Annotated in this window: 42 protein-coding genes (1 of these 42 cut by a window edge); 24 read left to right on the top strand and 18 right to left on the bottom strand. The window is 71.7% G+C overall.

Translation table 11 applies throughout. The annotated features are described in order from the left end of the window. The 3 genes from ACFUJR_RS00725 to ACFUJR_RS00715 form a co-directional block, all read right to left on the bottom strand. Positions 1 to 5,268, bottom strand: the 5' end (the start) of a protein-coding gene (locus ACFUJR_RS00725) for an amino acid adenylation domain-containing protein (protein WP_383165625.1). 9,018 nt of this gene lie to the left of the window's left edge; the window shows 5,268 of its 14,286 coding nt (coding positions 1-5,268); the start codon lies at positions 5,266 to 5,268; its stop codon lies off the left edge, out of view. Positions 5,269 to 5,442: 174 nt separating this feature from the next. Then, complete coding sequence (locus ACFUJR_RS00720) at positions 5,443 to 6,489, bottom strand: iron-siderophore ABC transporter substrate-binding protein (protein WP_383165628.1); 1,047 nt, start codon at positions 6,487 to 6,489, stop codon at positions 5,443 to 5,445. Between the two features lie 159 nt (positions 6,490 to 6,648). Continuing rightward, entirely contained in the window at positions 6,649 to 8,001 is a 1,353-nt protein-coding gene (locus ACFUJR_RS00715; protein ID WP_383165631.1) for a lysine N(6)-hydroxylase/L-ornithine N(5)-oxygenase family protein, read from the bottom strand. Between the two features lie 252 nt (positions 8,002 to 8,253). Here ACFUJR_RS00715 and ACFUJR_RS00710 point away from each other — a divergent pair, with 252 nt between their 5' ends. Both ACFUJR_RS00710 and ACFUJR_RS00705 read left to right on the top strand, forming a co-directional pair. Continuing rightward, positions 8,254 to 9,201: a methionyl-tRNA formyltransferase gene (locus tag ACFUJR_RS00710; RefSeq protein WP_383165634.1), complete on the top strand. Its 948-nt coding sequence runs from the start codon at positions 8,254 to 8,256 to the stop codon at positions 9,199 to 9,201. A gap of 120 nt (positions 9,202 to 9,321) precedes the next feature. After that, entirely contained in the window at positions 9,322 to 10,383 is a 1,062-nt protein-coding gene (locus ACFUJR_RS00705; protein ID WP_383165637.1) for a winged helix DNA-binding protein, read from the top strand. Positions 10,384 to 10,412: 29 nt separating this feature from the next. On the opposite strand, the gene recQ is transcribed toward ACFUJR_RS00705, so the two are convergent. Together recQ and ACFUJR_RS00695 are read right to left on the bottom strand one after the other, a co-directional pair. Beyond that, the gene (gene recQ / locus ACFUJR_RS00700; RefSeq protein WP_383165640.1) at positions 10,413 to 12,440 is read right to left on the bottom strand and encodes a DNA helicase RecQ; all 2,028 of its coding nucleotides are present in this window, start codon (positions 12,438 to 12,440) and stop codon (positions 10,413 to 10,415) included. Between the two features lie 92 nt (positions 12,441 to 12,532). Continuing rightward, positions 12,533 to 13,945: an aminopeptidase P family protein gene (locus ACFUJR_RS00695; RefSeq protein WP_383165643.1), complete on the bottom strand. Its 1,413-nt coding sequence runs from the start codon at positions 13,943 to 13,945 to the stop codon at positions 12,533 to 12,535. 149 nt (positions 13,946 to 14,094) lie between these two features. On the opposite strand from ACFUJR_RS00695, the gene ACFUJR_RS00690 reads away from it, so the two are divergent. The 7 genes from ACFUJR_RS00690 (at position 14,095) to ACFUJR_RS00660 (ending at position 20,611) form a co-directional block, all read left to right on the top strand. Next, positions 14,095 to 15,078 (top strand): LuxR family transcriptional regulator, encoded by a 984-nt coding sequence (locus ACFUJR_RS00690; RefSeq protein WP_383165646.1) that lies wholly within the window; start codon positions 14,095 to 14,097, stop codon positions 15,076 to 15,078. A 279-nt stretch (positions 15,079 to 15,357) separates the two neighbouring features. Then, positions 15,358 to 16,527, top strand: a complete 1,170-nt coding sequence (locus tag ACFUJR_RS00685) for an ATP-binding protein (RefSeq protein ID WP_383165649.1) — start codon at positions 15,358 to 15,360, stop codon at positions 16,525 to 16,527. Then, positions 16,524 to 16,925 carry a roadblock/LC7 domain-containing protein gene (locus ACFUJR_RS00680; protein WP_352188906.1) on the top strand — a complete coding sequence of 134 codons (402 nt, stop codon included), beginning with the start codon at positions 16,524 to 16,526 and terminating at the stop codon, positions 16,923 to 16,925. Before ACFUJR_RS00685 ends, ACFUJR_RS00680 begins: the two co-directional genes overlap by 4 nt. Next, positions 16,922 to 17,302, top strand: a complete 381-nt coding sequence (locus tag ACFUJR_RS00675; protein WP_383165652.1) for a DUF742 domain-containing protein — start codon at positions 16,922 to 16,924, stop codon at positions 17,300 to 17,302. Before ACFUJR_RS00680 ends, ACFUJR_RS00675 begins: the two co-directional genes overlap by 4 nt. Further along, positions 17,277 to 17,870, top strand: a complete 594-nt coding sequence (locus ACFUJR_RS00670) for an ATP/GTP-binding protein (RefSeq protein ID WP_383165655.1) — start codon at positions 17,277 to 17,279, stop codon at positions 17,868 to 17,870. The genes ACFUJR_RS00675 and ACFUJR_RS00670 overlap by 26 nt, the downstream gene beginning before the upstream one ends. A 15-nt stretch (positions 17,871 to 17,885) precedes the next feature. Then, a complete protein-coding gene (locus ACFUJR_RS00665) occupies positions 17,886 to 19,229 on the top strand; it encodes a cytochrome P450 (RefSeq protein WP_383165658.1) in 1,344 nt (447 codons plus the stop codon). Between the two features lie 269 nt (positions 19,230 to 19,498). After that, positions 19,499 to 20,611, top strand: a complete 1,113-nt coding sequence (locus ACFUJR_RS00660; RefSeq protein ID WP_383165661.1) for a tryptophan dimethylallyltransferase family protein — start codon at positions 19,499 to 19,501, stop codon at positions 20,609 to 20,611. Positions 20,612 to 20,632: 21 nt separating this feature from the next. On the opposite strand, the gene ACFUJR_RS00655 is transcribed toward ACFUJR_RS00660, so the two are convergent. Beyond that, complete coding sequence (locus ACFUJR_RS00655) at positions 20,633 to 22,000, bottom strand: flavin-containing monooxygenase (protein WP_383165664.1); 1,368 nt, start codon at positions 21,998 to 22,000, stop codon at positions 20,633 to 20,635. A gap of 304 nt (positions 22,001 to 22,304) precedes the next feature. Between ACFUJR_RS00655 and ACFUJR_RS00650 the strand changes: the two genes are divergently transcribed. The 3 genes from ACFUJR_RS00650 to ACFUJR_RS00640 all read left to right on the top strand — a co-directional run bounded on the left by ACFUJR_RS00650 (position 22,305) and on the right by ACFUJR_RS00640 (position 25,260). Then, positions 22,305 to 23,108: an endonuclease I family protein gene (locus tag ACFUJR_RS00650; protein WP_383165666.1), complete on the top strand. Its 804-nt coding sequence runs from the start codon at positions 22,305 to 22,307 to the stop codon at positions 23,106 to 23,108. A gap of 165 nt (positions 23,109 to 23,273) precedes the next feature. Next, positions 23,274 to 24,371, top strand: a complete 1,098-nt coding sequence (locus ACFUJR_RS00645) for a serine hydrolase domain-containing protein (RefSeq protein ID WP_383165669.1) — start codon at positions 23,274 to 23,276, stop codon at positions 24,369 to 24,371. A gap of 106 nt (positions 24,372 to 24,477) precedes the next feature. Next, positions 24,478 to 25,260 carry a hypothetical protein gene (locus tag ACFUJR_RS00640; RefSeq protein WP_383165672.1) on the top strand — a complete coding sequence of 261 codons (783 nt, stop codon included), beginning with the start codon at positions 24,478 to 24,480 and terminating at the stop codon, positions 25,258 to 25,260. A gap of 172 nt (positions 25,261 to 25,432) precedes the next feature. Here the strand turns inward: ACFUJR_RS00640 and ACFUJR_RS00635 are convergent, their stop codons facing one another. From ACFUJR_RS00635 to ACFUJR_RS00620, 4 genes are all read right to left on the bottom strand, one after another. Then, positions 25,433 to 26,074 carry a DUF998 domain-containing protein gene (locus tag ACFUJR_RS00635; protein ID WP_383165675.1) on the bottom strand — a complete coding sequence of 214 codons (642 nt, stop codon included), beginning with the start codon at positions 26,072 to 26,074 and terminating at the stop codon, positions 25,433 to 25,435. 103 nt (positions 26,075 to 26,177) lie between these two features. Continuing rightward, entirely contained in the window at positions 26,178 to 26,975 is a 798-nt protein-coding gene (locus ACFUJR_RS00630) for a pyridoxamine 5'-phosphate oxidase family protein (RefSeq protein WP_383165678.1), read from the bottom strand. Further along, the gene (locus ACFUJR_RS00625) at positions 26,972 to 28,474 is read right to left on the bottom strand and encodes a globin domain-containing protein (protein WP_383165681.1); all 1,503 of its coding nucleotides are present in this window, start codon (positions 28,472 to 28,474) and stop codon (positions 26,972 to 26,974) included. Before ACFUJR_RS00625 ends, ACFUJR_RS00630 begins: the two co-directional genes overlap by 4 nt. Before the next feature lie 318 nt (positions 28,475 to 28,792). Further along, a complete protein-coding gene (locus ACFUJR_RS00620; RefSeq protein ID WP_383165683.1) occupies positions 28,793 to 30,841 on the bottom strand; it encodes a prolyl oligopeptidase family protein in 2,049 nt (682 codons plus the stop codon). A gap of 348 nt (positions 30,842 to 31,189) precedes the next feature. Here ACFUJR_RS00620 and ACFUJR_RS00615 point away from each other — a divergent pair, with 348 nt between their 5' ends. From ACFUJR_RS00615 to ACFUJR_RS00600, 4 genes are all read left to right on the top strand, one after another. Further along, positions 31,190 to 31,441, top strand: a complete 252-nt coding sequence (locus ACFUJR_RS00615; protein ID WP_352188919.1) for a hypothetical protein — start codon at positions 31,190 to 31,192, stop codon at positions 31,439 to 31,441. 97 nt (positions 31,442 to 31,538) lie between these two features. Next, positions 31,539 to 32,345, top strand: a complete 807-nt coding sequence (locus tag ACFUJR_RS00610) for an HlyD family efflux transporter periplasmic adaptor subunit (protein ID WP_383165686.1) — start codon at positions 31,539 to 31,541, stop codon at positions 32,343 to 32,345. After that, complete coding sequence (locus tag ACFUJR_RS00605; RefSeq protein WP_383165689.1) at positions 32,342 to 34,606, top strand: NHLP family bacteriocin export ABC transporter peptidase/permease/ATPase subunit; 2,265 nt, start codon at positions 32,342 to 32,344, stop codon at positions 34,604 to 34,606. Before ACFUJR_RS00610 ends, ACFUJR_RS00605 begins: the two co-directional genes overlap by 4 nt. A gap of 1 nt (position 34,607) precedes the next feature. Continuing rightward, entirely contained in the window at positions 34,608 to 37,493 is a 2,886-nt protein-coding gene (locus ACFUJR_RS00600) for an NHLP bacteriocin export ABC transporter permease/ATPase subunit (protein WP_383165691.1), read from the top strand. 27 nt (positions 37,494 to 37,520) lie between these two features. Here the strand turns inward: ACFUJR_RS00600 and ACFUJR_RS00595 are convergent, their stop codons facing one another. Beyond that, entirely contained in the window at positions 37,521 to 38,738 is a 1,218-nt protein-coding gene (locus ACFUJR_RS00595; RefSeq protein ID WP_383165694.1) for an MFS transporter, read from the bottom strand. After that, on the bottom strand, positions 38,735 to 39,586 hold the full coding sequence (locus ACFUJR_RS00590; RefSeq protein WP_383165697.1) for a DMT family transporter: 852 nt from the start codon (positions 39,584 to 39,586) through the stop codon (positions 38,735 to 38,737). Before ACFUJR_RS00590 ends, ACFUJR_RS00595 begins: the two co-directional genes overlap by 4 nt. Before the next feature lie 151 nt (positions 39,587 to 39,737). Here ACFUJR_RS00590 and ACFUJR_RS00585 point away from each other — a divergent pair, with 151 nt between their 5' ends. Beyond that, on the top strand, positions 39,738 to 40,835 hold the full coding sequence (locus tag ACFUJR_RS00585) for an AI-2E family transporter (RefSeq protein ID WP_383165700.1): 1,098 nt from the start codon (positions 39,738 to 39,740) through the stop codon (positions 40,833 to 40,835). A 4-nt stretch (positions 40,836 to 40,839) separates the two neighbouring features. After that, on the top strand, positions 40,840 to 41,697 hold the full coding sequence (locus ACFUJR_RS00580) for a hypothetical protein (protein WP_383165703.1): 858 nt from the start codon (positions 40,840 to 40,842) through the stop codon (positions 41,695 to 41,697). Positions 41,698 to 41,743: 46 nt separating this feature from the next. Here ACFUJR_RS00580 and ACFUJR_RS00575 read toward each other — a convergent pair whose 3' ends face one another. Beyond that, entirely contained in the window at positions 41,744 to 42,592 is an 849-nt protein-coding gene (locus tag ACFUJR_RS00575) for an SMP-30/gluconolactonase/LRE family protein (protein ID WP_383165706.1), read from the bottom strand. Next, a complete protein-coding gene (locus ACFUJR_RS00570) occupies positions 42,589 to 43,359 on the bottom strand; it encodes an IclR family transcriptional regulator (protein ID WP_383165709.1) in 771 nt (256 codons plus the stop codon). The genes ACFUJR_RS00575 and ACFUJR_RS00570 overlap by 4 nt, the downstream gene beginning before the upstream one ends. A gap of 202 nt (positions 43,360 to 43,561) precedes the next feature. Between ACFUJR_RS00570 and ACFUJR_RS00565 the strand changes: the two genes are divergently transcribed. The 6 genes from ACFUJR_RS00565 to mmsB all read left to right on the top strand — a co-directional run bounded on the left by ACFUJR_RS00565 (position 43,562) and on the right by mmsB (position 50,798). Further along, positions 43,562 to 44,728, top strand: coding sequence for a mandelate racemase/muconate lactonizing enzyme family protein (locus tag ACFUJR_RS00565; protein WP_383165712.1), 1,167 nt, complete (start codon positions 43,562 to 43,564; stop codon positions 44,726 to 44,728). After that, positions 44,725 to 45,750 (top strand): zinc-binding dehydrogenase, encoded by a 1,026-nt coding sequence (locus tag ACFUJR_RS00560; RefSeq protein WP_383165715.1) that lies wholly within the window; start codon positions 44,725 to 44,727, stop codon positions 45,748 to 45,750. Before ACFUJR_RS00565 ends, ACFUJR_RS00560 begins: the two co-directional genes overlap by 4 nt. 121 nt (positions 45,751 to 45,871) lie before the next feature. Next, positions 45,872 to 46,858, top strand: a complete 987-nt coding sequence (locus tag ACFUJR_RS00555; RefSeq protein ID WP_383165718.1) for a hypothetical protein — start codon at positions 45,872 to 45,874, stop codon at positions 46,856 to 46,858. Positions 46,859 to 46,862: 4 nt separating this feature from the next. Next, positions 46,863 to 47,969: a multiple monosaccharide ABC transporter substrate-binding protein gene (chvE, locus tag ACFUJR_RS00550; protein WP_383165721.1), complete on the top strand. Its 1,107-nt coding sequence runs from the start codon at positions 46,863 to 46,865 to the stop codon at positions 47,967 to 47,969. Between the two features lie 28 nt (positions 47,970 to 47,997). After that, complete coding sequence (gene mmsA, locus ACFUJR_RS00545) at positions 47,998 to 49,548, top strand: multiple monosaccharide ABC transporter ATP-binding protein (RefSeq protein ID WP_383165724.1); 1,551 nt, start codon at positions 47,998 to 48,000, stop codon at positions 49,546 to 49,548. After that, positions 49,545 to 50,798 (top strand): multiple monosaccharide ABC transporter permease, encoded by a 1,254-nt coding sequence (gene mmsB, locus ACFUJR_RS00540; RefSeq protein ID WP_383165727.1) that lies wholly within the window; start codon positions 49,545 to 49,547, stop codon positions 50,796 to 50,798. Before mmsA ends, mmsB begins: the two co-directional genes overlap by 4 nt. A gap of 251 nt (positions 50,799 to 51,049) precedes the next feature. Here the strand turns inward: mmsB and ACFUJR_RS00535 are convergent, their stop codons facing one another. The 4 genes from ACFUJR_RS00535 to ACFUJR_RS00520 all read right to left on the bottom strand — a co-directional run. Then, positions 51,050 to 52,495: a glyceraldehyde-3-phosphate dehydrogenase gene (locus ACFUJR_RS00535; RefSeq protein ID WP_383165731.1), complete on the bottom strand. Its 1,446-nt coding sequence runs from the start codon at positions 52,493 to 52,495 to the stop codon at positions 51,050 to 51,052. A gap of 101 nt (positions 52,496 to 52,596) precedes the next feature. Continuing rightward, complete coding sequence (locus tag ACFUJR_RS00530) at positions 52,597 to 54,189, bottom strand: molybdopterin-dependent oxidoreductase (protein ID WP_383165734.1); 1,593 nt, start codon at positions 54,187 to 54,189, stop codon at positions 52,597 to 52,599. Between the two features lie 42 nt (positions 54,190 to 54,231). After that, positions 54,232 to 55,038: an N-formylglutamate amidohydrolase gene (locus ACFUJR_RS00525; RefSeq protein WP_383165737.1), complete on the bottom strand. Its 807-nt coding sequence runs from the start codon at positions 55,036 to 55,038 to the stop codon at positions 54,232 to 54,234. Positions 55,039 to 55,228: 190 nt separating this feature from the next. Next, a partial coding sequence (locus tag ACFUJR_RS00520; protein WP_383450163.1) for a hypothetical protein occupies positions 55,229 to 57,671 on the bottom strand: 2,443 nt, incomplete at its 5' end.

Here is a 57,671-nt window from a genome sequence, read left to right as displayed (position 1 = left end):
CATGACCTGGACGAACGCGGCCAGCATCGACGGCACGAAGTGCGTGGTCGTGATCCGCTCGGTCGCGATCAGACCGGCGAGGTACGCCGGGTCGCGGTGGCCGTCGGGCCGGGCGAGGACGACGGTCGCGCCGTGGAGCAGGGCCCAGAAGAACTCCCACACGGACACGTCGAAACTGGACGGCGTCTTCTGGAGCACGCGGTCGTGGACGGTGAGCCCGTACTCGTCCTGCATCCAGGCGAGTCGGTTGACGATCGCGCGGTGGGTGACGGCGACGCCCTTGGGGCGGCCGGTGGAGCCCGAGGTGTAGATGAGGTACGCGGGGTGGTCGGGTCCGGCGTGCGCGGTCGGCGTGTCGGCCGCCTCCTCGTCGCGGTCCACCAGGACGTGGGCGACTCCGGGTACGTCGGGCAGCCGGCCGGACGCTCCGGCGGTGGTCACGACCGTACGGGCACCCGAGTCGGCGAGCATGAACGCCACCCGGTCGGCGGGGTAGTCGAGGTCGAGGGGCAGGTAGGCGGCGCCCGCCTTGTGGACACCGAGCAGCGCGACCATGAGCTCCGCGGAGCGGGGCACCGCGACCGCGACGACGTGCTCGGGGGCCGCGCCCCGTGCCCGCAGCCGCCGGGCCAGCGCCTCGGCGCGCCGGTCGAGTTCGGCGTAGGACAGCGTGGTCCCCTCGAAGACGACGGCCGGGGCGTCGGGCGTCCGTGCCACCTGTGCGGCGATGAGGGAGGCGAGGGTGGCGTCCGGGTCGGGGAGCGGGTGTGCCGTGGCGTTCAGCTCGGTGAGGCGCTCCTGCTCCCGGCCGGAGAGCACCCCGACGCGGGCGACGGGCCGGGCGGGGTCGTCGACGAGTGTCCGCAGCAGCGCCTCGAACCGGTGGGCGACGACGGCTACGGTCACCTGGTCGAGCCGGGCGGCGTCGTACGTGAACCGCAGCGAGAGCTGGTCCCCGTCGTGCTCGACGATCAGGGCGAGCGGGTAGTGCACGGCGTCGAAGACCTCGGTGCCGGTGACGCGCAGCGTGTCCTGGTGCGGTGCCGTGGACCGCTCTCCGGAGGGAAAGTTCTCGAACACCACGAGCGTGTCGAAGAGTTCTCCGCCACCCGCGAGCCGCTGGATCTCGGCGAGTCCGAGGTGCTGGTGGTCCAGGAGGGCCGCGTGCTCGTCCTGGACGCGCCGCAGCAGCTCGACGAGCGACTCGCCGCCGTGCAGGGTGACGCGGGCCGGCACGGTGTTGATGAACAGGCCGACCGCCGAGTCCAGACCCCTGACCTCGGTCGTACGTCCGGAGACGGTGGTGCCGAACACGACGTCCCGGCTGCCGGTCAGACCGCCCAGGAGCAGGGCCCAGCCGCCGTTCAGGATGGTGCTGAGGGTGAGCCCGTGGCTGCGGGCGCGGGCCGCGAGGTCGGTGGTGAGCGACTCGGGCAGTCGGACGTCGACGTGCTCGTGCCGGGCGGCCGGCGCTGCCCGGTGGTCGCCCGCGGAGGAGGCGGGGGCGGGAAGCCGGGTCGGACCGTCCAGGCCGGCCAGGGCCTGGCGCCACGCGTCGCGGGCGGCGTCGAGGTCCCGGCTCGCGAGCCAGGCGAGGTACGCGTCCGGGGCGGGCGGCTCGGGCAGGGCGTCGCCCGCGTAGGCGGCGGTCAGCTCACGGAGCAGGACCGAGACCGACCAGCCGTCGGCGATGATGTGGTGCAGGGTGAGCAGCAGGCGGTGGCGCCGACCGTCGCGGATCAGCGTGGCCCGCATCAGCGGGGGCCGGGCGAGGTCGAAGCCCTCGGCGCGGTCCTGCCGCAGGATCTCCTCCACCGGGGTGCGGGCGGTGTCGGCCTCCTTCCAGGGAAGGCCGGTGTGGTCGGCGATCCGCTGGACGACCTCGCCGCCGGGGAGCTGGCGGAAGGAGGCGCGCAGCAGCGCGTGCCGGTCCAGGAGTAGGTGGAGCGCCTGCCGGAGCCGGTCGGGGTCGACGGTGCCCGCGAGGTCGAGGAGTTCCTGGACGACGTAGAGGTCGGCGGCCTCCCGGTCGAACTCGGCGTGGAAGAAGAAACCTTCCTGGAGCGGGGAGACGGGCAGCGCGTCCGCGTCGAGTTCCACCGCTCGGGCGGTCTCGGAGGGCGCCTCGGCCATGAGCGTGGCGGCGGTCCGGGCGAGCGCGGCGGTCCTGGCGAGCGCGGCCACGGTCCGCTGCCGGAAGACGTCGCGCGGAGTGATCACGAGCCCGGCCTCACGGGCGAGGTTGACGAGCCGGATCGCGACGATGCTGTCGCCGCCCAGTTCGAAGAAGCTGTCGTGGACGCCGACCGACGGAAGGCTGAGCACCTCGGCGAAGAGCGCGGCGAGCGTGGTCTCGGCCGGGGTGGTGGGCGCGTCGCCGCCGGCCGTCGCGGTCCAGCGGGGCTCGGGCAGCGCGCGGCTGTCGAGCTTTCCGTTGGGCGTCAGCGGCAGCGGTCCGTCGAGACGGACGACGGCGGAAGGGATCATGTGGTCGGGCAACGTCCCGGCGATCCGGGCCCGTGCCTCGGCGACGGAGGCCTCGGGGTCCGTACCGGCCTCCGCGACGAGGTAGGCGACGAGCCGCTTGGCGCTCCGGTGGTCCTCGCGGACACGGACGGCGGCCTGGGCGATGCCCGGGCAGGCCATGAAGGCGCTCTCGATCTCACCGGGCTCGATGCGGTGGCCCCGGATCTTGATCTGGCCGTCGGCGCGTCCCAGGAACTCCAGGTTGCCGTCGGCGCCCCAGCGGACGCGGTCGCCCGTGCGGTACATCCGCGCGCCGGGTTCGGTGGTGTACGGGTCGGCGACGAAGCGCTCGGAGGTGAGGCCCGGCCGGCCCAGGTAGCCGCGGGCGAGGCCGCGTCCGGCGACGTACAGCTCGCCTTCGGTGCCGACGGGCACGAGACGGAGCGCGGCGTCCAGCACGTAGGCACGGGTGTTGGGGTCGGGTTCGCCGATCGGCGCGGGTCCGGGCCGGTCGGGGGTCGCGACCCACAGCGTGGAGTTGACGGTCGCCTCGGTGAGGCCGTACGCGACCACCACCTGGAGGCGTCCGGCCCAGCGGGCGATCAGCTCGCCCGGGACCGCCTCGGTGCCGACGATCAGGACGGCGCCGTCCGGCAGTTCGCAGTCCTGTGGCAGGGCCGAGACGAGGGACGGCGGCAGGATCATGTGGGTGGCGCCGTGGCGGGCGATGTACTCCGTGAGCGCGGGACCGGCGACCCGGCGCTCGGTGGGGACCACGATGATCCGGCCGCCGACGCACAGCGACATGATCAGGTCCCAGACCGTCACGTCGAAGCCCACGGAGGCGAACTGGACGACCCGGCTGTCGGCGGTGATCCCGATGCGGTCGGTGGCGGTGGCGACGAGACTGCCGACGCCGTCGTGGGAGACGACCACGCCCTTGGGGCGGCCGGTGGAACCCGACGTGTAGATGACGTACGCCGCCCGGTCGAGGGCGATGTCGAGGCCGAGGTCCGAGCCGTCGAGGGCGTCGCGCTCGGCCGTCAGGGACGGCTCGTCGAGGAGCAGTCGGGTGGTGCCGGGGGCGTCGGGCAGCGCGTCGGACAGCTCGCGCGTGGTGAGGACCGTGCGGGCTCCGGCGTCGCCGAGCATGTAGGCGATCCGGTCCTGCGGGTGGTCGGCGTCCAGTGGCAGGTAGGCCGCGCCCGCCTTCATCACCGCGAGCAGGGAGACGACGAGGTCGGCGGAGCGCGGGACGGCGACGGCGACGACGTCCTCGGCGCCGACGCCGCGGGCGGCCAGGAGACGGGCCAGCCGGTTGGCCGCCGCGTTCAGCTCGGCGTACGTGAGCTCGCTGTCCTCGCAGACGAGGGCGACGGCGTCCGGGGTTCGGTCGACCTGCCTCTCGAACGCGGCGGGCCAGGAGAGTTCGGCCGATGCCCGGGGCTTGTCGCCGAACTCGTGGAGGAGGCGGGCCCGTTCGGGGGACGAGGTCAGGTCGAGGTGGCCGACCGGGCGGTCGAGGTCCTCCACGAAGGCGTCGATCAGGGCGGTGAAGCGGCGCTCGTGGTCCCGCAGCGTCGCCTCGTCGCAGACCTCGGCGTCGGCGTCGAGGTGGACGCACATGCCACGCCCGTCACTGCGCTCGGCGAAGCTGAGGGCCAGGTCGCTGACCGGGCCGAGCCAGACGGGTTCGAGTGCGGTGTCGAGGTCGCGGAACCGCAGGCCGTCCGGGCGTGGGAGGACGTTGACCGTGGGGCCGACGAGTTCGTGCACGCCGTCGGGCAGGCCCAGTTCCCTGGCCAGGTCCTCGGCGCGGTAGCGCCCGTGGGCGACGGCCTCGCCGACCGCGCTCCGGACCTCGGCGATGAGTTCGGCGGCGGTGGTGCCGGGGCGGACGGAGAGGCGCAGCGGCACGATGTTGGAGACCATGCCGGGGACGTCGGCGGAGACCGCGTCCTGGCGGGCGGCGACCGGCAGGCCGAGGACGAGGTCCTGCTCGCCGCTGACCCGGTGGAGGTAGGCGGCGACGGCCGCGACGAGCAGGCGGGACGGCCGGGTGCCGGCGCGCTCGGCGGCGTCGTGCAGTCGCCGGGTCTGCGCGGCGCTCAGCTCCGACGTACGGCGCACCCGGCGGGTCATGGGTACCGGGGCGCGCTCCACGAGGCGTACGGGCTCGGGCCGGTCGGCCATGCGGGTCAGCCAGTAGGCGCGGTCCTCCTGGTGCGAGGCGGAGGCGCGGTAGGCGAGGTCGGCGTCGACCAGGCGGGAGACCGCCCAGTCGCGCGGGGCGGGGGCGTCCTCGCCGGCGGTGTACAGCTCACCGGCCCGACGGGTGACGAGCGCGACGCCCATGCCGTCGGCGACGATGTGGTGGTAGCACTGGTACCAGACGATGTGGTCGTCGGCGAGGCGCAGCAGCGCGTGGCCGAAGAGCGGGCCCCGGGCGAGGTCCATGGGGCGTTCGCGGTCGGCGGACATCCAGTCGGCGGCGGCCCGCTCGGGGTCGGCGGCACCGCGCAGGTCGACGACGGGAAGGCCGAAGGAGGCGGGGGCGGGGGTCTGGCGGGGGCCGCCGTGGCCCGCGTGGACGCGTACGTGGAGGCTCGCGGCCTCCTCGACGGCCTGCCGCACGGAGGCGGTGAGGCGCTCGACGTCGGCGTCGCCGTGCAGGTCCAGGGCGAACACGATGTTGTAGGCGGAGCTGTCCGGATCGATCTGCTGGGCAAGCCAGATGCCGGATTGCCCGCCCGTGACGGGTATGCCGGAGGTGGACGTCCGGTCCGACTCGACGTCAAACATCGTTCGAATGGGCCTTTCCCTGGTGTGCGTCGGTGAGGTGTGTCCGGCACGCCCCGCTCCCGGCCCCCGCGCCGGGGAGGGGGCCACCGTGTGTGCGGTGGCGTGGCGCGGTGCTGCCGGGAGCGGGGCGCGGTCCCGCCGGGAGGCGGAGCGGCCGGACGCCGGTGACGGGCGTTACTTGACGGCCGCGATCAGCGGCTCGACCTCGTCGATGGCGTACGGGATCGACAGGACGGTGTTGAAGGAGAAGGCCGCGCCGATGTCCGGGTCCTGGTAGGGCACGAACAGGTCGCGCTTCTCCGAGTTGACCTTCAGCTTCTTGTAGAGGGGCTCGGCCTTGATGCGGTCGTTGGCCTCGGTGCTGGAGGTGACCCAGACGAGCCGGTCGACGTCGAGCACGTTCAGCTTCTCGGCGCTCAGTTCGGCGACGTTCCAGCCCGGCTTCGCCAGGGTGTCGATCTCGGGCTTCAGCTTGAAACCGAGCTCGGAGAAGAAGATCGCCTTCGGGTCGGTCCTGGTGAAGGCCGAGTACTTGCCGGCCTCGAAGCTGTCGGCGACGGCGAGGGTCTTCTGGGCGAACTCGGGGTGCTTGTCGCGGACGGCCTTGAAGCGCGCGTCGATGCCGGAGATCAGCTTCTCGGTCTCCGCGCCCTTGCCGAGGGACTTGCCGATCTGCCGCGTCATGACCTGCCAGGACGCACCGTAGTCGGGCAGGTCCTTGGGCTGCGCCACGACCTTGGTGAACTTCGAGAGCGTGTCGTACTGCTCCTTCTTCATCCCCGAGTACTGCGCGATGACGAGGTCGGGCTTCAGAGCGGCGATCTTCTCGATGTTGTACTCGTCGCGCTCACCGACGATCTCGGGCTTCGTGGACCCCCACTTGTCCTTCGTCCACGGCCACTTGCCGTACGGCTGCTCCTTGAACCAGTCCACCGCGCCGACCGGCTTGATCCCCAGCGCCAGAACCGCGTCCTGGTCCGACAGGCCCAGGGTGACGACCCTCTTCGGCTCCGCGTCGATGGTGGTGGAGCCGTACTTGTGCTCCACGGTCACGGGAAAGGCGGCGGACGAGGAAGTGTTCGTCCCGGCCGAGGGCTTCGACTCGGTCTTCTCGGTGCCGCCCCCACAGGCGGACAGCGCGAGCGCGGCGACGGTGGCGACGGCCGCCTGCGGGAAGTGTCTGACGAACCGCGTCAGAGCGGGGCGCGTACCAGTGGACACGGAGGTTCCTTTCACGGGGATCACACGGTGCGTGCCGCGACCGCCGCGTACGAGGACGCTACGAGACAGCCGGGGCGGGTGGGACTGGTGGGACTGGTGGGGCAATGGAGGTTGGGGGGATCCGGTGGGGAGAGCCGGCCCGGCAGGGAGGGGCCGAGGTCAGCGGGCCGAGCCGATGCCGTCGGCGACCGGTCGGGGCTCGTGCAGGGCCCGCTCCGGACCGCGGTCGAGGATCGAGTCCAGGATCTCGCCGACCCTGATCGCGGTGTTGGAGAGCAGGGACGAGGTGATGCCGTGGGTGTGCTCGGTACCGCCCTGCAGATAGATGCCGCAGCGCACCGCCGGGTCCGTCGAGATGCGGTAGTCCCGCTCGACGCGGACCCGGCCCTGCTCGTCGCGGTGGCAGCTCTTCGCGACCTCGCCCAGGAGTCCCAGGGGCTCCGCGGGGCTGTAGCCGGTGGCGAGGACGACGACGTCGGCGTCCAGCACGTTCTCCTCGCCGGTGACCAGGGAGGTGACGGTGGCGCGGACCGTGTCCGGGGTCTCCTCGACGCCGGTCAGGCGCGAGATGTTGAGGAAGCGCAGCCGTTCGGCGCCGAGCACCTTCTCCTGGTACGCCACCCGGTAGAGCTCGTCGATCAGGTCGATGTCCACGACCGAGTAGTTGGTGTTCCCGTGATAGTCCATCAGCCGGCGCTTGATGTCGTCGGGAGCCGTGTAGTACTCGTCGACCGCCTCGGGGTCGAAGATGCGGTTGGCGAAGCTGCTGTCGTCCGCCGGGCTGTAGCCGTAGCGGGAGAAGACCGCGCAGACCTCGGCCTCGGGGAAGCGGCGGTGGAGGTACGCCACGTTCTCGGCGGCGCTCTGGCCGGCGCCCACCACGATGAAGCGGGTGGGGTCGCTGCCCTCCAGGCCGTCGACCTTGGCGAGCAGGTCGGAGTTGTGCCAGACGCGGTCGCTCCGCTCGACACCCTCCGGCATGAGAGGCCGGAGTCCCGTGCCGATGACGAGGTTTCGGGCGCGGTGGACCACGGTCTCCGAGCCCGAGCGGGCCGTGACGTCGAGGTACTCCACGACTCCGTCGCATACGACGGGCTCGACGGAGACGACCTCGTGGCCGTAGGAGACCATGTCGTCGACCTTGGCCGCCGCCCACTCGAAGTAGTCGTGGAACTCGACGCGGAGCGGGAAGAGGTTCTTGTGGTTGACGAAGTCGATCAGCCGGCCCTTGCTCTGCAGATAGCGCAGGAAGGTGTACTCGCTGGACGGGTTACGGAGCGTCACCAGGTCCTTGAGGAAGGACACTTGCATCGTGGCGTCGTCGATGAGCATGCCGCGGTGCCAGCCGAAGGCGGGCTGGCGCTCGAAGAAGTGAGCAGTGACCGCCTCCTGCCTCCCGACGCGAGCGTTGTGCTCGCTGAGCGCGATCGCCATGGCCACGTTGGACGGCCCGAAGCCGATTCCTATGAGGTCATGGATCAGAGGTGCGTCGCCAGGAAGAACCTGTGACATGTCACTCCCATCGTGCGGGACAGCCGCCTGTCAGGCGAGGGTGAGAAGTACGGGACGCCCAGCCCGCCGGTGGCGTCGACCAGGGGCGAACTTAGGTAAAGCTAACCTGACTTACCCCGAGCTGTCGACCGGACGAATCGGTCACGCACGAGAAAGCGGCACTGAACACGCGTGAAAACAGAGGCCGTTGCATCCTTAGGTAAGGCTTGCTTTACTTGGCGACGGTCATTCGCCCTTCCGAGGAGGAACTCCATGCGGGTCGTCATGTTCGGTTACCAGACCTGGGGGCATCGAACCCTGCAAGCTCTCCTGGACTCCGAGCACGACGTGGTGATGGTCGTGACGCACCCCAAGAGCGAGCACGCCTACGAGAAGATCTGGAGCGACTCCGTCGCCGACCTCGCCGAGGAGCACGGCGTCCCCGTCGTCATCCGCAACAGGCCTGACGACGACGAGCTGTTCCAGCGACTCAAGGAGGCCGACCCGGACATCATCGTGGCCAACAACTGGCGCACCTGGATCCCGCCGCGGATCTACACCCTCCCCCGCCACGGCACGCTCAACGTCCACGACTCGCTGCTGCCCAAGTACGCGGGCTTCTCACCGCTGATCTGGGCCCTCATCAACGGAGAGCGCGAAGTCGGTGTCACGGCCCACATGATGGACGAGGTGCTCGACGCCGGCGACATCGTGGACCAGCGCGCGGTGCCCGTGGAGCCCACGGACACCGCGACCGACCTGTTCCACAAGACGGTCGACCTCATCGCCCCCGTCACGGTCGGCGCCCTGGACCTGATCGCCTCCGGGCAGACCGAGTTCACCAAGCAGGACCGCTCACAGGCCACCTTCTTCCACAAGCGGTCCGAGGACGACATCCGGATCAACTGGGACTGGCCCGCCGACGCCCTGGAGCGCCTGGTCCGCGCCCAGTCCGCGCCCTATCCGGCCGCGTTCACCTTCCACAAGGGCCGGCGCCTCGAAGTCCTCTCCGCCGTGGTGTCCGAGGGTCGTTACGGCGGCACGCCGGGGCGCATCTTCTACCGCGAGGGCGAGGGCGTGGTGATCGTCGCCGGCGCCGACGCCCGCACCGGCCGCAACCACGGTCTGGCGATCACTCGCGTACGGACCGAGGAGGGCCAGGAGCTGTCCGCCACCGACTACTTCACATCGATGGGCGGCTACCTCAGCGACCGTCCCTGACGGCCGCCGCGCCTCACCCCGCTGAACTCCGGCGCCCCCAGACGGTCCTGGGGGCGCCGGCACCCCTTCCGGCACGAGTAGGTTAGGGTCACCTAACTGGCACTGGGAACAGGTACATCGATGCAACCACGGGTTACCTCCGGCACCGCCCACGATGCGAACGGCACACGGTTCGCCGTCGTCGGCATAGCGAACATGCCGACCGACTGGGCGCGGGTCTTCAGCTCCCTCGCCAACGCCGACCTGACGATCGGCACCGTCGACGTCGACATCACGGCCACGGCCCCCGCCGTCGCCGAGACATCCGTCGGCGAAGAGCCCCGTTCACCCGCCGCCGCCGGCCCGCCCTCGCTCAGTACGACACCACCCAGCGTGCTGAACCTCAACGCCTATCTGATGTACGCGATCGGCAAGGCCGCGCGCCGCAGACTCACGGACAGGCTGACCGCCCACGGGCTGCGCCTGTGGCACCTGACCGTGATGGCGATGGTCGCCGACCTGGGACCCCAGATGAAGACGGTCCTCGCGTCCCGCCTGGACATGAACGCCAGCGACCTGGTGAAGATCGTCAACGATCTGGCCAGGACGGGCCATGTCGACTGCGGCCGGGACCCCGCCGACCGGCGCCGCGTCGTCGTACGGCTGACACCCGAGGGCCGCTCGTTCCTCGATCTGCTCAACACGGACATCGCCTCGGCCGACGACGACATCCTGGCCCCGCTGAACGCGGAGGAACGCGACCAGCTCGCCTCTCTCCTCCGCCGCGTCCACCGTCACCTCGAACCGGCGCCGGCGAGCGTCGTCCACGAGCCCGCGCGCTACGACGCCCCGGCCCGTTCGGACTCCGTGGAGGACGGCCGGATCGACTGGACGCACCCGGCCGAGCGGATCGCCCGGCTCGTCGAGGCCCGGCGCGACCGCCACCCGACCGCCTACACGCACCACCAGGGCCGGCGTCTCGAACTCCTCGCGGCGACGGTCTCCGAGCGGACCTACTCCGGAGCCCCCGGCCTGGTTCTCCACCACGAGGAAGAGGGCGTGGTGATCGTCACGGGAGCCGAGGCCCCCACGAGCGGCGAACACGGGCTCGTGCTGCGCCGCTTACGCACCGAAGCCGGTCGGGAGATGTCGGCGGAGGAGTACTTCCCCTCCGAGGGGGAGCTGCTCGTCCATCAGTCCTGACGGGTCCGGCCACCCGGAGTCCGGCCCCGCTACCGCCACTCGTCCCAGGGCGGCGGATCCGTCTCGTCGTCCGGGTCGGCGGGCGGCTCTTCGTCGAACAGGTCCGGTTCCGGGTCCGGGCCCCGCCGGGCCGACCCGGACGGCGCGGACCCGGACGGCTCCTGGGGCGCGGGCGACGGCGCGGCCTCCGCGGCCTCCCCGGGGGCGCGGCACTCGGCCAGGGTGTCCAGGACGCCCTGGGCGTACTTGGTCAGCTTGGCCTCCCCCACCCCGCCGACGGTGCCCAGCTCGGCGGCCGTCGCCGGGAAGCGGGTCGCGATCTCGCGCAGGGTCGCGTCGTGGAAGACGACGTACGCGGGGACGCCCTGCTCCTTGGCCGTCGCGGCCCGCCAGGCGCGCAGGGCCTCGAAGACCGGTGCCGCCTCGGCCGGCAGGTCGACGGGCACACGGGCACCCTTGCCGGAGCGCGAGCCGGAGCCGGTCCGGGCCGCGGCGGCGGGGGCCTTCTCCTTGCGCATCGGTACGGGGCGGCGTCCGCCCAGCACCTCGCCGCTGGCGTCCGTCAGGACCAGCGTTCCGTAGTCGCCCTCGACCGCGAGGAGCCGCTGGGCGAGCAGCTGGCGCACGACCCCGCGCCACTCCGCGGTGCCCAGGTCGGCCCCGACGCCGAACACCGACAGCGCGTCGTGGTCGAACTGGATGACCTTGGCGGTCTTCTTGCCCTGGAGGATGTCGATGATCTGGCCGGCGCCGAACTTCTGGCGCCGCTCCTTCGCCAGCCGCCAGACCGTGGAGAGCAGCTTCTGCGCGGCGACCGTGCCGTCCCAGGACTCGGCCGGGGTCAGGCAGGTGTCGCAGTTGCCGCAGGGTTCGCCCGACTGTCCGAAGTACGCCAGCAGCCGCACCCGGCGGCATTCGACCGTCTCGCACAGGGCGAGCATGGCGTCCAGACGCGCGGCCAGCGAGCGGCGGTGCGTCTCGTCGCCCTCGGAGCCGTCGATCATCTTGCGCTGCTGGACCACGTCCTGCAGCCCGTACGCGAGCCATGCCGTGGCCGGCTCCCCGTCGCGTCCGGCCCGGCCGGTCTCCTGGTAGTAGCCCTCGACGGACTTCGGCAGGTCGAGATGGGCCACGAAGCGGACGTCCGGCTTGTCGATGCCCATGCCGAAGGCGATCGTCGCCACCATCACGACCCCGTCCTCCCTCAGGAAGCGGGCCTGGTTCGCCGCACGCGCCCGGGCGTCCATGCCGGCGTGGTACGGCAGGGCGTCGACCCCCTGCTCGGCGAGGAAGGCCGCGGTCTTCTCGACCGAGGCGCGGGAGAGGCAGTAGACGACTCCGGCGTCCCCGTCGTGCTCGGTCCGGATCAGCTCCAGGACCTGCTTCTGGGCGTTGTTCTTGGGGACGATGCGGTACTGGATGTTGGGCCGGTCGAAGCTCGCGACGAAGTGCCGGGCGTCCTGCAGACCGAGGCGCGCCGCGATCTCCGCGTGGGTGGCTTCGGTGGCCGTCGCGGTCAGCGCGATCCGGGGGACCTTGGGCCATCGCTCGTGCAGCATCGAGAGCGCGAGGTAGTCGGGCCGGAAGTCGTGGCCCCACTGGGCGACACAGTGCGCCTCGTCGATCGCGAAGAGCGACACCGTGCCCCGGTCGAGCAGGCGCTGCGTCCCCTCGGTGCGCAACCGCTCGGGGGCCAGGTAGAGGAGGTCGAGCTCGCCGGCGAGGAAGGCCTGCTCGACCGTCTGCCGCTCGTACGGGTCCTGCGTGGAGTTCAGGAATCCGGCCCGCACCCCCAGGGCGTTGAGCGCGTCCACCTGGTCCTGCATCAGCGCGATGAGGGGCGAGATCACGATGCCCGTACCGTCTCTGACCAGCGCCGGGATCTGGTAGCAGAGCGACTTGCCGCCGCCGGTGGGCATCAGGACGAGGGCGTCGCCGCCCCCGACGACCTGATCGACGATCTCCTGCTGTTCACCGCGGAAGGAGCTGTATCCGAAGACGCGGTGAAGCACCTGGAGAGGGTCGGAGATCGCGGGGGAAGCATCCGGAAGGGCCATTCGACAAGACTAACGGCGTGCGCCGACACCCCCGGCCCGCCCGGCGAACCCGTGGACGACCCGGGCGGGCGGGGGTGCTCATCGGCGACGGTTCAGCCCGCGGTCCGGGCCATCCACGCCTCGACGTCGTCGGCCGACCTCGGCAGGCCCGCCGACAGGTTCTCGTGGCCGTCCTCGGTGACGGCCAGGTCGTCCTCGATCCGGACCCCGATGCCGCGCCACTCCTCGGGCACGGTCAGATCGTCGGGCTGGAAGTAGAGGCCGGGCTCGACGGTCAGCACCATGCCGGGCTCCAGGACGCCGTCGACGTACTCCTCGTTCCTGGCGTGCGCGCAGTCGTGGACGTCCAGGCCGAGCATGTGACCGGTGCCGGCCATGGTGAAGCGGCGCTGCAGTCCGAGTGCGTACGCGCGCTCGGCCGGGCCCTCGATGAAGCCCCACTCGACGAGCCGGGCCGCCAGGTGGCGCTGGGACGCCTCGTGGAAGTCACGGTACGCGGCGCCCGGCTTGACGGCGGCCATGCCCGCCTCCTGCGCCTCGTACACGGCGTCGTAGACCTGGCGCTGCACCGGAGTGAAGGTTCCGCTGATGGGGAGCGTGCGCGTGACGTCGGCGGTGTAGAGCGTGCGGGTCTCGACGCCGGCGTCGAACAGGAGCAGCTCCCCGGGGCGCACCGGTCCGTCGTTGTCCGTCCAGTGCATGATCGTGGCGTGCTCGCCCGCGGCGCAGATCGATCCGTAGCCGACGGAGTTGCCCTCCAGGCGCGCCCGGCGGAAGAAGGTGCCCTCGATCCAGCGCTCGGAGGACGCGATCGCCCGGGAGAGCTCCCCGACGGCGTCGGTGAATCCGCGGACGGTGGAGTCCACGGCCTTGCGCATCTCCGCCAGCTCCCACGCGTCCTTGACGAGCCGGAGATCGCTGAGCGCCTCTTCCAGCGCGTCGTCGCGCTCCTCGTCGGTGGTGACGGCGGCCTCCAGCGACGGATCGACGCCACGGACGATGCGGGTGGGTACGCCGGCGGAGGCGGCCAGGTCGTCGGCGGCGGTGCGGACGTCGCGGCAGGCGAGCCCGAGCACGCGCGCGGACTCGGCGAGGGAGCGGCGCCGGCCCATCCACAGCTCCGCGGTGGCGCCCGTCCAGAACTCGTCGTCGTCCCTGCTGTCCCGCGGCAGCTGGTAGCAGTAGGCGTCGTGGCCGCCGTCCGCGCGGGGTTCGAGGACGAGCGCGCCGTCCCGTGCCTGGTCCCCGGTCATGTGCACGTAGCCGGAGTACGGCCGGAAGGGGTAGAGGTCGTCGTTCGAGCGGACCTTGAGAGTCCCCGAGGGGATGACGAGGCGCTCGCCCGGGAATCGCGCGGAGAGCGCGGCGCGGCGGCGGGCCGCGTACGGAGCCTGTTCGTCGAGCGTCAGGTCGTGCCGCTCGGTGTCGGCCCACCCCGTGCGCATGAGGGCGGACAGCTCGTCGGAGATCCCTGCGTACAGACCGTTCTTTCGGCCCTTGGCCACGGCGTTCCCTTCTTCCCGTTGGTGCCGGTGGGTGCGTTCCTGGACTGCGCCCCGGACGGTAGTCCGGGAGGCGCGCGCCGGGTGCCCAGGAGTGCCACTGGCACGGATCGGCCACGACGGGGGCGTGGGCACGGTCGATAATGCGATCCATGACGAACACGAGACTCGGCGAGGCCCTCCGGCTCCTGGGCGTCGACGAGGCCGCCTGCCGGGTCTATCTGGCGCTGCTCGAACAGGCACCCGCTCCGCTGAGCGCGATCGGCGCCGCGGTGGGCCTGGGCGGCGCGGAGCTGGCCGCGGCGTACGGCGAACTCGCCGACGCGGGGCTGGCCAGCGCCGCGGAGGGGGTCGCGGACGTGGTGGCTCCGGTGTCGCCGGCCTCGGGTCTGGAGATCCTCGCGCGGCACCGGGCGGCCGAGCTGGAGGAGTCGCGGATCGCCGTCGGCGGCGCGTTCGAGTCGTTCCGGCGGCGGCGGCTCGCCGCGTACGACGACCACCTCGTCGAGGTCGTCACCGGGGACGCCGTCGGCCCGAGGATGCGCCTGGCGTGGTCGAGCGCCCGCGAACGGATCCGCCAGCTCGAGTCGCCCCCGTACTTCCCGCACTCCGGCGCGACGGAGGACGCTCTGGCCACGCTCGCCCGTGGTGTGACGCAACGGGTCGTGTACGCGCGGGAGTCGCTGGCGTACCCCGGCCGTCTGAAGGAGGCCATCGAACCGTGCGTCGAGGCCGGCGAACAGGCCAGGGTGCTGCCCTCGGTGCCGGTCAAGCTCCTGATCATCGACGACGCGTACGCCCTCGTGTCGCTCTCGATCAAGGAGGCGGACGTGGTCAACACGCTGCTGGTGGTGCAGCCGAGCGGGCTGCTCTCCGCTCTCGTGGCCCTGTTCGAGCAGTCCTGGACGAACGCCCTTCCGTTCCACGGCCACACGACCCGCCCGGGCGGTCTGCCTCCCGGCGACCGCCGCCTGTTGTGGCTCCTCGCGGGCGGCGCGACCGACGACGTCATCGCACGGGAGTTGGGTATCAGCCGCCGCACCCTGTTCCGTCGGCTGGAGGTCCTGATGGCACGTCTGGGAGCCGCGAACCGCTTTCAGTTGGCTTTGCAGGCGCAGCGTTCCGGTTGGCTGTGAGGGGGCTCGGCGAGCCGAATCGCTGTGAGCGGCCGATCTCACACAGGGGTCGGGCGGGGATTGAGGGCAATGGGCCGCAGTCGTCCCCATATTGACGATCGGTCACCTGTTCGCGCCCGGTGATAAGATCACGACGCTTGCGGAGCGGTGGATGGATGCAAAACGAACATCTCCGACCACGGCGACCATCCGGGCAAGCACCCCGGTACGGACGGTCCGCCGGTCCACCCGTATTGACGGAATTCAGTAACTGGCCGTCAGTCGCCTGAAGAGAGCCTTATGACGTCTTACGCACAGAACCCAGCACTCTGGGTCCTCCTGATCGCCACGCTCGGCGCTGTGGCCGTAATCGTTCGCCAACGCAAAGCGATACGGACTTTACGACAGGAGACCACAGAGCTCAAGGCCCACTACGCCGAGTTGGAGAACAGCTACTCGAAGTCCGTCGAGCACGAGAAGGAGCGGGCCCAGGACTCGACGAAGACGGTCCTCAAGTCCGCCATGCGGACGCTCCAGGGCCTCGCCGCCGAGCAGCAGTTGGTCATCTCGGGCCTGCAGAACAAGTACGGCGATTCCGTCATTCTCCATGACCTTCTGGAGATCGACCACACCAACTCCCAGTTCGGCCGGCGCGCTCAGTCCATCGCCGTCCTCTGTGACGGCTGGCTGGGGCGGCAGCGTGAGGTCGCGTCGGTGTACGACGTGGTCCGAAGCGCCCAGGGAAGGATCCGGCACTACCGCCGGGTCGAGATCCTGTCGCAGGTCGACTTCGGTATCACCAGCCGGGCCGTCGAACCGGTGGCGCTCGCTCTCGCCGAGCTGCTCGACAACGCCACCAGTTATTCGAGCCCCGATACCGTCGTCGAAATCAATATCCGTACCGTACCCAAGGGTATTTGCATCGTCGTCGACGATGCCGGTGTCGGTATGAACGACGAGGAGCGGGCCCGTGCCGCGAAACTCCTGACGAGCGAGCGGGTCTCCGGTGTCTCCGGACTCGGCAGCCCGCCGCAGTTCGGTTTCGCCGTCATCGGCGTGCTCTGTGAGCGCTTCGGATTCGAGGTGTCCGTGGACTCCAGTTCCCCGTACGGAGGTGTCCGTGCCGTCCTCCTCCTGCCGCACGAGATGCTCACCGGCATGCCCGAGAAGAAGGCCCCGGCGCCTTCCGTCCCCGCCGTCGCCGTGACCGACCCGAGCGGACCGACGCCCGCGGTCACCGCGTCCACCACCGACGACGGTCTGCCACGGCGCCGCCGCAAGCGGCCCATGGCCATCGTGAGCGGCAGCCCGGCGCCCGCACCCGCCGCCACCCGTTCCGGCGCGGAGACCGCGGCGATCATGGGGGCCTTCCAACGGGGCACCCAGTCCGGTCGGGCCACGCGCCCGGACGCGGCGGATCAGACGATCAGCACACGTGATGCGAGCAGCGAAGGGCCTGAGATCTCGTGAACGACGACCTGTCATGGATGCTTGACAGTGCCTTGGAGATACCGGGGGCGCTGCACGCGGTCCTGGTCTCCGCCGACGGTCTGCTGATGGCCCGGACGAGGGACTTCGGAAAGGACAACGCGGACACGGTCGCCGCCGCGATGAGCGGCATGCAGTCGCTCAGCCGCTCGCTCGGGTTCTTCGTCCAGGAGGGTCGCCTGCAGTGGCGCCAGACGCTGGTCGAGTTCGACGGCGGCTGGGTCTTCCTGATCTCCGCCGGGGAGGGCGCGTACCTCGGCGTCTCGGCCTCGCCGGACGTCGACATGCAGGACATCACGTTCCGGATGCAGCAGCTCGTCGGCCAGCTGGGCAAGGCCCTGACGACACCGCCGCGCGAGAACCTCGGCGTCCGCTCATGAGCGGCTTCGACGAACTGGGCCCCGAGGCGGCGGAGTTAGTTCGCCCGTACGTGATCACCAAGGGCCGCGGCCTGCCGGACGAGGCACAGCTGTCGCTGGTCACCCTGGTCACCGCGGCCGAGGAGGGGCAGCAGCGGCGCCCGACCCGGCTCTCTCCCGAGGAGCAGAGCCTGCTGGACCTGTGCACCGCCGGCTATCTCTCGGTCGCCGAGGTCGCGGGCCACACGCGGCTGCCCATCGGTGTGGTGAGGATCCTGCTCTCCGCCCTCGACGAAGGCGGCTACCTCGTCACCCGCCCACCCGTGCAGCGTGCCGCGCTCGCGGACCGAGACATTCTCGAGGAGGTACTGAATGGGCTCCGCGCCAAGTTTGGATGAGCAGGCCTATGTGCGCGGCGGCGCGACGCAGACCGCCGTGAAGATCCTCGTCGTCGGTCACTTCGCCGTGGGCAAGACCACCTTCATCGGTGCGATCTCGGAGATCCCTCCGCTGACCACCGAGGAGACGATGACCCGCGCCGGGGAGTCGTACGACGACCTCAAGGGAGTCCGGAGCAAGACCACCACCACGGTGGCCATGGACTTCGGACGGCTGACCATCAGCGAACGCGTGGTGCTGTACCTGTTCGGGACGCCCGGTCAGCAGCGTTTCGTGCAGATGTGGGAGGACATGGCCCGCGGCGCGCTCGGAGCCCTGGTGCTCGTCGACCCCGAACGGCTCGCGGACTCCTTCGCCGTGATCGACCTGATCGAGCAGTACGGCCTCGACTACGCGATCGCCGTCAACCACTTCGCCGGCGCGCAGGATCGCGAGGAGCGGGCGCTGCGCGAGGCGTTGGACCTGCTCGACGACACCCCGGTCGTCACCTGCGACGCGCGCGACGAGAAGTCGTCCGCGGACGCGCTGATCACCCTCGTCCGCTATTTGCTGGACCGCGCTCACTAGAAGCAGAGAGAAATCATGGACGCTCGTTCCACCGCACCCGTACCCCCGCCCGGGTGCCCCGCGCACGCCGACGGCGGCCGGGTACCGCTGTACGGGCCGGAGTTCCAGGCCGATCCGCAGGCGTACTACGCCTATCTGCGCCACTTCGGGCCGACCGCGCCCGTGGAGCTCGCTCCCGGCGTGGAGGCCACCCTCGTCACGGACTACGCGACCGCCCTGCAGCTGCTCCAGGACTCGGGGTCCTTCCGCAAGGACGCGCGCCGCTGGCGACAGCTCAACGAGGGGCTCATCAGCCCGGACAACCCGGTCGTGCCCGTCCTCGCGTACCGACCCAACTGCATGTTCAGCGACGGCGCCGAACACCTGCGGCTGCGCCAGGCGGTCACGGACAGCATGGCCCGCGTCGACGCGCGCAAGCTGAGCCGGACCACGGAACAGGTCTCCGAGTACCTGGTCTCGCGGTTCGCCGCACGGGGCTCCGCCGACCTGCTCGGTGACTACGCGCGGCAGCTGCCGCTCTTCGTGTTCAACGAACTCTTCGGCTGCCCCGCCGACATCGGCGACCGTGTGCTGTTCGGTATCACCGGCATGTTCGACGGCGTCAACGCCGAGCGGGCCGTGGAGGTGCTGTTCGGCGCCGTCGGCGAACTGGTGGCACTGAAGCGGGCCAAGCCGGGTGAGGACGTCACCACCTGGCTGCTGCAGCATCAGGCACGCCTGACCGACGAGGAGATGATCCACCAGGTCGCCCTGCTCCTGGGCGCGGGGACCGATCCCCTGGGCAATCTGATCGGCAACACGATGCACCGGCTGCTCACCCACGACCGCTACGCCGACGGCGGGGGCCTGATCGACGAGGCCCTCGACGACACCCTGTGGGACAACCCGCCGATGCCCAACTACGCTCCTCACTACCCGGCCACCGACATGGAGTTCGCCGGGACGAAGGTCCAGGCGGGCGACCTCATGCTGGTCAGTTTCGCGGCCGCCAACACCGGGCCGAACCTGACCGCCGCACGCGAGTCCGGCAGCAACCGCTCCCACCTGGCGTGGAGCGCGGGCCCGCACGCCTGCCCGTCGAAGGAGCCCGCGCGGCAGATCACCGTCACGGCCATCGAGAAGCTGCTCAACCAGCTTCCCGACGTCGATCTCGCCGTGCCGGAGGAGAGCCTCGTCTGGCGCCCGGGCCCCTTCAACCGGGGTCTCACCACGCTGCCCGTCCGGTTCACGCCGACCGAGGCCGTACGCCGTGCGGCCGACGCCCCGCAGCAACGGCCCGCGGCGGACGCCTCGGCCGAGCCGGGGGGCCGCAAGCGCGGAGGAATGTGGAGCCAGTTCCTGACCTGGCTGGCGAAGTGATCAAGGCAACTCCCGCCGGAGTGTCCGGCGCGGCATGAACGTCGGCCCTGGGGGGTAGTGAGCACCGCGTTGTTCAAGCGTGCTCGTGAGGCTGAGGAGGTGTCGTGGAGCACATATCCACCGACCCGGATGTCATGCGTCATCCCGCCGAGTTCGGCCCCCTCGATACCCGCCCCTCCGGGCGGGTATCTTCTTGGGCTCCCCCACCGAGGGAGACGCTCGGGGGCCATACGGCGAGACAGACCCTGCGGCTCTGTGAGGCCGCCGGGTTGAGCGGTTCCGACGCCGCGGAGTACGCGCGGACGCTGCTCACGGTCCTGGGGCCGGTGGCCGAGCGCCCGCTCGACCTGCCGCCGCCGTACGAATCCTTCCTCTCCGACGACCACACGCCGGTGGAGTTCTCGCTCACCTTCACCGCCGGCTCGGGGGCGACCCTGCGGGTCCTCCTCGAGCCGGGGTGCGAAGCGGCGGATCTGGCGGAGAACGGGCGCATCGGTCTGAGGGCCGTTCGCGCGATGGGGCGGCGCTGGGGCTTCGACACCGCGCGGCTCGACGAGCTGGAGGACCTGTTCTTCCCTCCGGACCCCGAGGGGCCGTTGGCGCTCTGGTGCGCGCTGGAGCTGCTCCCCGGCGGCGTGCCCAAGGTGAAGGTCTATCTGAACCCGGCGGCCTCCGGGCAGGAACGTTCCGCCGAGACGGTACGGGAGGCCCTGCGCCGGCTCGGTCACGACGAGGCGTTCTGGGCGCTCCCCCCGAGCGACCGTCATCTGTTCCTCGCCCTGGACCTGGGTGACTGGAACGAACCCCGCGCGAAGGTCTACCTCGTGCACGACGACCTGTCGGCCCGTGAGGCGGCCGGCCTCTCCCGGATGGCCGGCGGCCCGGGACGGGCGGCCGTCTCGCGCTTCTTCCGCACGGCCGCGGGGCTCGACACCGCCATGGGCCCGGGCTCGGATGCCGGCCTCGACGCCGACGGCCTCGGGGCCCTGGACGGGCTCGGCGGGCTGGACGCCCTCGACGTACCGCTGGACCGGCGGCCGGGACTGACCTGCCACTCCTTCACCGAACCCGGGGCGGACCGGCCCAGCGGGTTCACCCTGCACATCCCCGTCCGGGACTACGCCCGGCACGACGGGGAGGCCCTGGACCGAGCGGTGACCCTGCTGCGGCGCCAGGGCATGGACCCCGCACCTCTCCTCCGGGCTCTGAGCGCCGTCACCGGACGACGGCCCGAGGACGGCGTGGGGCTGATCGCCTATCTGGCCCTGGCCCATCAGCGGGGGAAGCCGGCCCGGGTGACCGCCTACATCTCCTCGGAGGCGTACCGCGTCAGGCCTCCGGCCGACGCGCCCCTTCCGCGCGCGGCCGAAGCCGTTCACTGACCGCGCGCCGGCGGACGGGCGTCACGCCTCCTGCAGCTCGCGCAGCTCCCGCAGGTAGGGTCCGACGTCCACCTGGACAGAGGCGCCGCCCTCGGTCCGTCCGTACCGCGCCTCGACGCCCTTCAGATAGCCGTCGATCTCCTCGTGCATGAGGTCCGCGGACGGCAGGGTGGCGTCACCGTCGACGATTCCCGCCACCCATCGCGCCTGGGCCTCCACAAGGCGCGTGATCGAGCCGACGGGGCGGATCAGACCGACGAAGTACAGGCCGGTCCGCTCGGGCGCGACCACGCGCCGGTACAGCCGGACCGCCCCTTGCCCCTCACCGGTGGGACAACCGGCGGGCAGGAAGGGGAAGTCCATCCGGAATCCGGTGCAGTAGACGATCGCGTCGGCCTCCTCCACGCTTCCGTCGGTGAAGGTCACCCGCCCGCCGTCGACGGAGTCGATCGCGGGTCTGGGGATCACACCGCCGTGCCGGATCCGGCTGAGTATCTCGTCGGAGATGGTCACGGCGGAGGAGAAGATCGCGTGGTCGGGCTCGGGGAGACCGTAGTCCGAGAGGTTCCCGCGTGCCACGAACAGCGCCTGCTCGACGAAGCTCCGCTGCTCGGTGAAGGGCATGTCCTGCCACCACGGCGCGTCGGCGATGAGGTCCACGGACATGCCGAAGAGCTGCTTGGGGACGACGTGCAGCCCCCGTCGGACGGAGAGCACGGTCCGCGCCGCGTGGCGGGAGAGGTCCGACGCGATGTCCACCCCCGAAGCCCCCATCCCCACGACGACGACGCGCTGCCCGGAGAAGTCGGCGCCGTCATGGAAGTCGAGGGAGTGCAGAATCCTTCCGGTGAACGAATCGGCGCCCGGCGGAAGCGGATTCGGCGGCGCCGCCACCGTGTTGTGACCGGAGGCGACGACCACGTGCGTGAAGCGCCGCTGCGTCACCGCGCCCCGCTCATCCCTGCTGGTGACGGTCCAGGAACCGGCACCGCCCTCTCCCCGGCCGTCTCCCCCGCCGTCCTGTCGTACGGAGAGCACCTCGGTCCGCGTCTCGACGCGCGGCAGCAGCCCGGCCCACTCGGCGAACGCCCGCAGGTAGGCGGCGACCTCGGCGTGCCCCGGGTACAGGGGCAGTTCGGCCGGCATCGGGAAGTCGCTGTATCCGGTCAGCTGCTTGGCGGTGTTCAAATGCAGGGAGCGGTAGCCGGGCCCCCGCTCACCCGCTCCCGGCTGACGCCAGATCCCGCCGACCTCGGGCGCCTTCTCCAGACAGACGAAGTCGATGCCCCTGAGCGAGAGCGCGTGTGCGGTCGCCAGCCCCGACAGGCCCGCGCCGATGACGCAGACGGCCGGAGCGGGGGGAACGCCGACCGAATCTGACCCGCCCATGGATCCCTCCACCGCACACCATCCGTCCTCGCGCCGGGGGCGGTCGGCACCGCTGTCTCCCCGTGCGGGAGCCCGGAGGCATCACGATACCGATCACCGTTCGAGTGTGATCTTCGCAGGTGCCGGTCCACGCGGGGGCCGGCCGTATGCGAGAACGTCATGGAAAAGCCTTCTCCGGGTTACACATTCGGCCACCGCCTCGTGGCACGCTCCCGCTGGCAGACGGTCAACACGCGTAGATCACCGCGCTGTTGAGCCGGACGCCCCACGCCAGGCGTGTCCCCATCCCCCGAAAGGTCCCCCCATGTCCTTTGTGCCCACCGGCAGATGGAAGGCAGTGGCCGCGACCATATCCGCGGCCCTCATCGGTCTCACCCTCCCGACGGTCGCCGCGACCCCGGCGAGCGCCACCACCACGGCGTACGACAGCACGTACTACAAGAACGCGATCGGCAAGACCGGTACGAGCCTGAAGTCCTCGCTGCACACGATCATCGGCAGCCAGAGCAGGATCTCGTACGACGCGGTCTGGAACGCGCTCAAGGTCACGGACCAGGACCCGAACAACAGCGCCAACGTGATCCTGCTGTACAGCGGCACCTCGCGCAGCAAGAGCCTCAACGGCGGCGACGTGGGCGACTGGAACCGCGAGCACGTCTGGGCCAAGTCCCACGGTGGTTTCGGTACTTCGGCCGGACCCGGCACCGACCTCCACCACCTGCGCGCGGCGGACGTCCAGGTCAACAGCATCCGCGGCAACAAGGACTTCGACAACGGCGGCAGCGCGGTGAGCGGCGCGCCCGGCAGCTACACCGACTCCAACTCCTTCGAGCCGCGCAACGCGGACAAGGGCGACGTGGCCCGCATGATCCTCTACATGGCCGTCCGCTACGAGGGCGACGACGCCTGGGCCGACCTGGAGCCGAACGAGTCGACGTCCAACGGCAGCGTGCCCCTGCACGGCCGGCTCTCGGTCCTGAAGCAGTGGAACGAGCAGGACCCGCCGAGCGCCTTCGAGGAGCGCCGCAACGACATCATCTTCGGCACCTACCAGGGCAACCGCAACCCGTTCATCGACCACCCCGAATGGGTCGAGGCGATCTGGTAGACCCGCCGCGGTCCGCCGAGCTCCGCGCCCAAGGGCGGGGAGCTCGGCCCCGGGGCCGCAGGGTGGCCCTGCTCTGGGCCGCCCTCCTCGCCGTGACGGTCCAGGCCACCGCTGTCGCACCCGCGCTCGCCGAAGGCCCCGGGCGGCCCCGGCGGGCGGGACTGTGTGAGGACCGCACGCCCCCTCGACGGGCAGGGCCGCGAGGTCCTGGACATCGCCCGCAGGGCCAAGGACGACCTCGAGCTGAACTCCGTGGAGCTGCGGGTCACCGTCGGCGGACGCGAGGTCGTCACCGACGCGCTCGGCGAGTCCATGACCGGCGTACCGGCCCGGCCGGACATGCACTTCCGCGCCGGCTCCGTGGCCTTCGCCCACATCGGCACGGCCCTCCTCCAGCTGGTGGAGGAGCGGAAGGTCCGCCTGGACGACACCGTGGAGCGCTGGCTGCCCTTCGTACCGAAGGCGGACCAGATCACCCTGCGGATGCTGGCCTCCAACACCAGCGGCCTGCACGACTACGTCACCGACCCGGACTTCGCCGCCGAACTGGGGCCCCACCCGTTTCGCCACTGGACCCCGCAGCAGCTCCTCGCGTACCCCTTCAGCCACTCGTTCTGGTACGAGCCGGGTACCAGCTGGAGCTACTCGCACGCCAACTACCCGCTCCTGAGCATCGCGCTGGAGAAGATCACCGGAACCCGGATCGACCGGCTTCTGGAGGAGCGGATCTGGCGCCCCCTCGGGCTGCGCAACACACAGAACAACTTCACCCCGGACATCCCCGAGCCGGTCCTGCACGCCTTCACCTCCGACCGCGGTCTCTACGAGGAGTCCACCTTCTGGAACCCCCTCGTGGACCACGGCGCCCGGCGCGGTCATCACCACCGACATCTGCGACCTGGCCCGTTCCGCGAGGCCATCGGCTCCGGCGAGCTGCTCTCGCCCCGCGCGTACCGCACCTTCGTCGAACCGGGCACGGTCGGCCTGGGCGGCGGGACCGCCACGTGCCCCGCCACGGTCTGTCTGCCGCAGACCGCGGCACGGCACTTCGGGCTCGGCGTCATCGTGGCCAACACCTGGCTGATCCAGAACCCGCCGTTCTCCGGTTACGCCGCGATCCAGGCCTATCTGCCCTCGGAGCGTCTCGTCATCGCGGTCTCCACGACCAAGACCGCGAACACGCCCGCGGGCAACACGGCCGAGGTCGTCGCCGAGCGCGTCGCGGCCGAACTCGCGCCGGGTACGCCGATGACGCTCAGCTGACACCGCGCTCGGCCGAGACCGCGATCCGCTGAGCCACCACAGCTTCACACGCCGACTCCGACGATCAGGAGCCGGCGCGTGACTGCTGTCAGGCAGCATGGTGACCATGAACTCGGAACAGCCGCAGTCGCCCGGAGCGACAGTCGTCCCCACGGCCGCCCTTCCGAACGCGGCCGACGTCAGGAACGCGAGGACGACCCTCCTCGGACTCCTCGCCCGCACGGGCGTACCCGAGGACGAGACGGGGCGGCTGATCGCCCTCGTGGAGGCCGGTGCCCTCGCGGAGGCCCACGGTGAGGTCACCCGGGTCGTGGCACACGCTCCCGAGGATCGGGGAGAGCGGTTCCGCCTCGGGTGGCTCGACGGCGCCCGGGCCGTCGACGAGGCGCTCCTCCGCAGTACCGAGCGCGCCCTGCGGCGGGCGCTCGGCTCCGACGAGCCGGGCGCCGCCGAGGGACCGACGGACACGGCGCACGTCCACCCCCCGGTCGCAGGGGTGGACGTGGAGCGGGCGAAGGTGGCCGTGACCCCGCTCTACCTCGCGTTCAGCCACGTCTCCGACCTCGACCCCGAGGTGTCGGAGGACGTCCTCGTCGCCGTCCTCGGCACGATGAGCACAGCGGAACGGGCCGGGTACGCCGGGCACCTGGACGCCTTCGCCGACTCCTGGAGCGAGCGGCTGAACCGGTTGTACGCGGAGTACGGGCCCGGCAGCGACGTCTCCATCCACGGGCGCTACTCCCTCCTCCATTCCCCCAGCAGCGTCGCCGTGCTGGAGCGTCTCGTCTCGGCGCCCGAGGCACTGCGGGAGGAGTGGGACCGGGTGGAGCTCCCTCCCGTCTGGCTGGAGGGGCTGACGAAGGCCTGGGACGCCCCGCCGGGTGGGTGAGCCGCGGCGGGGCGTCGACGGGGCTTCGAGCGAGCCTGCCGCCTCCCGGACGACGATCCGGGACACGGTGGTGGCGGAACCCCACTCAAGGTTCGGACCGTCGCCGGATTCAGTGATGTGAACACCGGCTTCTCAGCGGTCCGGTTCCGTAGGCGTTCCGGGGCGGGGCCGTTCAGTCGGGCAGGGAGCGGTCGTCCTCGCTCCGTGCCTCCACCGTCGCCCGTCCGCCGCTCAGGCCCCGGTAGGCGACGCAGGAGGCCACGACGATGAAGGGCCACACCGACTGCATGCAGGTCACCAGCCGTTCGGCGACACCGGGGGCGCCCTGACGCTCCGTCTCGATCAGGTACCAGGCCGCGGCGACGCCCATCAGGGCGGTCGCCGCGATCGAGGGCGCGAGCCGCAGTCCCCAGGGCGCGTCCCCGGTCCGGACGGCGGCCAGGACCGGCCACACCGCGAGCAGGACGAAGCCGATGACGGCGACCGAACTGTGCTCCAGGGAACCGCCGCTGCTGGGCGCCGGGAGCATCGTCACCACGAAGGCCGCGACACCGCCGGCCGCCAGGGTCAGCCGTCCGGTGCGTGCGGCCGGCCGGAGCCCCCAGGCGGTGATCAGGTGGCAGACGCCCAGCGCGAGCAGTGCCCCGGTCATCACCCAGAAGCCCCTGGCGCCATAGGCCGCCAGCACGCTGATGTTCTGGGTGACGGGATCGTAGGCCGGTCCCTCCAGCCGGGCCGCGAGCATCCAGCCGCCGGTCAGCAGGACAGGGGCGCACCCCGACGACACCAGAGCCCACCAAGGAACAGGTCGCATCGGCCCACCGTAAGCCGCCCGGCCGCCTCCGCCCCGTGTACGCGGGCGGGGTGGAGTCCGAATGGGGTGTACGGAGCGCGACGCGCGGAACGGGACCGCCCCGTCAGGCGGTCACGTTCCTGTCGAACCAGCCCGAGAAGACGTGCTCCTCGTCGGCGATCCGGCGCTGCTCGGCCTGTTCCAGGACCCTCTCCGCCTCCGCCCGCCAGGTCGCGGCGTCCGCGCGCGGCGGGGGCAGGAACGGACCACGCTCCGGTGATCCGGCCGCGGCGCCGAAGAAGTCGCCGCCCTTGCGCTTCACGTCGTCCGTCCCCCAGGCGCGTCCGTGCCCGTCCCGGGGCACCTTCTGCAGATGGGGGATGTGCTTGGCGCAGTGGATGTACGCCTCCTCCACGGCGACCTCGACCCACACCTGGGCCCGGCGGCCCGGCACCGAGTCGTACGGGAGACCCTCGTGGGCGCGGCGCATGGCGTCGTCCGACACGACCCGGGCCCGGCCGTTCACGTGAAGCCCGATGCGGTCCCGGACGAAGTCCATCATGAGGATGCCGACGTGGGGGTTCTCCTCGATGTTGCCGAGGCTGGCCTGCACCCCGTTGCCCCGGTACTCCGGGTACGCGAGGGTCCGGTCGTCCACGACGTGGAGGAAGCCGGGCGGGCCGGCCCGGAAGGTGTTGTCGCACTCGCCGTGCCGGTCGGCGGTCGCCAGGAAGAACATCTCCTGGCGCGCCACGAACTCCCGCATGCGGGTGTTGAGGCGTTCGAGGACCTGGTCGGCGTAGAACCTGTCGGCTCGCTCGGTGGTGCCCATGCGCTGCTGGACGAGATGCTCGCCGTCGCTCCCCGGGCGGATGGCGCGCACCCGCGGCTGCCGGTAGCCGGTGTGTTCGAAAGTGCTCAATTCCTTGCCCCGACCAGTTCCTCGATGGAGTCGTGCCGTATGCGGTGGGTCGGTATGCCGATGCCGACCAGGGTGTCGACGCCGCGACGGATCATGCCGGGCGGGCCGGAGAGATAGGCGTCGTAGGTGTGCCACGGTCCGTACTGACAGACGGCGTCGGGCAGTTGGCCGCACAGCTCGCCGCTGGGTCCGTCGTCGACGACGGGACGGACGGAGAGCCAGGGGTGCGACTGCTGCAACCGGAGCATCGTGTCGATGTCGTACAGGTCGTGGTCGCGGCGGGCACCGTAGAAGACCTGTACGGAACGGCGACTGCCGTGCTGGGCGACATCCTCGACCAGGGCCTTGATGGGGGCGATGCCGGTGCCGCCGCCGAGGCAGAGCAGCCCGCTGTCCGTGGTGTGGTCGACGGTCATGGATCCCGCGGGCGCGCCGAGCCGGATCACGTGGCCCGGCCGGGCCCGGTGCACGAGGGCGTGGGAGACCCACCCCGCCGGCACGGCCTTGACGTGGAAGGAGAGCAGTCCGTCGGAGCGGGGCGCGGAGGCGAAGGAGTAGTGCCGCCAGACGCGCGGCCACCAGGGCGTCTCCAGCGACGTGTACTGGCCGGCGAGGAAGGGGTACGGCTGGTCGGGCCGGACCGTCACGACGGCGATGTCCCGGGTGCGCATCTCATGGGCGACCACCTCCGCCTGCCACCAGGCGGGGGCGCGGAGTTCGTCCTCGGCCGCCGCGTCGATCATGATCTGGGAGATCGCGGTGTAGGCGCCCACCCAGGCGGCTTCGGTCTTCGGCCCCCAGCTCTCCCGGGCGTACCGGGAGAGTGCGCCGAGGAGGCACTCGCCGACCGCCGGATAGTGCTCGGGAAGCGTGCCGTACTTCCGGTGCCCGCGGCCGAGCCGGGAGAGGTACGCGGTCAGGGTGTCGGCGTCGTGCACATGGGTCGCGGCGGTGAGCAGTGCGGTGAAGAGCCGGTCCCGCTGGGTGTCCATCGCGGCGGGGAACAGGGCGCGCAGGTCCGGGTGCTTCAGGAAGAGCAGGGCGTAGAAGTGCGAGGTGACCTTGTCGGCGATCGGCTCGATCTCGGCGAGGGTACGGCGCAGCAGGGCGGCGTCGGACGTGTCCTCGGGGTCCGCGGCGCGCTGTTCCGCGCCTGCGGGCTCTGTGTGAGGTGTGGGCGCGGCGGTCGGCCCGGAGGCCGTGGGCGGAGTGGGCGCCGCGGCGGGGGAGGATGCGAACGGCTGGAACGGCGTGGAGGGTGCGGTCCGCTGCTCCGGTGCGGACGGCGCGCCGGGTGCGGGCGGCACCGACGGGGCGGGGGCTACGGGCGCCGGGGGCGCCGAGGGCCTGGCGGCCGGCGCGGGCCCGGTGGGCGGTGCCTGGGGGGTGGGTGCCGGACCGCCCGGGGTGCCACCCGGGCCTCGACCGAACCAGCCCCCGTCCCGGCTGTTTCCGCCGGGGTTCGCGCCGTCGGCCGACATGGTGGTCGGACCATCCATCGGTTTGCCTCGCCTCGAACGTCTTTCGGTCGGTCTTCGCACATGGGGTCCGAGTGTGCCCCGATTTCCCTCTCCCTATCGGAATTCCACGTAAGCGCACCCGCCACTGCGAAGTCGGTGGTATATATCCCGCTCTCGACCTGGGGCACGGGTGTGCGAACGGGCTCGACCCTACCCCGCGCCCGGGAATCCATGAAGGCTCGATTCAGCCCTCACCGCCCTGCCGGGGTTTTCCCTGGTCAGAGCGGTGGATGGGCGCTGATAGGCGAGTTTTACGGTGAGTCGACGACGAATCCTGGCCGTTCTGGCGCGAATGCGTCACAGAATGTGTGCCGGTTCTTCACCAGGTGAGAGGTGCTGCCAGAGGAAGGCGTACATCAGGGCGTTGTTGTGGGCGGACTGTTCATTGTCACTGGCGCCCGCGTGGCCCCCGCCGGTGTTCTCGTGGAGCAGGACCCGGTGCCCGAGTTCACGCAGTCGGGCGGCGGTCTTCCGGGCGTGCCCCGGGTGGACTCGGTCGTCCCGGGTGGAGGTCATCAGCAGGACCGGCGGGTAGACGCGGTCGGCGGCGAGCCGGTGGTAAGGGGAGAGAGCGCGGAGATGGGGGCGATCCGCCTCGTCGTCCGGGTCGCCGTACTCGGCGATCCAGGACGCGCCCGCGAGAAGCCGGTGGAAGCGGATCATGTCGAGCAGCGGCACCTGGGCGACGATCGCGCCGAAGAGTTCCGGGTGCCGGGTGAGCATCGCGCCCATGAGCAGGCCGCCGTTGCTGCCGCCGGCGGCGCCGAGCATGGCGGGGGTGGTGATGCCCCGCGCGACGAGATCCCCGGCGACGGCCGCGAAGTCCTCGAAGGCCCGCGGCCGGGCGGCCCCCAGCGCGGCCCGGTGCCAGTCCGGTCCGTACTCCCCGCCGCCACGGATGTTCGCGATCACGTACGTGCCACCGCGCTCCAGCCAGGCCCGTCCCCGTACGGCGCCGTAGGAGGGGGTGAGGGAGACCTCGAATCCGCCGTAGCCGTAGAGCAGCGTCGGGCCCGGGCCGGTGCGGACGCGGTCGGGGCCGATCACGAAGTACGGCACACGGGTGCCGTCCAAGGAGGTCGCGAAGAACTGTTCCACCTCCAGGCCGGCCGTGTCGAAGCGCTCCGGGGCCTGCTTGAGGACCTCGGTCTCGGCGCCGATCCGCCCCCGGTAGAGGGTGGAGGGCTGCAGGAAACCCGAGACGTCGAGGAAGTACTCGTCGGAGACGTCCGGGTCGGTGTCCACGACGGTGACGGCGGACAGCCGCGGGACGTCGGTGAGCGCCTCGCGCGACCATCCGCCTACCCCTGCGGTCGGGGTGAGGATCTCGATGCGGGTACTGACGTCGTGCATGGTCTCCAGGAGCAGATGGTGCCGGGTCCAGGAGTGCCCGGCGAGAGCGGTCCGCTCGTCGGGGGTGAAGAGCACCTCCGGCGTACGGTCGCCCGCCAGGAAGGCGTCGAAGCCGAAGGCCAGCAGCGAGCCCGCCGGTTGCCCCAGCCATGCGGACCTCAGGGTGACGATCAGGTACCGGCGATGGGCGTAGGCCTCGGCGTCCTCGGGGACGTCGATCTTCACGAGTCCTTCGTCGGGGGTCAGGAGATAGGTCTCACCGCGGTAGAAGTCCCTGGCGCGGCCGACGAAGTCGCGCTCGAAGCCGGGCGTCGTGTCGCGCAGTCCCCAGGCCGACACGTCCGAGGACTCGGCCTCGAAGACGACGGCCGCCTTCTCCAGCGGCGTGCCCCGGCGCCACCGGCGTACCGTGCGCGGATAGCCGGCGTCGGTCAGCGAGCCCGGGCCGAGGTCGGTGCCGACGAAGACGGTGTCGGCGTCGATCCACCCGATCCGCGTCTTCGCCTCCGGCACCTCGAACCCTCCGGCGACGAACGACCGGGTGGCGAGGTCGAACTCGCGGACCTCCACGGCGTCGCCGCCGTCGCGCGAGAGACACACCAGCGCCAGGTCGTCCTCGGGCCGGCGCACCCGCGCGCCCGCCCACACCCACTCGACGCCCTCCGCCTCGGCGAGCGCGTCCAGGTCGAGGAGGACCTCCCATTCGGGCTCGTCCTTGCGGTAGCGCTCCAGCGTCGTGCGCCGCCACACTCCCCGCACCTGCTCGGCGTCCCGCCAGTAGTTGTAGAGGAACGCGCCGCGCCGGGTGGTGTACGGAATGCGGTCCGAGGCGTCCAGCGCGTCCCGCAGGCGCTGCTTGAGGGAGGCGAAGCCGTCGTCGGCGGCCAGTTCGGCCGCCGTCTCCGCGTTCCGTTCGGCCACCCACGCCAGCGCGGCCTCACCCTCGACGTCTTCCAGCCACAGATACGGATCGTCATCGTTCACACCCCGCATTGTGCAGCCGGTCCCCGCCCGCGCGCCTGCCGAGAACCTGCACATCGCACGCGTGTTGGGGGCGGCCCTCTTCACGACTCCTCGACCGGGAGATGACGGAAGCCGTCCGGGTGACACCTTTCTGTCCGTTACATTCCCCCCGCGTTCCGGGGCTCCGGAATCTGTTACTCGTTCCTGCGAAGAAGGTGTCGGCATTCCGTGAATATGGGGTCACGGACGTCGCCTCAGGTACACAAACGTCCGCGACGAAGCGTCAACTGAATTGGTCCGGTAACCCGTTCGCATGCTTTGATCGGCCCCCTGCGGCCGCAGAAACGGATTCCCCCCAACACATGAAGGGTGCGCATCATGCGTCACGACCTTGAGACGGTAGAGATCTCCGACGCCGAGCTGGACGCCGTGTCCGGCGGTCTCGTCGCCGTCTCCGGTGGCCTCGCCGGCGCCGTGACCAGCGACGTCACGGGCCTGCTCGGCACCGTCGGTTCCCTCCAGACGGTCCAGGGCGTCGAGAGCCTGGCCACCGGCGTCCCCGGCCTGGCCCAGGGCATCACCGGCGTCTCGGTGAACACCGCCGGCATCACCGGTCTCGCGGGTCTCTGAGCCGAATACCGCCCGTGAACCCCGGAACCCTCACCGGTTCCGGGGTTCACGGACTCCCCCTGTCCGAACGTTTCGAATGCAGTCGAGGGAACAGTCCGTGCAGTTCCGCCAGAAGGCGCTTTCCAAGCTGCAATCACCCGAAGAACTCGATGTGCCGGTACGGTTCGCGCGCCCGCAGGGGCGCCTCGTGCTGGCCGTCACCGTCGTCGTGATCGCCGTCGCGGGCTACTGGGCCCTCACCGGCACGGTGGCGGCCGGACTGAGCGCGCCCGGTGTCCTCACCCACGCCGAGGGCAGCTACCTGCTGCAGAGTCCCGTCGCCGGGCAGGTGACCGACGTCCTCGTCGAGGAGGGCCGGTCCGTCTCCCCCGGCACGCCGGTGCTGACCGTCCGTACGGACAACGGCGACCGGCCCGTGCGCGCGGTGGCGGGCGGCCGGGTGACCACCCTCTTCGCCCGGATGGGCGCCGTCGTCACGACCGGAGCGGACGTGGCGACGGTGGAGCGCGTGACCGATCCGCAGGACCCGCTGGTGGCCGTGCTGTACCTCCCCGGCGACGGCGCCTCGACGATCCAGGTGGGCGCGCGGGTCGACCTCGGCGTCCAGTCCGTCCCCCGCGACCGCTACGGCGTCCTGCGCGGCCGCGTCGAGGCCGTCAGCCGCACTCCACAGACACGGGAGCAGATCGGCGCCTTCCTCGGCGACAGCGGGCTCGCCGCGCAGTTCTCCCGGCAGGGAAACCCGGTCGCGGTGGTCGTGCGCCTCGACCGCTCCTCCTCGACGGCCTCGGGCTACGCCTGGTCCTCGACGGACGGCCCTCCGCACCCGATCGACTCCGGTACGCCCGTCACGGGCGCCGTCCGTCTCTCCGCGCAGCGCCCCGTCGACTGGCTGCTGCCGTGACCGCGCCGCCGGAGTCCACGCGCGAGCGGAGCCGCTCCCGTTCCCGGGCCTCGGCGCGCCGGCTCCCACCCGCCCGGCGCCGGCGCGGCCCCGCGCCCAAGGGCCGCCGGCCCCGTACCGTCCGCACGCCCACCGTGCTCCAGATGGAGGCGGTCGAGTGCGGCGCCGCCGCCCTGGCGATGGTACTCGGCCACTACGGCCGTCATGTGGCGCTCGAAGAGCTGCGCATCGCCTGCGGCGTCTCCCGCGACGGCTCGCGGGCGAGCAACCTCCTGAAGGCGGCACGTGGTTACGGCCTCCAGGCCAAGGGCATGCAGATGGACCTGGCCGCCCTCGCCGACGTGGCCGCCCCGGCCGTCCTGTTCTGGGAGTTCAACCACTACGTCGTCTACGACGGCATGGGGCGCCGCTTCGGCCGCAGGGGCGTGTACATCAACGACCCGGGCAAGGGACGCCGGTTCGTCCTCATGGACGAGTTCGACACGAGCTTCACCGGGATCGTGCTCACCTTCGAGCCCGGGCCCGGCTTCCGCCGGGGCGGCCGCAGGCCGGGCGTCATGGGCGCCCTGCCCGCCCGGCTGCGCGGCACGTCCGGCACCATGGCCGCCGCGGTGATCTCCAGCCTGCTGCTCGTCGTCGTCGGCGCCTGGGTGCCCGCCCTGAGCCGTACGTACATCGACATGTTCCTGATCGGGAACCAGACGTCGCTGCTGAGCGTGCTCTTCGCGGCGATGGCGACCGCCCTCGTCCTCACCGCGACACTCACCGCCCTGCAGCAGGCCAACCTGCTCCGCGGACGCGTCATCGCCTCCACGCTGGGCAGCGCCCGCTTCCTGAGGCATCTGCTCAGACTTCCCCTCACGTTCTACGCCCAGCGCAACCCGGCCGACCTGGTCCAGCGCCTGCAGTCCAACGACGCGGTCGCCGAGACCCTCGCCCGCGACCTGGCAGCCGCGGGCGTGGACGCCGTCGTGGTGCTCCTGTACGCGGTGCTCCTCTGGACGTACGACCCGCAACTCACCGTCGTCGGCGTACTGATCGCGCTGCTGAACGTGCTGGCCATGCGGATCGTGATCCGGCTGCGGGCCACCGACACACAGAAGCTGCGCGCCGAGAGCGCCCGGCTGACCAACACCTCGTACAGCGGTCTTCAGCTCATCGAGACGATGAAGGCGACCGGCGGCGAGAACGGCTTCTTCCGCCGCTGGGCCGGGCAGCACGCCACCACGCTCGACGTCCAGCAGAGGCTGGGCGTGCCCAGCGCCTGGCTGGCGGTCGTCGCGCCCACCCTGGCGGCCCTCAACAGCGCGCTGATCCTGATGATCGGCGGTCTGCGGGCGGTGGAGGGGCATCTCTCCGTCGGGCTGCTCGTCGCCTTCCAGGCCCTGGTGACCAGCTTCACCGCGCCGATCACCCGTCTCAACGGCGTGGCGGGAAGGATCCAGGACTTCGCCGCCGACGTCGCCCGCCTCAAGGACGTCGAGAACTTTCCCGTCGACCCGGTCTACACGCGGCGCGAGCCGCCGGGCCGCACCCGCCGTCTCACGGGCCACGTCGAGCTGGACGCCGTCACCTTCGGCTACAGCCCGCTGGACGCTCCGCTCCTGAGGGACTTCTCGCTCACGGTGGGTCCCGGGCAGCAGGTCGCGCTGGTCGGCGGCTCCGGCAGCGGCAAGTCGACCGTCTCCCGGCTGATCTCGGGCCTCTGCACCCCCTGGGAGGGCGCCATCCGGATCGACGGGATGCGTCTGGAGGACATCCCGCGCGGCGCCCTGGCCGCGTCCGTCTCCTTCGTCGACCAGGACGTCTTCCTCTTCGAGGGCACCGTCCGCGACAACATCGCCCTGTGGGACCCCTCCGTCCCCGACGAGGCCGTCGTCGCCGCCCTGGAGGACGCCGCCGTGTACGACGTGGTCGCACGTCGCCCCGGCGGCATCCACAGCCGCGTCGAGCAGGACGGCCGCAACTTCTCCGGCGGCCAGCGCCAACGTCTCGAGATCGCCCGGGCGCTGGTGCGCCGGCCCACCGTCATGGTCCTCGACGAGGTGACCAGCGCCCTGGACGCGGCGACCGAGCAGGTCGTCATCGACAACCTGCGGCGCCGCGGCTGCGCCTGCGTGGTCATCGCCCACCGGCTGAGCACGGTCCGCGACAGCGACGAGATCGTGGTCCTCGACCGGGGCACGGTCGTGGAGCGCGGCCGGCACGCGCATCTGGTCGCCGCCGGCGGCGCGTACGCCGAACTGGTCAGGGAGCACTGAGGTGACGTTCCCGCACCAGCCGACGCACCCCGCAGTGGTCGCGGACCCCGTCGTCACGGCCCTCGGCGGCCTCGGCACGGCGGTCGACTGTTCCGGTGCGCGCAGCGTCTCCCTCGAAGGCCCGCACGTGGTGTGGCTCGTCGTCGAGGGCGCCATGGACCTGTTCGCCGTCGACGCCGCACAGCTCGGCCCCTGGCACTTCCTGGGCCGGCTGGAGGCGGGCGCGCTGCTGCTCGGACCCGTCGAGGGGCCCGAACACACCCTGATCGGCAGGCCGTTGGAGGGGTGCCTGCTGCGTCGGGTGGAACTGCGCGAACTGTCGTGCGCCGACGGGCAGTGGTACGACGGACAGTGGTACGCCGACCCGGATCCGTACGGCTCGGCCGAGCCGCGGCTCAGCCCTCTCGAGCACGCCTTCTCCCTCGGTATCGGCCGTGGTCTGCGCGTGCTGTACCAGGCGCCGCTGGGCGGCCGCCCGGGCAACGACGCCGGCGGCGCGGACGACGACGTGCTCTGGATGCGGATCGCCCCCGGCAGCGTCAGGTACGGAGCGGCGTACGAGGGGTACGGCGACGACTCCGCCGGCACTCTCCTCGTCGACCCGACGATGTGGCAGGGCATGGTCGACCAGCAGTTCCGGCTGTCGTACGCCCTGGACAGCTGGATCGAGCAGCTGGAGCGCGCCCACGAGGACCGTACGGCGGCCGGGATCGAGGCGGGCCGGGCCGCCAGGACCGAGGCGGACCAGGCTCTGCTCGCCTCCATCGGCCGGTCCGGTTCGGGTGGTTCGGGCGTCGCCGGCCGGGGCTCGCACGGGCGGGCGGGCGACGACACGACGTACGCCGTGTGCCGTCTGGTGGCCGACGAGGCGCGGATCACGCTGGCCGGTCCGGCCGCGGCGCTGGGCCTGCCCGGACGCCTCGACCCCGTCGAACGGGTCGCGCTCGCCTCCCGGATCCGTACGCGTGTCGTACGGCTCGGCGGCCGCTGGTGGCGGGAGAACAGCGGGCCGCTGGTGGGGCGGCGCGAAAAGGACGCGAGCCCGGTCGCGCTGCTGTGGCGGCGTGGCCGGTACGAGGCCGTCGATCCCGCCACGGGCGAGCGCGAGCGCGTCGGCAGGGCCAACGCGGCGGCCTTCGAACCGCGCGCCGTGATGCTCTACCGCCCGCTGCCCGACCGGCCGTCGAGCCTGCCGGCGCTGCTGCGGTTCAGCCTGCTCGGCACCCGCGCGGAGCTGCGGACCCTGCTGCTGAGCGGGCTCGTCGCGGTCGGCCTGGGGGCCCTGGTGCCCATCGCCACGGGCAAGGTGCTGGGCGAGTACGTGCCCCGGGCGGAGAACGGTCTCATCGTGCAGACGGCGCTGGCGGTCGTCGCCACGAGCGTCGTCTCGGCCGCCTTCATGCTCCTGCAGAACATCTCCATCCTGCGGATGGAGGGCCGGGTCGAGGCGACCCTCCAGCCCGCGGTCTGGGACCGGCTGCTCCGGCTGCCGACGCGGTTCTTCACGGGCCGCTCCACCGGTGAGCTGGCCAGTGCGGCCATGGGTATCAGCGCCATCCGCAGGGTGGTGTCCGGCATCGGACCGGTCGTCGTCCAGGCGGGCACCGTCGGCACGGTGAACCTGGTCCTGCTGCTGGTCTACAGCGTGCCGCTGGCCCTCGCGGCGCTCGCGATGCTGCTGGTCGTCGCGGCGGCGTTCCTGGGCCTCGGGCTGTGGCAACTGCGGTACCAGCGGCAGCTGATCCGGCTCGGCAACAAGCTGAACAACCAGGCGTTCCAGACCCTGCGCGGGCTGTCGAAACTGCGTGTGGCGGCCGCCGAGAGCTTCGCGTACGCCGCGTGGGCGGGCGAGTTCGCCCGGACCCGTGAGCTGCAGCAGCGCGTCGGGCGGATCAAGAACGTCCTCACCGTGCTCGGGGCGGTCTGTCTGCCCCTGTGCACGCTCGTGATGTTCATGCTGCTCGCCGGTCCGGCCCGGGGGTCGCTGTCCGCGAGTGAGTTCCTCACCTTCAGTACGGCGGTGACGATGCTGCTGTCGTCGGTCACCCAGCTGACCGGCGCGCTGCTCTCGGCCGCCGCCGTGCAGCCGATGTTCGAGCAGGTCGGACCGGTGCTCCGGGAGACGCCCGAGGTCCGTGGCTCCAGCGCCCAGCCGGGCGAGCTGAGCGGGGCGATCGAGGCGGAGAACCTGTCCTTCCGCTACTCCGACGACGGCCCGCTGGTCCTCGACGGTGTCGGCTTCCAGGTGCGGCCCGGCGAGTTCGTGGCGGTCGTCGGCGCCAGCGGCTGCGGCAAGTCGACGCTCCTGCGGCTGCTCATCGGCTTCGACTCACCGACCTCCGGCAATGTCCGTTACGACGGCCAGGACCTGGCGGCACTCGACCAGGCGGCCGTGCGCCGTCAGTGCGGTGTCGTGCTGCAGAACGCCCAGCCGTTCTCCGGCTCGATCCTCGACTGCATCTGCGGCGCGGAGACGTTCCCTCTGGAGGATGTGTGGGCGGCCGCGGCGATGGCGGGTCTGGCCGAGGACATCAAGGCCATGCCGATGGGGATGCACACGATGCTGTCCGACGGGGGCGGCACGATCTCGGGCGGGCAGCGCCAGCGGCTGATGATCGCCCAGGCCCTGATCCGCCGACCCCGGATCCTCTTCTTCGACGAGGCGACGAGCGCGCTCGACAACGAGGCCCAGCGGGTGGTCATCGAGTCGACGCGCGCGCTGAACGCGACGCGGGTCGTGATCGCCCACCGGCTGTCCACGATCATGGACGCCGACCGGGTCATCGCGATGGCGGACGGCCGGATCGTCCAGCGGGGATCGCCCGCGGAGCTGCTGGCGGACACGACCGGCCTCTTCCACGAGCTGGTCCGCCGGCAGCTGAGCTGACCCGGTCGTCCCCCGGGTCGGACCGGGTCAGGACTCCACGTGGCGCAGGGCGCGGGCCAGGTGGAGGCCGGTGGCCGTGGCGAGGAGCGTCCCGCAGCCGGTGAAGACCAGTCCGGCGGTGTCGAGGCCCACCCACTCGGTCAGCGCGCCGACGCCGACGACCGGCAGGGAGATGCCCGCGTAGGCGACGACGAAGAACGAGGAGACCGTCGCCGCCCGGTGCGCCGGCGGGGCCGCCTCGCCGACGGCGATCAGTCCGGCCCGGAAGGCGAGTCCCTGGCCGATCCCTCCGCAGACGGCTCCGGCCTCCAGGAGCGGCAGCGCCTCCACCCAGAGGGACGCGCCGACGAGGAGGAGACCGGCCACCAGCACCAGACAGCCGAGGGGCAGGGCGACGCGGACGGACATCCGGGACGTCCACGACTGCCCCACGGTCGAGGCGAGGAAGACCGAGAAGACCACGAGGCCCGAGACGGCCAGGTTGGTGATCCCGAGCGTCTGCGAGACGAAGCTCGGCGCCACCGCCGTGAAGAGGCCGAGGAGCGAGAATCCGGCGAAGGCGGCGAGCGCCGAGGGTGCGAAGACGCTCCGCACCTCGGCCGGTACGTACAGGCCCTGCGGCTTCGGCCGGGTCCGCAGCCGTGGCTCCGCGACCGTCTCCGGCAGGAGGAGCACGATGAGGCAGCCCACGGCGACCATGGCCAGATGAGCCAGGAACGGCAGCTCCAGCGGCCTCGGGGCGTACTGCGCGAGGATGCCGGAGATCAGCGGTCCGCAGCCGAGACCGCCCATGTTCGCGGCGGTCGCGGCGAACCCCGCGCGGGACTTCCGGTCCGGCCGGGCCAGTTCCAGGACGGTGACCGTCCCCGCCCCGCTCAGCAGCCCGGCCGAGAAGCCGGACAGGAGCCGTCCGGCGAACAGGTACGGCAGCCCGTCCTCGAAGAGGAAGCAGACCGCGCTCGCCGCCGCCAGCCCCAGCGCGGTCCACAGCACGGGGCGACGCCCCACCGCGTCGGAGTGGTTGCCGACGAGCAGGAGGGTGGCGATGACGCCCACGGCGTAGCTGGCGAAGATCACCGTCACCATCAGTTCGGAGAAGCCGAGTTCCTCGCGGTACAGCCCGTAGAGCGGCGTGGGCAGCGTCGTGCCGGCCATTCCGATGGCGAAGACCACGGCCGCCGCCACATAGCCGAAGTGGCGGTCGCGACGGGAGCCGCTCCGGGGCGGAGCGGACGCGTGGCTCATCCCGACACCCCGGCCCGCGCGAGGGCGAAGACGCCGAAGACGATCAGACCGACCCCCAGCAGCTCCGGAGCCAGCCACCATCCCGTGCGTACGTCCTCCTCGTAGATGAGGATGCCCAGCATCAGGCTCACCGTGGCGTCACCCAGGGTCAGCGCGGGCTGGGAGGCGACCAGCGGTCCGCCCTGCATGGCGTGTTCGAGCAACAGGAGGGCCGCGATCCCGGCGACGCAGAAGGCGTACGTCTGCCAGGCCGTCAGGAAGCCGGTCAGGCCGTCCTCGTCCAGGATGTGCATGGAGGTCTTCATCAGGCCCGCGGTGAGCGCGTAGCAGATCGCGGTGGCGGCCCCGAGACACCCGGCGCGGGCTCGGCCGGGCGGTCTGCGCAGGCCGGCCACGGTCAGGGCGACCACGGCGGCGGCGCACACCACGAGGGCCGGAACCCAGCGGTCGAGGGGCACGTGCGTACGGTTGCCGTCGGGCGAGGCCGCCATGAGCGCCACTCCGAGGCCCGCCACCACCGCGGCCACCGCCAGCCACAGCGCCGACGGCAGCCGCTCCCGTGACATCAGCGAGGCGATCAGCAGCGCGAGCGGCAGCTCCAGGACGAAGAGCGGTTGCACGAGGGACAGCGGGCCCGTCGCCAGGGCCGCCGCCTGTCCGACACCGGCGACGATCACCGCGAGGATGCCGGCGAGCCAGAGCGGCCGCTTCAGCAGATCGAGGATCAGACCGGGCCGGAACGAGTCGGTCTGACGGACGGTGAGCGCGGCACGGCGCTGGAGCACCGTGGCGAGCGCGTTGCTGAACGCGGCGCAGAACGCGAAGAGGACCGGCAGGACGACGCCCATCCTCCGATCCTCACCGGCCCCGCTCGGCGTCCCGGCGCCGACACCGCCCCCGGCCCCGGGTTCACCCTGTACGCGCCCCTCCTGAGCCCGGTCGGCCGAATACCGGGCATCGGGCGTGGCCCGCACGGCCCGGGGTGGTACGTCGTTGGCCATGCAGCAAGGCAGTCCGCCGCAGGTGATCCCGTTCCTCCGTACCGCCGCCGCGTACGCGTGGCGGCTGCTGGTCGTCGGGGCGGTGATCTACAGCCTCTTCGCCGTCCTCGGGCGCTTCCACGAGATCGGGGTGGCGGTGTTCCTGGGCCTGGTGGTCACCGCGCTGCTGCGCCCGGTGGCCGACCTGGTCGCCAAGGGGCTGCCCCGGTCGCTGGCGGTGACCGTCACGGTCCTCGGCAGCATCGCGCTGGTCCTGGGGATCCTCGCGCTGGTCGGCGAGGCGGTGGAGCATGACCGGACCACCCTGGTACGGGAGTTCCGGGAGGGTATCGACCGGATCGAGGACTGGTTGGAGCGGCCGCCGTTCCGGCTGAACCCGGAGGCGCTCTCGGACGTCCAGGGCAGGATCGGCCAGTTCCTGTCCAGCCATCGCTCGACGCTGGTCAGCGAGGCGATGAGCGGGGCGCACCGGCTGGTGGCGGTCCTGACCACGCTGGCGCTCGCGCTGTTCTGTTCGGTCTTCTTCATCCACTCGGGTGACCGGCAGTGGGCGTGGCTGAGGGAGCAGCTGCCCGGTTCGGTGCGCGTGCGCATGGACATCGGCGGCCGGGCGGCCTGGCGTACGTTCACCGGCTACACCCACGGCATCGTCCTGGTGGCCGCGGTGAACGCGGTCCTCGTCGGTCTCGCCCTCTGGCTGCTCGGCGTTCCGCTGGCCGTCCCACTGGCTCTCCTGGAGTTCACGGCCGCCTTCGTCCCGCTGATCGGCTCCCCGATCGCGCTGGCGGTCGCCGCCGTCGTGGCGCTCGCCTCGCAGGGCCCCTGGGTGGCGGCGATCGTGGTCGCCCTGATCGTGGTCATCGGGCAGATCGAGGGACATCTGCTGCATCCGCTCGTGATGAGCTGGGCCGTACGGCTGCACCCGCTGGTGGTGGCGATCTCGGTGATCGCGGGGGCGATCGCCGCGGGAGTCGTGGGGGCCGTGGTGGCGGTACCGCTGGTGTCGGTGGTCTGGTCGGTCTACACCGAGCTACGGGACGCCCGGGAGGCCGCCGAGGGCGAGCCGGGGGCGGCGGCCCCGGTCGGGAAGGAGTGAGGTCGTGGACGTCGAGCAGGTCTTCGACGAGCTGTACGGCATGGCACCGGACGAGTTCGTGGCGGCCCGTGACGCGCGGACGGCCGAGGCGCGGAGGGCCGGGAACGCGGCCGACGCGAAGCGGATCGCCGCTCTGCGCCGCCCGACGCTGGCCGCCTGGGCCTCGAACCGGTTCGTACGGGAACGGCCCGAGGACGTCCGGCGGCTGCTCGCGCTCGGCGAGACGCTACGGGAGGCCACCCGCCTGCTGGACGCGACGAGGATGCGCGAGGCCGGGGGTGTGCGGAACAAGGTGCTCGCCGCCGAGGTCCGGGAGGCGGCGGCGGTCGCGGAGGGGGCGGGCCATCCGCTGAGCGCCTCGGTCCGCCAGGAGGTCGAGCAGCTCTTCCGCGCGGTGCTCGCCGACCCCGACATCGCGGCGGAGTGGTCGTCGGGCCGACTGGTGAAACCCCCTCAGGCCCCGGTCGGCTTCGGTGCGATCGCCCCCGAGCCCCTCCCGGCCCGCCCCGAGACCCAGCGCCGCCCCGGGCCCGCCTGCGACCGCGACCGCGCCGCGGACGACGAGGCTGCGGCGGAGAAGGCGGAGGCGGAGAAGAAGGCGGCGGAGCAAGCGGCTCGGAAGGCGGCGGAGAAGGCGGAGGCCGCGGTCGCCGAAGCGCGCCGCAGGGACGAGGAACTCCAGGCGGCGGAGGCCCGTGCGGCCGAGGCGGACGACGACGTGGCCGCACTCGAGGAACGGCTGCGCGACGCGAAGTCGGCACAGCGGGCGGCCCGCAGGGCGGCGAAGGAGGCGGCGAGGGCGGCCCGCGGGGCACACCGCGAGGCGGCCACCGCGGAGCGGGACGTACCCCGGCGCCGGTGAGTCCGCCGCCGCGGACGAAGGGCCGAGGCCCTCCTCGCCGGTGTCCTCAGCCTCCGAAGGCGGTGCCCGGGAGGCCCTGGCCCGCGTTGCGCAGGACCAGCAGCGACCCGGCCGACGGGTGGGGGTGGGCGACGCCGGTGCGGGCCGTGGTGATGTACAGGTCGCGGAGGTCGGCGCCCCCGAAGGCGCAGGCCGTGGGGCGCGCCACAGGGAGGGGGACGACACGGTCCAGGTCGCCGCGCGGGGTGTAGCGGCGGAGCCGGGCGCCGCCCCAGAGAGCGACCCACACGCAGCCGTCCGCGTCGACCGTGAGCCCGTCGGGGTAGCCCGCGCCGGGCTCGACAGTCACGAACGGGCATCGGCGGGTGGCGAGTTCGGCGCCTACGGGGCAGACGTCGATGCGGCGCGTGGGGCTGTCGACGTAGTACATGAGGGAGCCGTCCGGGCTCCAGCCGATGCCGTTGCTGACCGTCACCCCGGAGAGCGTCTCCTGCGCGGTGCCGTCGGGGGCGAGGCGTACCAGGTTGCCACCGCCGGGCGCTTCGTCGTACCGCATGGTGCCCGCCCACAGCGCCCCGTCCGGGGCCACGGCGGCGTCGTTTCCGCGTCGGCCGGGCACGGGGTCATGCAGAAGCCAGCTGAAGGCACCCTTCCCGTCGTAACGCCCTATGCCGTCACGGAGGTTGACCACGAGGCCGCCGTCCGCGCAGGGCTTCGCCGCGCCGACGTGCTGCCCGGTGGCCATGACCGTGCGCCGGCCGGTCGCCGGTGCGTAGGTGTGGACGCGCGCGCCGAGGATGTCGACCCAGATCAGCCGTTGCGCGGTCGCGTCCCAGGTGGGGCCCTCGCCCAAGGCGGCCTTCGTGCGGACCGCGACCGCGAGGTCCGCGCTCATCGCGAGCCCCGGTGACCGAGCCGTTCGGAGAGGTCGGCGGCGCCCTTGGCGGCCAGTTCGGCGAGCACCCGCTCCCGGTCCTCGCTCCAGCGGATCACGGGCACGGAGACGGAGAGCGCCGCGACGACCCGGCCGGAGCTGTCGCGGACGGGTGCGGCGACACAGCTCACGTCCGGGTTGGACTCCCGTTGTTCGACGGCGACGCCCCGCTCGCGGATCTCGGCGAGGGCGGCGCGCAGGGCGTCGTGGCCCGTGATGCTGTTCGGCGTCATCGCGACCAGCTCCCGCCCGTCGATACGGCTCTCCAGCTCGGCCGGTGGCAGCGAGGCGAGCAGCATCTTGCCGACCGCGGTGCAGTGCGCGGGGAGTCTGCGGCCCGCGGCGGAGACCATGCGGACCGCGTGGGTGGAGTCCACCTTGGCGACGTAGATGACGTCGGTGTCCTCCAGGAGCGCCACATGGACGGTCTCGTCGCAGATCGCGGCGACCTCGCAGGCCACCTGACGGCCCTCGGCCGCGAGATCGAGCTGCTCCGCGTAGCGGCTGCCGAGCTGGTAGGTGCGGACACCGAGGCGGTAGCGTCCCGGCTGGTCGGGGGCGGGCACGAGGTAGTTGCGGGCCGCCAGCGTGGTGAGCAGTTCGTGCACGGTGGTGCGCGGGAGGCCGAGCCTGCGGACGACGTCCGGAGCGGAGAGCGTCTCGTCGCCCGTCAGGAACAGCTCCAGTATGTCCAGCGCTCTGCCCACCGCGGGAACCTGTCGTCCCATCGTCGCTCCCCCACATCCCTCATGTCCGGCCGCGTTCGGTATTCCGGCCGACGACCGGTATCGCGAACACAGGCTAACCACAGGCCTCTTCGTCCGGCAATGGGCCGTGCGATCCGTTGACACGCCCCCGACCAGCCCCTACGGTCACGCCTACATTTCGAACGTGTGACGAAATCTCGAACGAGAACGAGGGGCAACTGCCGTGCGTATCACGGGAATCAGCACTCATGTCGTCGGAACTCCCTGGCGCAACCTCGCCTATGTGCTCGTCCACACCGACGAGGGGCTGACGGGCGTGGGCGAGACCCGCATGCTCGGCCACACCGACGCGCTGCTCGGCTACCTCCGCGAGGCGGAGGCCAACCACATCGCCGGCTCCGACCCGTTCGCGATCGAGGACCTGGTCCGCCGGATGAAGTACGGGGACTTCGGACGGGCGGGCGAGATCGTGATGTCGGGCATCGCGGTGGTCGAGACGGCCTGCTGGGACATCAAGGGCAAGGCGATCGGGGTGCCGGTCTGGCAGCTGCTCGGCGGAAAGGTGACCGACCGGGTGAAGGCGTACGCCAACGGCTGGTACACCACCGAGCGGACGCCCGAGGCGTACCACAAGGCGGCCCGCGCGGTGGTCGAGCGGGGCTACCAGGCCCTGAAGATCGACCCGTTCGGCACCGGGCACCTCGAACTTTCGCACCAGGACACGCTGTACGCGGTCTCGCTGATCGAGGCGGTGCGGGACGCCGTCGGGCCGGACGCCGAACTCATGCTGGAGATGCACGGGCGCTTCTCACCGGCCACGGCGATCAGGCTGGCCCGGGAGATGGCGCCGTTCCGCCCGGCCTGGCTGGAGGAGCCGGTCCCGCCGGAGAACCTGAAGGCGCTGGAGAAGGTGGCGGCCAAGGTGGACCTCCCGATCGCGACGGGTGAACGGATCCACGACCGGATCGAGTTCCGCGAGCTGTTCGAGAGCCAGGCCGTCGACATCCTCCAGCCGGACGTCGGCCACCTCGGCGGTATCTGGGAGACCCGGAAGCTGGCCGCGACCGCGGAGACGCACTACATGATGGTGGCACCGCACAACGTGGGCGGCCCGGTGCTCACCGCCGCCTCCCTCCAGGTGGGCTTCACCGCACCGAACTTCAAGATCCTGGAGCACTTCAACGACTTCGCGGACGCGGAGATCAAGAAGGTGGTCAAGGGCGCGCCCCAGGTGGTGGACGGCTACTTCCACCGCTCGGACGCGCCGGGTCTCGGTGTCGAGCTCGACACGGACGCGGCGGCCGAGTTCCCGCAGCAGCAGGCCCGCTTCGACCTGTGGGCGGACGGCTGGGAGCGGCGCGCTCCCGCGACGCGGGGCGGCGGGGCGTGAGCCGCGCGCCGGACGGCCCCGGCCTCGCGGTCGTCGTCGACGCACCGGGGCGGCACCGCCTCGTCGTGCACGAGCGGTTCCCGCCCGGCCCCGGCGAGGCGCTGGTACGGGTGTACGCGAGCGGCGTCTGCGGCAGCGACCGCGAGGTGTACCGGGGCACCCGGCCCGAGGGATTCGTTCGGTACCCGCTCACGCCCGGCCACGAGTGGTCGGGCACGGTGGCCGAGGTCGGCGAGGGCGTTCCGGAGGACCTCGTCGGCAGGAAGGTGGTCGGCGAGGGGTTCCGCTCGTGCCTGCTGTGCGAACGTTGCCATACGGGCGACAGCACGCTCTGTACGGCCGGGTACGACGAGACCGGCTTCACCCGGCCGGGCGCTATGGCGCCCACGCTGACGCTTCCGGCCCGGCTTCTGCACACGCTCCTGGACGACGCCGATCTGACGGCGGCGGCTCTGCTGGAGCCGGCCGCCTGCGTGGCGGCCGCGACGCTCGCGGCGGCACCACGGCCCGGTGAACGCGTCGCCGTGGTCGGCGCGGGGACGCTGGGACTGATCGCCGTCCAGCTGCTGGCGGCCTCGTCGCCCGCCGCCGTGTACGTCGTGGAGCCCCGGCGCGAACGGGCCGAACTGGCACGGGAGTTGGGTGCCACCTCGGCCGTCCGGACGGCCGAGGGAATGGAGGGCCGGTGCGATCTGGTGCTGGAGACCGCCGGCTCCCCCGGCTCCGCCCGTACCTCCGTCGACCTCGCCCGCAGGGGCGGCCGGGTGGTCCTCACGGGCATTCCGGCCCCCGGTGCGACCGGTCTCGATCCCGCGGAGCTGGTCACCCGGCGGCTGACCCTGCACACGGTCTTCGGCGCGCCGCCCGCCGCCTGGGCCCATGCCGTACGCGCCTTCGGGGCGGGCCTGCTCGACCTCGCCGCACTGGTGACGCACGAGCTGCCGCTCGGGGCGTTCCCGCAGGCGATGGAGCTGGTGGGCTCCGGTGACCCCAAGGTCGGGAAGGTGCTGCTACGTCCCTGACGCCCGGGCAGCCCCGCCCCCGCCCAGCGCCCGAGCACCCGTCTGTCCCCGGTCCTGTGCCGGCCCACCCGTACCCACACTCCCGAACCATGTCCGACATACCGAACACGGAGGATCGCTCGTGACCGACGCTCCGCCTCCCCCGCCCCGCAGGCCCGGTGAACACGCCCTCTCCGCCCTCGGGCTCGGCTCCCCCGCCCTCTCCCCCGCCGACACCTCTCCGCACGCCTTCCCGGACGGCGGCACCTGGCGGACCGAGGTGCCGTCCGTGGAAGGGCCCGAGGCGTTGGAGGCGGTCCTGGAGGAGTCCGCGCGGCTCGACGTCCCGGTCCACCGGGTCAGCCAGGGCAGCGGCGTCTGGATGCTGACGGACGACGAGATCACCGTGATGGTCCGGTCCGCCGCCGAACGCTTCGTCGAACTCTGCCTGTTCACCGGCCCCCGCGGCACCTGGGACATCGGCGGCTCCGTCCGCAGCGACTCCCGGGGCGGAGGCCTGCGCGCCCGTGGCCAGGACGCGGTCGCCGGCTGTGTGGAGGACGCCGTCCGCGCCACCGAACTGGGCGTCCGATGCCTGCTGGTGGCCGACGAGGGCGTGCTGTGGACGCTGCACCGGGCCCGGTGTCACGGCCTGATCCCCGCCGACACCACACTGAAGGTCTCCGCGCTGATCGGCCCCGTGAACCCCGCCGCGTACGCCGTCCACGAGCGCCTGGGCGCCGACTCGGTGAACGTGCCGAGCGATCTGCCCCTCGCCCATCTCACCGAGATCCGGCGGGTGAGCGCCGCGCCGATGGACATGTACATCGAGGCGCCCGACGACCTGGGCGGCTACGTCCGGATGTACGAGGTCGCCGAGCTCATCCGCCGCGGCGCCCCGCTCTATCTCAAGTTCGGCCTGTCGAAGGCGCCTTCGCTCTACCCCTCCGGCCTGCATCTGCGCGAGACCGTGCTCGCCACCACCCGCGAGCGGGTCCGCCGTGGCCGGCTCGCCCTCGATCTGCTGGCCCGGCACGGCGCGGACGGCGGGATGTCCCCGCTCGGCTCGCGGCTGCCCGGCCCGCTGAACCGCTTCCCCGACCCGATCCACCCCACCGACAAGGACTGATGCCATGCGTAACCGCAGCGCCGCCTCCGCCACCGTCCTCGCGACCGCCCTCGCCGTCGTCCTCTCCGCCTGCGGCCAGAGCGGAGCGGGCGGTGCCAAGGAGGAGAAGGGCGCCGAGGAGCTGACCGTGGGCATCGCGATGCCCACCAAGTCCTCCGAGCGCTGGATCGCCGACGGCAGGAACATGGTGAGCAGCCTGGAGCAGTACGGGTACAAGACCTCCCTGCAGTACGGCGAGGACGACCCGGACCAACAGGTCGCGCAGATCGAGAACATGATCACCCAGGGCGTCGACGCCCTCGTCGTCGCGGCCATCGACGGCCGGGCCCTCGCCAACGTGCTCCGGCAGGCGGCGGACGCCAAGATCCCGGTGATCTCCTACGACCGGCTGATCCTCGGCTCGCCGAACGTCGACTACTACGCCTCCTTCGACAACGAGAAGGTCGGCGAGCTCCAGGGCGGCTACCTCGTCGAGAAGCTGGGCCTGAAGGACGGTGGCGAGAAGGGCCCGTTCAACATCGAGCTGTTCGCCGGCTCCAACGACGACAACAACACCCGTTACTTCTTCCAGGGCGCCATGAACGTCCTCCAGCCGTACATCGACAGGAAGCAGCTGGTCGTCAGGTCAGGCCAGACCAGGCTCAACCAGGTGACGACATTGCGCTGGGACGGCGGCCAGGCGCAGAAGCGCATGGACGACCTGCTCACCTCCTCGTACGCGAAGGAGCGGGTGGACGCGGTCCTCTCGCCGTACGACGGCATCTCCATCGGCATCCTGTCCGCCCTCAAGTCCGACGACTACGGCAGCGCGAGCAAGCCGCTCCCCGTCGTGACCGGGCAGGACGCCGAGGTCGCCTCCGTGAAGTCGATCATCGCGGGCGAGCAGACGCAGACCGTCTACAAAGACACGCGCGAACTGGCCAGGGTCGCCGCGCAGATGGTCAACGCGCTCTTCGAGGGCATGAAGCCGGAGGTCAACGACACGACGACGTACGACAACGAGAAGAAGGTCGTCCCGGCCTTCCTGCTCGACCCGGTGAGCGTCGACAGGCACAACTACCAGGCCGTGCTGGTCGATTCCGGCTACATCAAGGCGAGCGACCTCAACTAGACCTCGACCGGAGAGGGGTGGGTGTGCCATGGCGGGACCCGTCCTGGACATGCGCTCGATCATCAAGACGTTTCCCGGCGTGACGGCACTGTCGGACGTCTCCCTGACCGTCCGGGCGGGCGAGGTCCACGCCATCTGCGGGGAGAACGGAGCGGGCAAGTCGACACTGATGAAGATCCTCAGCGGCGTTCATCCGCACGGGAGTTACGAGGGGGAGGTGCTCTTCCAGGGTGAGCCCTGCCGGTTCCGGGACATCGGTGCGAGCGAGAGGCGCGGCATCGTCATCATCCACCAGGAACTGGCGCTGGTGCCGTACCTCTCCCTCGCGGAGAACATCTTCCTCGGCAACGAGCACGCCACCCGCGGCGTGATCAGCTGGGACCGGACCCTGCGCCACGCGGCGGAGCTGCTGCGCCGCGTGGGGCTGGACGAGCATCCGCAGACCCGGGTCGCGGACATCGGCGTCGGCAAGCAGCAGCTGGTGGAGATCGCCAAGGCGCTCGCCAAGGAGGTGAAGCTGCTGATCCTCGACGAGCCGACGGCAGCGCTGAACGACGAGGACAGCGGCAAACTCCTGGCGCTCATCGAGGAGTTGAAGGAGCAGGGCATCACGTCGATCATCATCTCGCACAAGCTCAGCGAGATCGCCCGGGTGGCGGACTCGGTGACGATCCTGCGGGACGGCCGGTCGATCGAGACCCTCGACGTGAAGGCAGCCGAGACCACCGAGGAGCGGATCATCCGGGGCATGGTGGGCCGCGATCTGGACCACCGGTTCCCCGAACGCACCCCGCACGAGCCGGAGCGGGGCGCGGCGCCGGCCCTGGAGATCCGGGGCTGGACCGTGCACCATCCGATCGACCGGCACCGCAAGGTCGTCGACGGCGTCTCGCTCACCGTCCGGCGCGGGGAGATCGTCGGGGTCGCGGGTCTGATGGGCGCGGGCCGCACCGAACTGGCGATGAGCGTGTTCGGGCGCAGCTACGGGCGGTACGGCGGCGGCACGGTCCTCAAGGACGGTGTGGAGATCCGTACCCGTACGGTCCCCGAGGCGGTCGGGCACGGCATCGCGTACGTCACCGAGGACCGCAAGCACTACGGACTCAACCTGATCGACACGGTCAACCGCAACGTCTCGCTGAGCGCCCTGCGCAGGGTCGCCCGGCGCGGCATCGTCGACGAGCTCGAGGAGACCCGGGTCGCCGAGGGCTTCCGCCGGTCGATGAACATCAAGGCGCCGACGGTCTTCGAGCCCGTCGGCCGGCTCTCCGGGGGCAACCAGCAGAAGGTCGTCCTCAGCAAGTGGATCTTCGCGGGTCCCGATGTCCTGATCCTGGACGAGCCGACCCGGGGGATCGACGTGGGCGCCAAGTACGAGATCTACACGGTCATCGACCGGCTGGCCGCCGAAGGCAGGGCGGTCCTCTTCATCTCCTCGGAACTCCCCGAGCTGCTCGGCATGTGCGACCGCGTCTACACCATGGCGGCGGGTCGGCTCACGGGTGAGGTGTCCCGCGCCGAGGCGACCCAGGAGCTGCTGATGCGGCACATGACGAAGGACAGGAGGGAGCGCGCATGAGCGCCGATCTCACGGCCGGGACCCAGGCCGACGGCACGGGGAAGACGCCGGTCGGCCCACCGGCGGGGAGCCGGCCCGGCGTCGGCCGGCTGATCCTCGACGGACTGCGCGGCAACATGCGGCAGTACGGCATGCTGATCGCCCTCGGGCTGATCGTGGCCCTGTTCGCGGTCTGGACGGGCGGCGACCTGCTGCTGCCGCGCAACGTCTCCAATCTGGTCCTGCAGAACAGCTACATCCTGATCCTGGCGATCGGCATGATGATCGTCATCATCTCGGGCCATATCGATCTGTCGGTGGGCTCGCTCACCGCCTTCGTCGGCGCGGTGGCCGCCGTGCTGATGGTCGAACACCGGATGGCGTGGCCGCTGGCGGTGGTGCTCGTGCTGCTGCTCGGCGGGGCCGCGGGGGCGATGCAGGGGTTCTTCATCGCGTATCTCGGCATCCCGTCGTTCATCGTCACCCTGGCCGGGATGCTCCTGTTCCGCGGTCTCACCGAGATCTTCCTCAAGGGCCAGACGATCGGGCCCTTCCCCGACGGACTGCAGACGGTCTCGAACGGCTTCCTGCCGGAGGTCGGGCCGAGCACCGACTACCACAATCTGACCCTGCTGCTCGGCCTGGCCCTCATGGTCTTCGTCGTATGGCAGGAGGTGCGGGACCGCCGCCGCCAGCGGGAGTTCGCCCTGGAGGTCGCGCCCGCCGGGCTGTTCGCCGTGAAGCTGGGGGCGCTGGTCGCCACGGTCCTGGTCTTCACCCTGCTGCTCGCCAGCTACAAGGGAGCGCCGGTCGTGCTGCTGATCCTGGCGGCGCTCCTGGTCGGCTTCGGCTACGTCATGCGGAACGCGATCGTGGGTCGCCATGTGTACGCGATCGGCGGCAATCTGCCTGCCGCCAAGCTCTCGGGCGTGCGGGACAGGAAGGTCACGTTCCTGGTCTTCCTGAACATGGGGGTGCTCGCGGCGCTCGCCGGTCTGGTCTTCGCCGCCCGGTTCAACGCCGCCTCGCCCAAGGCGGGCATCAACTTCGAACTGGAGGCGATCGCCGCCTCGTTCATCGGCGGCGCGTCGATGAGCGGCGGGGTGGGCACGGTCCTGGGCGCGATCATCGGCGGCCTGGTCCTCGGCGTGCTCAACAACGGCATGAACCTCGTCGGGATCGGTACGGACTGGCAGCAGGTGATCAAGGGCCTGGTGCTGCTCGCGGCGGTCGGCTTCGACGTGTGGAACAAGCGCAGGGTGGGCTCCTGAGCCGGGGGCCGCCGGCCGTGCCGCGACGTCCGGCGCCCTTCCCGTGGTCCTCACCGGAGCCTCGGCCGAGAGGGCCGGGCGGGTTCCCGCCGGGTCACGGTCCACGGCTCCTCCCCCGAGGACTCGTCCAGCACCTGCGTGACCCTGGACCTGACCGTCCGGCGGGACGCCGCGTAGCGCGGGAAAGGCCGAGGCCCCCGCCAGGAAGGGCAGGGGCCTCGGCCTTCGCGCGTACGCGCCGGTGCGTCCGGTCAGACCGCCGGGGCGGGGTACGTCGGGTACTCGACGCCGGAGACGTGCTGCACGACCCGGATGACCTGGCACGAGTAGCCGAACTCGTTGTCGTACCACAGGTAGAGGATCGCGTTGTCGCCGTCGACCTTCGTCGCGCCCGCGTCGACGATCGAGGCGTGGCGCGAGCCGACGAAGTCCATGGAGACGGCGTCGGGCGCGGTGGTGAAGTCGATCTGGCGCTTCAGCGGCGAGTGCAGCGAGACGTCGCGGAGGTGGTCGAGGACCTCCTCGCGGGTGGTCTCACGGCCCAGGCGCAGGCTGAGGATGGCGATCGAGACGTCCGGGACGGGGACGCGGATCGAGCTGCCGGTGATCGGCGCCTTGAGGTCCGGCAGCGCCTTGGCGACCGCGGAGGCGGCACCGGTCTCGGTGATGACCATGTTCAGCGGCGCGGAGCGGCCACGACGGTCGGCCTTGTGGTAGTTGTCCAGCAGGTTCTGGTCGTTCGTGAACGAGTGGACGGTCTCCACATGGCCGCGCAGCACACCGTACTCGTCGTCCATCGCCTTCAGCGGCGGGACGATCGCGTTGGTGGTGCAGGAGGCGCAGGAGAGGATCTGCTCCTCCGGCTTGATCGTGTCGTGGTTGACACCGTGCACGATGTTCGGGACGTCGCCCTTGCCCGGAGCCGTCAGGACGACCTTGTCGATGCCGGGGCGCAGGTGCTTGGAGAGGCCCTCGCGGTCCCGCCACTTGCCCGTGTTGTCGATGAGGATGGCGTCCTTGATGCCGTGCGCCGTGTAGTCGACCTCGGACGGGTCGTTGGCGTAGATCACCTTGATCGTGTTGCCGTTGGCGATGATCGTGCTGTTCGCCTCATCCACGGTGATGGTGCCCTGGAACTGGCCGTGGATCGAGTCGCGCCGCAGCAGCGAGGCGCGCTTGACGATGTCCTGGTCGCCACCCCGGCGGACGACGATGGCGCGCAGGCGCAGACCGTTGCCGGAGCCGGCCTTCTCGATCAGCAGACGTGCGACGAGGCGGCCGATGCGGCCGAAGCCGTAGAGGACGACGTCGCGGCCGTCACGGCGCTCGATCTTGTTGTCCCCGGTGGCACCGGCGACCGCGGAGGCGGTGAACTCCTCCACCGACAGACCGCGGTCGTCGCTCTTGTAGGCCTCGGCGAGCAGCGCGATGTCGATCTGCGACGGGCCGAGGTCGAGCGTGGTGAGCGCCTGCAGGAACGGCAGGGTCTCGGTGACCGAGAGCTCCTCACCGGCGATCTGGCGGGCGAAGCGGTGGGTCTTGAGGATGCTGACAACCGACTTGTTCACCAAGGATCGGCTGTGGACCAGGACCGTGACGTCCCGCTCCCGGTGCAACTTCCCGATGACCGGGATCATCGACTCCGCGATCTCCTCGCGGTTCTTCCAGCTGGTGAACGAGTCGTCATTGACAGTCACGAGTTCATCTTTCGAGCTAGGTGGTGCTCATATGCTAACCCGTCGAACTTTTGATCTTTCCCGGGGGCCCTTCCCGCCTGCCCGCACCCGCCCTGCTCGCCTCATGACTCCTCCACGGTCACCACCACCGAGTGCCACCCCTCGGCTCCGTCCGGCATGGTGTCGGTGCGCTCCTCGGGCTGGGTCGCGCCCGTGCCGTCGGTGGCCCGGACCGTGAGGGTGTGACGGCCGGGAGCGGCCTGCCAGGGGTGCACCCACTGGCGCCAGGTGTCCAGGCCGTCCTCCGCGCCGAGCCGTGCCGCCACCCAGGGACCGTCGTCGACCCTCACCTCCACACGCGCGATGCCCCGGTGCTGGGCCCAGGCCACCCCGGCGATCATGACCGTGCCCGCGGCGGGCCGGGCGAGCGCCCGTGGGGTGTCGATCCGGGACTGGGTCTTGACCGGTGCCTGCGCCGCCCAGCCGCGCGGGACCCAGTAGGCGTCGTAGGCGTCGAAGGTGGTCAGCTCGACGGACTCGATCCACTTGCAGGCGGAGACGTATCCGTACAGCCCCGGGACGATCATGCGGACCGGGAAGCCGTGCTCCAGGGGCAGGGGCACGCCGTTCATGCCGAAGGCGAGCAGGGCGTCGCGACCGTCCATCACGGCCTCGACGGGGGTGCCGATGGTCATGCCGTCGACGGAGCGGGCCACGAGCTGGTCGGCAGGCCCGCCTTCGGAGGGTGGGCGCACCCCCGCCTCTCGGAGCAGGTCGGCGAGGCGTACACCCAGCCAGCGGGCGTTGCCGACGAGGTCTCCGCCGACCTCGTTGGAGACGCAGGCCAGGGTGAGGTCCCGCTCCAGGACCGTGCGCGACATCAGCTCCGGGAGCGTGAGGGAGAGTTCACGGCTCACGCCGGTCCCGTGGATCCGCAGTCGCCAGCCGTCGGCGTCGACCTTGGGAACGACGAGCGCGGTGTCGATCCGGTAGAAGTCCCTGTTGGGGGTGATGAAGGGGCCGATGCCCGGGACGTCGAGCTGTGCCCCGGGGGGCACGGCAGGCGCCGGCGAGGCGGGCCGGGGCAGCCGCAGGGCGTCGCGGGAGGCCGTGGCGCTCTCGCCCGCGACGGAGCCGGCGGCCCGGCCGAGCGCGGCGGCGCCGGTCGCCGCGAGGCCCGTGGCGGCGGCGACGACGAGGAAGCTCCTGCGGTCCGTCCGGGCGGCCCCGTCCGGCAGCTCCCCGGTGCCCGGGGCGAGCAGCCTGCCGATGAGGACGTACAGCAGGACGGCTCCGGCCGCCGCCCCGACGAGCGAGGGCACGACGTCGAGTGCGGAGTCGGAGTCGGGCCGGCTCACGGCCGCGAGGGCGCCGACGACACCGAAGCCGAGGACGCCCGCGGCCGCGGCCCCGCGCCGGCGCAGGGCGAGCACCCCCAGCGCGGCGGCGATCAGGGCGAGGAGGAGCAGGATGCCCAGCAGGAGAACGGTCTTGTCGCTCTGGCCGAAGGTACGGATCGCCCACTGTTCGACCGCGGTCGGGGTCCGGTCGACGACGGCGTCGCCGACGGCGGTGACCGGGCCCGCCTCGTGGCGGATCCAGCCGGCGAGGAGGTCGGCGACGGCCAGGGCGACATAGCCGGAGAGGACTCCGCCGAGCGCGGCGAGCAGCCTGTCCGTGCGGGTCGGCGGCCGGAGGGAGCGGGTGGGGTTCATGTGTACCAGCATCGGCGGGAGAGGGCCGCCGCGTGGGGGATTTCAGCCGCGCGCCGCCCCCGCCTCTTCGACCAGCGCCGCCAGGGCGGTGCCGAGCGCGTCGAGGCCGGGTCCTGCGGGACCGCCGGGCTCCGTCATGTAGACGTCGCGGCGGATCTCGATCATCAGGGCGGTGACGCGCGGATCACGGCCGTGGTGGTCCAGCGGCACGTAGGTTCCGGCGAAGGGGCTGTCCGTCCCGATCCCGCCGAACGACGCGAACGCCTTCCGTGCCGCGTCCACCAGCGCGGGCGGCGTGTGGAAGGCGTCGGTGCCGAGGCAGACCGGGGGGCGCGGTCCGTCGCCGTGCAGCTCGTAGGGGAGCGCTCGGGTCGGGTACGAGTGCACGTCGATGATCACGGCACGGCCGGCCGCCGCGAGCCGCTCCTCGACGGCGGCCGTCATGGCCCGGGCGTACGGCGTGAAGTACCGGTCCAGGAGAGGCCGCGCGTCGTACGCGTCCGGCCGGAGTTCGGCGCGGTGCGTGGTGCGGGTGTAGACCGCGCCCATCCCCACCGCGCGCATCTCCTCACGCTCGTCGGGGAAGCGCTCGGGGTCGACGACCAGCCGGGAGAGCCGGTTGACGAACCGCCAGGGCGCGACGGCCGCGGTCCGCGCGGCGACGGCGGCGATCTCGGCGGTGTGGGAGTCGGTGATGTGGTCCAGCTCGCGCGCGAGCTCCTCGTCCCCGAGCGCGATGCCGTCGCGGACGTCCGGGGGCAGCTCGCGGGAGGAGTGCGGCACATGGAGGAGCACCGGGGAGTGCGGTGCGCCGGGGAGGAGCTGGAAGGAGTGCGGGGTGTCGGTCATGGGCGGTCCTCGCTGTACGGCGGCGTCGTCGGCACCAGCATGATCGACGGAGCGAGGGCAGGGGCCCCTGGGTCATTGAGCCGTGGCATCAGGCCGGCCGGCGGAGAGGGCGTGCCGATCTCGGAGATTCCGGACCGGACGGCGGGCGCGGCTCCGCGCGCGCCGTCCGGTCCGTGGGGCCGGCTCCCCGTTACGCGGCGTCCCGTACCGAGCCCTTGAACTCCGGGCCCTCGTGCGGTTCCCAGTCCGCGTCGTACGTGATGAGCCTGCTGCGCAGGTACTCGGTCGGTTCGCGCACCGCGTCCGCGACCGTGGGAATCCTCACCTCCGCGGTCGTCTGCCCGGCGGGCACCCGCACCGAGAAGGCCGGGTCATCGCCCTCCCACAGGTCCGAGAGCGGCACCGGACGGGCCGGCGGCTCGCCGAAGTGCTCCTCCAGCCAGCTTCGTTCGACGTCCGCCGTGGACAGCTCCGCGCCTCCGGCGACCGGCAGGAGGGCGAGCGAGCCGCCCAGCTCCACGTCGGCGGCCGCGGACAGGGTCAGCCGCCAGGTCAGCGGCCGGCCCTCGGTGACGTCGGCCTCGACCGGGGTCAGCGTCACGGTGGGCGTCGCGTCGTCGTTCCGTACGGTCACCCCGCCCCGGTGCGCGCCGACGGCTACGCCGCGTACCGCCTTCACGGACACGTCCTGGGTGAGGTCGTAGCCGTAGCGGGTGTTGCCCCGCACCTCGACCGGCACGTCGATGTCCTGGCTGCCGGGGCGTACCGTCACGACCCTGGACGTGACCTCGTCCGTGCCCGGCTCGGGGACGAACACGCGGACCTGGCCGCTGCCCTGGCCCGAGACGGTGACCGGGACCCGGAAGGTGCGGACCCCGGAGTCGCCCTCGTCGACGGTCAGCCGGCCGATGTCGACGCGGGGCATGGCGGTCGGCCGGGCCTCCGGTGTGCCGGGACGCCAGCCCCAGGCGTCCATCAGCCAGGCGCTTCCGGTGCCGCCCCGCGGGGTCAGTTCGAGGGTCGTGACCCGGCTCAGGTCCAGGCCGGACCGTGCGGCGGCGGCCAGCGGGAAGCGGAGTTCACGGGCCCAGAGGGACGTGGTCCGGTCGCTGCCGGGGAGTCCGTCGATCCTGGCGGCCGCGCCGAGGCGTGCCCGCCGGCCGGAGGAGTCGACGAGTGCGACGTCCATCCGCGTGCCGGTGCTGTTGGGCGGAAGGATGACGCGCAGCGCCAGCGCCTCGGAGCCCTTGAGCGAGACGGGACCGGTGGATCGGACCGTCACCGGAGGACCGACGGCCCCCTTCCTCCAGCGGAACGCGACGGCGTCGCGGCCCGGTTCGGGCGATGCCTCCCAGTGGGCGAAGTGCGGCGACCGGCCGCTCGCGTCGGGAGCCAGGCAGGCCCGGTCCGGGTCCGGATCGATCTGGGCGCACACCCGGCCGCCGGTCACGGCGGTCGAGGGGCCGGGCAGGAACGCGGGGGTGCGGTGCGCGCCGACGGCGTGGCTGAGGACGCGCGCGGGCCCGGCCGAGGGCGCGCGCCGGCCGGTGCCGTCGAGGAGCGGGCGGACCCGGTCGTCGCCGGCGACGAACAGCTGGGCCGCGGCCGCGATGTAGGTCGCGCCCGCGGACTGCTGCTGCGTGGCGGTCAGCCGGGTGGAGGTGCCCGGCGAGCACACCGGGTCGGGCGACTCGTCCTCGAAGAAGTCGTCGGAGGCGGGTGCCTCCGCCTGCCCCGGAGTCCACTCACTGTTGAAGAAGTTGTGGTTGGCACCGGGCATGTAGACCGCGCTCTGGAGCGCGGCGCCGCTGCCCACCCCGCGCGTGCCGTCGACGTAGATCTGGCCCTGCAGGTCGGAGACGTCACCGTCGCAGCCGGGCAGCACGGTCATCGAGGGCACGTCGGGGGCCGGGTTCTGGCCGAAGATCGTGGGCCCGATCAGCACGTTGCCGCGGATGGTCCAGCGCACGGGCCCCTGGTGTCCGTCCTGGTCGGCGGGCGGACGGTGCAGGCTGTCGAGTGCGGCGCGGTTGACGCCCTCGCCGCCCCGGGAGTGGCCGACGAGCAGGACGCGGGACAGGTCGGCGGGCGAGGCGGCGCGCACGGCGGACGGGGCGCCTGCCGGGTTCTCGGACCACTCGGCCCAGCGGGCCAGGTGCTGTCGCACCAGGGAGGAGCGGGCCTGTGCTCCGGCGTCCTCGGCGAGATGGTCCTGGGCGTTGATGCCGTTGGCGGAGATGGAGACCGTCACATAGCCCTGGGATGCCAGCAGTTGCTGGGCCCGCAGATAGCCCTTGTGACTGGGGATGGGCCGGGTGCCCGGGGCGCAGGGCCAGTCGCCGGTCACCTCATCGCCGGAGCCGTAGCAGGTGCTGTGACGGCCGTGGAGGAACAGCGCGAGCGGCCGCTTCCCCGGCGCGCCCGTCGGTCCGACGACCATGGCCCGCATCTCGACGGGCTCCGCGTATCCGGGCAGCCGTACGGACTTCAGGCCGTACTCGCCGCTGACGGTGCGGTGGCCGCCGGGCACTCCGGGGTCGACCGGGTTGGCCGGGGCCGGCGGCTCGGTCGGCGCGTATCGCGCTGTGGGTAGGGCGCCGGAGGCCCGGGAGTACGCGAGGGCGTAGGCTTCC

This window comes from Streptomyces sp. NPDC057271 (genome assembly GCF_042668715.1).
Classification (GTDB): Bacteria; Actinomycetota; Actinomycetes; order Streptomycetales; family Streptomycetaceae; genus Streptomyces.
Note: the sequence above shows the minus strand (reverse complement) of the source record. Positions and strands in the feature narration are given on the sequence as shown.

What these genes read in the sequence shown, in the direction of transcription:
- ACFUJR_RS00670 (WP_383165655.1), top strand. Translation starts at nt 17,277, where the DNA reads ATGGGCTCCGCGCCAAGTTTGGATGAGCAGGCCTATGTGCGCGGCGGC.
- ACFUJR_RS00595 (WP_383165694.1), bottom strand. Translation starts at nt 38,738, where the DNA reads ATGAGCCACGCGTCCGCTCCGCCCCGGAGCGGCTCCCGTCGCGACCGC.
- ACFUJR_RS00675 (WP_383165652.1), top strand. Translation starts at nt 16,922, where the DNA reads ATGAGCGGCTTCGACGAACTGGGCCCCGAGGCGGCGGAGTTAGTTCGC.
- ACFUJR_RS00640 (WP_383165672.1), top strand. Translation starts at nt 24,478, where the DNA reads ATGAACTCGGAACAGCCGCAGTCGCCCGGAGCGACAGTCGTCCCCACG.
- mmsA (WP_383165724.1), top strand. Translation starts at nt 47,998, where the DNA reads ATGGCGGGACCCGTCCTGGACATGCGCTCGATCATCAAGACGTTTCCC.
- ACFUJR_RS00530 (WP_383165734.1), bottom strand. Translation starts at nt 54,189, where the DNA reads ATGAACCCCACCCGCTCCCTCCGGCCGCCGACCCGCACGGACAGGCTG.
- ACFUJR_RS00590 (WP_383165697.1), bottom strand. Translation starts at nt 39,586, where the DNA reads ATGGGCGTCGTCCTGCCGGTCCTCTTCGCGTTCTGCGCCGCGTTCAGC.
- ACFUJR_RS00635 (WP_383165675.1), bottom strand. Translation starts at nt 26,074, where the DNA reads ATGCGACCTGTTCCTTGGTGGGCTCTGGTGTCGTCGGGGTGCGCCCCT.
- mmsB (WP_383165727.1), top strand. Translation starts at nt 49,545, where the DNA reads ATGAGCGCCGATCTCACGGCCGGGACCCAGGCCGACGGCACGGGGAAG.
- ACFUJR_RS00615 (WP_352188919.1), top strand. Translation starts at nt 31,190, where the DNA reads ATGCGTCACGACCTTGAGACGGTAGAGATCTCCGACGCCGAGCTGGAC.
- ACFUJR_RS00650 (WP_383165666.1), top strand. Translation starts at nt 22,305, where the DNA reads ATGTCCTTTGTGCCCACCGGCAGATGGAAGGCAGTGGCCGCGACCATA.
- ACFUJR_RS00625 (WP_383165681.1), bottom strand. Translation starts at nt 28,474, where the DNA reads ATGGATGGTCCGACCACCATGTCGGCCGACGGCGCGAACCCCGGCGGA.
- ACFUJR_RS00620 (WP_383165683.1), bottom strand. Translation starts at nt 30,841, where the DNA reads ATGCGGGGTGTGAACGATGACGATCCGTATCTGTGGCTGGAAGACGTC.
- ACFUJR_RS00690 (WP_383165646.1), top strand. Translation starts at nt 14,095, where the DNA reads ATGACGAACACGAGACTCGGCGAGGCCCTCCGGCTCCTGGGCGTCGAC.
- ACFUJR_RS00655 (WP_383165664.1), bottom strand. Translation starts at nt 22,000, where the DNA reads ATGGGCGGGTCAGATTCGGTCGGCGTTCCCCCCGCTCCGGCCGTCTGC.
- chvE (WP_383165721.1), top strand. Translation starts at nt 46,863, where the DNA reads ATGCGTAACCGCAGCGCCGCCTCCGCCACCGTCCTCGCGACCGCCCTC.
- ACFUJR_RS00570 (WP_383165709.1), bottom strand. Translation starts at nt 43,359, where the DNA reads ATGGGACGACAGGTTCCCGCGGTGGGCAGAGCGCTGGACATACTGGAG.
- ACFUJR_RS00710 (WP_383165634.1), top strand. Translation starts at nt 8,254, where the DNA reads ATGCGGGTCGTCATGTTCGGTTACCAGACCTGGGGGCATCGAACCCTG.
- ACFUJR_RS00665 (WP_383165658.1), top strand. Translation starts at nt 17,886, where the DNA reads ATGGACGCTCGTTCCACCGCACCCGTACCCCCGCCCGGGTGCCCCGCG.
- ACFUJR_RS00585 (WP_383165700.1), top strand. Translation starts at nt 39,738, where the DNA reads ATGCAGCAAGGCAGTCCGCCGCAGGTGATCCCGTTCCTCCGTACCGCC.
- ACFUJR_RS00715 (WP_383165631.1), bottom strand. Translation starts at nt 8,001, where the DNA reads ATGTCACAGGTTCTTCCTGGCGACGCACCTCTGATCCATGACCTCATA.
- ACFUJR_RS00575 (WP_383165706.1), bottom strand. Translation starts at nt 42,592, where the DNA reads ATGAGCGCGGACCTCGCGGTCGCGGTCCGCACGAAGGCCGCCTTGGGC.
- ACFUJR_RS00705 (WP_383165637.1), top strand. Translation starts at nt 9,322, where the DNA reads ATGCAACCACGGGTTACCTCCGGCACCGCCCACGATGCGAACGGCACA.
- recQ (WP_383165640.1), bottom strand. Translation starts at nt 12,440, where the DNA reads ATGGCCCTTCCGGATGCTTCCCCCGCGATCTCCGACCCTCTCCAGGTG.
- ACFUJR_RS00525 (WP_383165737.1), bottom strand. Translation starts at nt 55,038, where the DNA reads ATGACCGACACCCCGCACTCCTTCCAGCTCCTCCCCGGCGCACCGCAC.
- ACFUJR_RS00685 (WP_383165649.1), top strand. Translation starts at nt 15,358, where the DNA reads ATGACGTCTTACGCACAGAACCCAGCACTCTGGGTCCTCCTGATCGCC.